Source organism: Halorussus lipolyticus (genome assembly GCF_029338375.1).
In the GTDB taxonomy this organism is placed as follows: Archaea; Halobacteriota; Halobacteria; order Halobacteriales; family Haladaptataceae; genus Halorussus; species Halorussus lipolyticus.
Genome location: NZ_CP119805.1, coordinates 281432 through 338533, shown reverse-complemented (window position 1 = coordinate 338533; position 57102 = coordinate 281432). Strand labels below are relative to the sequence as shown.

Here is a 57102-nt window from a genome sequence, read left to right as displayed (position 1 = left end):
TCGACAGACGGGAAATTACTCCTCGTCTTCTTCGCCGCCGTTCTTGATTTCGTTCAACTGGTCGAGGAGTTCGTCCTGCGAGGCCTCCGAGTCGAACGAAACTTCGCCCTCGTGAGAGTTTGCGTGTACGTTGACGGCGTCCTCCTCGTCGAAATCGCTGTCTTGGTCCTTTTGCTCGGACTCGTCGTAGCTACCAAAACCCATGTTACAACCACTTCCGTACAGGTAGTAAAATCAAACGATGTCTGACGCAGTTGGGGATTTCCCCCGAATTGGGGGTCTGGCGCTCTGTCCCCGGCGTCCGTCGCGGTTGGGTCGGCTTACCGTTCGCTGACCTCTAGCACACGGCCGGCGGCGATGGTCTGGCCCATGTCCCGAATTGCGAAGCTTCCCAACTCCGGAATCTCGGAGGAGGGTTCGAGGCTCAGGGGCTTCTGGGGTCTGACCGTGATGACCGCGGCGTCGCCCGACTGGATGAAGTCGGGGTTCTCCTCCTCGACTTCTCCCGACGAGGCGTCGATTTTCTGGTCGATGGACTCCAGCGTGCAGGCGACTTGGGCGGTGTGAGCGTGGAAGACCGGCGTGTAGCCCGCGGTGATGACCGAGGGGTGTTGCATCACGACGATTTGGGCCGTGAACGTCTCGGCCACACTCGGCGGGTCGTCGGCGGGACCGCACACGTCGCCCCGGTGGATGTCGTCCTTGCCCACGCCGCGGACGTTGAACCCCACGTTGTCGCCGGGTTCGGCCCGCGGGACCTCCTCGTGGTGCATCTCGATTGTCTTGACCTCGCCGCCCACGTCCGAGGGCTGGAACGAGACCGAATCGCCGGTGTTCAACACCCCGGTTTCGACGCGCCCGACCGGCACGGTCCCGATGCCCGAAATCGTGTACACGTCCTGAATCGGCAGGCGGAGCGGCGCGTCGGTCGGCGGTTCGGGTTCTTCGAGGTTGTTGAGTGCCTCCAGCACGAGTTTGCCGTCGTACCACGGCATGTTGTCGCTCCGCTCGACCACGTTGTCGCCTTCGAGCGCCGAGATTGGGATGAAACTCGCGTCCTCGGTGTCGAACTGCACTTGGTCGAGCAGGTCCCTGACCTCCGAGACGACCTCCTTGTAGCGAGTCTCGTCGTACTCGACCGCATCCATCTTGTTGACCGCCACGATGAGTTCGTTGATACCCAGCGTTCTGGCGAGGAAGACGTGTTCCTGCGTCTGGGGTGCAACACCGTCGTCAGCGCCCACCACGAGGACCGCGTTGTCGGCCTGACTGGCCCCCGTAATCATGTTCTTCACGAAGTCGCGGTGGCCCGGCGTGTCCACGATGGTGAAGTAGTAGGTGTCGGTCTCGAACTCCTGATGGGCGATGTCGATGGTGACGCCGCGCTCGCGCTCCTCGGCGAGGTTGTCCATCACGTAAGCGAACTCAAAGCCGCCTTTGCCTTTCTCCTCGGCCTCGTCCCTGTACTGGTCGATGACGTGTTCCGGCACGCTTCCGGTCTCGAACAGCAGTCGTCCGACGAGCGTCGATTTGCCGTGGTCTACGTGGCCGATGATGGCCAAATTCTGGTGCGGTTTGTCTGGCATTATCTCCCACCCTCTAAGTCTAGCACTCGTCTCGCAGGGGCAAAGTACTTTCCGACGACCGGCTTGCCGCCCGGCTCACGTCCTCGGCGGTGAGTCAAGCGCGTCCGCTCTCGGAAAGATACGGTTATCTCTAAAACACGTCTTCATTGCTCTCTGCCTTCCGGCGCGTACCACGCCAGCGCGATTCCCGCCACCGCGACGCCGCCGGCCAGCAGGAAGGCCGGGCGGTACCCCGCTCGACCGATGATTTCGCCGCCGACGATGGGCGCGAGGAAGGCCCCAAGAAGGCCCACGCTGGTCAGCATCGACACCGCGGTGGTCCGGACCGCGGGCGCGACGACCTCCACGATGTAGGTGTACAGCAGACCGATGGCGAGTTGGACCGCGAACCCGGCGACCAGCAGGAGCGCGACGACCACGCTGACCTGCGTCACGAAGACGAACCCGACCACGGCGGGCGCGGCGAGGACGAACGACAGCAGAGCCACCGGCCTGCGCTCGCCGCCGAACAGTCGGTCCGAGAGGAGTCCGCCGCTGGTCCGCGAGACCACCCCGACCGCGGGAAACAGGGCGGTCAGCAGGCCGCTCAGTGCCAGCGAGACGCCCAACTGCTTGGTCAGATAGCTCGGGAGCCAACTGTTGAGAAACAGGTAGAGCGAGAACGCCAGAAAACACAGGACGTAGAGGGTCCACGCAGACCGATTGGCGAACAACTCCCGGACCTCCGAGCGGTCCGGCGCGTCGGTTTCGACGGCGAGTCCTCGGCCCCGAGTCGAGGCGAGGAACACGACTACGCCGACCACTGCGATGGCCGCGAACGTCGGGAGCGTGGCGGGCCACCCAAGCGAGTCGGCCACGAGCGGACTCCCGAACTGCCCCAGCGCGAATCCGACCGGCGCGCTCGCCGTGAACACGCCGACAGCGGTGGCTCTCACGTCCGGTTCGACCGCCTGCCCGACGAGGTTCGCGCCGGCGTTCCAGACCACGACGTAGGAGAACCCGCCCAGAATTCGGGATGCGAACAGCCACCAGTAGGCCCCGGCGGTCGCGGCGAACCAGCCCCACGCCCCGGCAACGAGGAGCGCGCCTGCCGCCACGGCGACCGCCCGCCGGACGCGCACCCGGTCGAGGACCATCCCGACCGGGACGCTGGCGATGACCGCGGTGAGGTACATCACGCTCACGAGCCAACTCGCCGCCGTTCCGCTGACGCCGAGGGAGTCCCTGACGAGTGGCAGGACGCTGGCGGGCGCGATTTCGTAGGCCCCCGCCGCGGTCGAGAGGACGAAGACGCCGGCGACGAGGCCGACAGTTTGGCGGCGTGACTGGTCGCTCTGCGAGGATTCCGGCGCGTCTCGGTCGTCGCTCACGGTGCAACCTTTTCAGGGCGGGTATAAAATTCCGGCTTTGGCGGAAATGTAGCGACCGAAAGCGGAAGATGCCGAGTTAGCGTCCGAAGCCGAACGACCAGCTATCCTTTGTCTCTTTCCCCGAGACCTTTGATGTCGTGGTCGTCAACGGCGTTCGTTTCACCCATATCGACGGCCTCGAAACCGTCGAAGACCCCGTATCTTTCCGTGGTTGCCGCGGCAATGACATGGTGGTCGTCGGTGGTCGCGTCTTCTCTGTCTTCTGTCATACTATCGACCTTTTGCTCTGTCTCTTTAAATTTGACTCGACAACCTCGCTACTCGTACGCTTCTTCGATTCGGTCGAACTGCTCGTCCGAGAGCGACACGTCTGTCGCACCCAGATTCTCCTCCAGTTGGTCGGTGGTCCGCGCGCCGACGATGGGGATGCACCGGAAATCGCGCTGGTCGGCCAACCACCGAAGCGAGACTTGGGCGGGCGTGGCGTCCTCGTCGTCGGCGACTTCCCGAATCGCGTCCAGCACGTCCCACTGGCGGTCGTCGAACCGGTTCTTCCAGTCGTAGAGGTCGCCTCTGGACCCCTCGGGACCGTCGCCTTCGCGCTCGTACTTCCCGGTCAGGAACCCGCCTTCGAGGGGGGAGTAGGGACAGACCGCGAGGTCTTGGTCGGCGCAGAGGTTGAGGTAGTCCGCTACCGGGTCGCGGTAGGCCGGGTTGAACCGGGGTTGCGTGACTTCGAAGCGCTCTATCCCCTCCACGTCGCTGGTCCAGAGCGCCTTGGTCAACTTCCACGCCGCCATCGAACTCGCGCCGAGGTAGTTGACCTTCCCCTCGCGGACGAGTTCGTTCAGGGTCCGAAGGGTCTCCTCGATTGGCGTCTCGTCGTCCCAGCGATGGATGTAGTAGAGGTCGAGGTAGTCGGTGCCGAGGCGTTCGAGTGTCCCCCGAATCTGGCTCCGGACGTGTTTGCGCGAGAGGCCGCGGTCGTTCGGCCCGTCATTGAACCCGAAGTAGACTTTCGACGCCAGCACGAAGTCCTCGCGGTCGTAGTCCGAGAGCCAATCGCCGAGCCACTCCTCGGCGGTGCCGTTGGGGTCGCCGTAGACGTTCGCGGTGTCGATGAAGTTGACTCCGTGGTCCCACGCGGTGTCCAGCAGGTCGTGGGCGGTCCCGCGGTCGGTCTCGACGGTCCCGTCGGTCTCCTTGGCGAAGCGCCACGTCCCGAAGCAGATTTCGGATACTTTGGTGCCGGTCGAACCGAGTCGAACGTACTCCATGTCCCTTGCCTCGGCGTTTTCGGCCTTAGTTCTGTGTGCCGAGTCCTATCGCGGCCTTTCGGGCTGTCCCGTCGCTGTGCCGTGGGTTTATTGTTCTGGTCGCTGGTGGTTCGAGTATGTCTCCGTCCCGCCCGACCGTGTTCACGGTAGACGAGTACGACGCGCTGGAGTTCGACGCGGTTCTGTTCCGCGAACGCACTGTGGTCTGCTTAGACGGCACCGAGGAGGCCCGCGTCGTCCCGCTGGCGAAGGTCAACCACGTGGACGCCGACCCCGAACTGATGCTGGTCGAGAACGAGATTCCCGACACTTTCTACGGCGGCTGTGAGTACGGCTTCGTCAGGGTCGAGGAGTACCCCGAACTCCAGCAACACCTCGAAGACCTCGAAGCCGAGGCGTACTGATTGCGGACACCGTCGGTTCCGCCGTTCCGGAGTGCCAAGTGCGACGGGCCGGCTGGCGTTTTCCGAGCGATACCGAACCGGTTATGATATACGCATATTTACTTGTACGATGTTATGACTATTCTCCGAGGTGATGATTCGAGTCGGCTACGTGCGACCCTTCGAGGTCTTCTGCCGGCCGTATTGACGCTCGCAATTTTCCGGGCCGGAATCGTTTCGCTCGGGACGGTCGTGCCATCGGTCACGGAGTCGTCCATCGGTCTCGAGGTGCTGACGCTGTTGGCCTTGAGCGCGCTGTACGTCGTCCTCGTCGTCGTGGCGATTGTGGTTGCCGCGAGGCTTGAACGCCGGGCGTACACGGAGTTCGGTCTGAACGTCGGTCGGCACTGGATTCGGAACTTCGTGGCCGGTGCGGTGTTCACCGTCGTCGGAATCGCCGTGTCGGTCTTCTGGGGGGAACTCCGAGGACTGCGAGACGTGGACCTCGCCGTCGGTGGCGGAAGCGGCGCTGGGGTCCCCCTCGTCGTCGGCGTCGTGTTCGTCGCCTTTCTCCAGTCGTTCCTTCTCGGGAACGTCTACGAGGAGGTCGTCTATCGGCGAATCGTTCTCGGGAATTTCGCGGAAGGACTCACCGCACGCGGCCTCTCGCCGACGGTGGCGACGACGGTCGCTACCGCCGCCAGCCTGTTGCTGTTCGGACTCTATCACGTTCCGCTTCGCGGAAACGTCGTCGTGGCTATCGACGCCGCCCTTGTAGGCATCACGTTCTCCTTGGCGTATCTCCTCACCGGAGAGTTGGGTCTCCCGGTCGGGATTCACTTCGGTCGCGTCCTGACGGAACTCCTGTACGGGCGGACGATAGCCGGAGTGGCGGTGCCCCAATTCGTGGAACTTACCCGAACGACGCTGACGGCGAACCTCGAGGTCAAACTGGTCCGCCTGAGCGTGATTTGTCTGTTCGTCCTCGCGTGGGTCTATCTCGCCCGCGGCGAACTCCGACTGGACGAGACAGTCTATCGGGCGAGCGGCGTTCGCTCCGACGCCGATTGACCGAAATGAACTGTCCCCCGGCCACGCACCTCAGAACGTCACCAGCGGTTTGATAACGCCGTCTTCTTTCGACGCCATCAACTCGAAAGCCTCGTCGATGTCCTCGAAGTCAAACTCGTGGGTCGTCATCGGCGTCGGGTCCACCCGGCCGGCGTCGATGAGTCGCAGGAGTCGCCGGAGGCGAACCCGCCCGCCGGGGCAGAGGTCGGTCACGATGTCCTTCTCGGCCATGCCGACGCCCCACGCCTCTCTCGGAATCCCGACTGTCTCGCCCTCGCCGTAGTAGCCGACGTTAGAGATAGTTCCACCGGGTTTCGTCACCGCCACGCAGTCGGCCAGCGTCTCCTCCCTGCCGAGGGCCTCGATTGCGGCATCGACGCCTGCCGGGTCTCCCTCGTCGGCGGTCAGTTCCAGAATCTTCTCTACCGGGTCCACTTCCTCGAAATTCACCACTTCGTCCGCGCCGTACTTGCGGGCCAACTCCTGTCGCTCCGGGACGCTCTCGACGGCGATGATTCGGCCCGCGCCCTGTAGTTCCGCGCCCTTGGTCGCCATCAGGCCGACCGGTCCCTGCGCGAAGACGGCCACCGTCCCGCCCATCGGAATCTCGGCGTTCTCGGCCGCGGTGAATCCCGTGCTGAGCATGTCGCAGACGTAGACGGCCTCCTCGTCTTCGACGCCCTCCGGGATGTGGGCCAGATTCGCGTCGGCGTCGTTGACGTGGACGTACTCGGCGAATGCGCCGTCTTTCTCGTTGGCGAACTTCCACCCGCCGAGCGCGCCGCCGGACTGCGAGGAGTGGCCGTCTTGGGCGGCCTCAGACCCCCAGTCGGGCGTGATGGCTCCGACCGCCACCCTGTCGCCCTCGGCGAACTCCTCGACTTCCGAGCCAACTTCGTCCACGACGCCGACGGCCTCGTGGCCCAGCGTCAGGTCCTCGCGCTCGCCGATTGCGCCGTGGACGGTGTGAACGTCCGACGTGCAGATGAGCGCCTTGGTCGGTTTCAGTATCGCGTCGTTCGGCCCCGGTTCCGGTCGGTCCTTCTCGGCGAATCCCGTCTCGCCGATTCCGTTCATCACGAATGCTTGCATTCGAATCCCCCGATGGGGTGACAACGCCGACTCGCTTAGCTTTCACGCCGACAGCACTCGCTCGATTCCCCGCCGAATCCGGTCGGCGTCGGGCCGGTAAGCCGCCTCGCGGGCGAACATCGGGAAGGGCACGTCGTAGCCTGTCACTCGCTCGACCGGCGACTCCAGATAGTAGAGCGCGTCGTCGTTGATGCGGGCGACGATTTCCGCGGCGAGGCCGCCGGTTCTGGGGGCCTCGTGGACCACGACGCACCGACCGGTCTTCCGGACCGAGGCCAGAATCGCTTCCGAGTCCATCGGCGAGACGGTCCGGAGGTCGATGACCTCGGCGTCCGCGTCGGCGTCCTCGACAGCCTCGATGGTCTCGGCTACCATCGCGCCCCACGCCACGACCGTTACCTCCTCGCCCTCGCTCACGACTTCGGCCTCCCCGAGGGGGACGACGTGTTCGCCCTCCGGCACGGACTCGCGGGAGGCCCGGTAGCGACTGGTCGGTTCGAGGACGATTACGGGGTCGGGGTCCCGAATCGCGGCGGTCAGCAGGCCCTTGGCGTCGGCGGGATTTGCAGGCACGACCGTCTTCAGACCCGGAACGTGGGCGAATCCGGCCTCGTAACTCTCGGAGTGGAGTTCGAGCGCCCGGATGCCCCCGCCGTAGGGCATCCGGACGGTCATCGGCACGCCGAGCGTCCCGCGGGTCCTGCTCCGCATCCGACTCGCGTGTTGGACGAGTTGGTGGAAGCCCTGATACGCGAAACTGGCGAACTGAATTTCCGGCACGGGCCGAAACCCGGCCCCGGCGAGACCGACGCCGAGGCCGAGGATGGCGGCCTCAGCGAGAGGAGTGTCGTAGACCTGCTCGGGGTACTCCTCGATGAGGTCCTTGGTCGCCCGGAAGACGCCGCCGTTGACGCCCACGTCCTCGCCGTAGACGATTACCGATTCGTCGCGCGCCATCTCCTCGTCGAGGGCCTGTCGAATCGCCTCCACGAGGCGGATTTCGTTAGCCACGGTCGTCCACCTCGTCGTCCTCGTCTCTTTGCTCGTCGGCGGTCCCGTCTCTTTGCTTCTCGACGCTCTCGGGAATTTCTGCGCCCCCGGCCTCGCGCTCCCCTCGGAGTCCGTCCTCGGCGCTCGCGGGGCCGGTCTCGCCCTCCTCGCTCTCCTCGCGCTCGAAGGCCTCCTTCTGTCGCCGGAGTTCCGGCGGCGTCTCGGCGAACACGTGGTCGAACATCTCCGCGGGTTCGACCTCCTCTCTGCCGCCTCGCGCCCGGTCGATTTCGTCGCTCAGGAGCGCCTCGATGTCGTCGGCGATTTCGGCCGCCCGGTCGTCGTCCAGCACGCCTTCGTCTCTGAGATAGCGCTCGAACCGGACGATTGGGTCGCGGGCGTCCCAGTCGCCCTCGTCGTCCTCGCTCCGGTAGACCCGCGGGTCGTCGCTGGTCGTGTGCATCGACTGGCGGTAGGTCAGCGCCTCGACCAGTACGGGATTTCCGTTTCGGGCCGATTCGAGCGCGTCCCGCGCGACGCCGAGGACGCCCAGCACGTCGTTGCCGTCCACTTGGATTCCCTCGATGCCCGCCGAAATCGCCTTCTGGGCCAGCGTCTCGGCACGGCTCTGGCGCTCGCGGGGGACCGAGATGGCCCACTGGTTGTTCTGGCAGAAGAAGACCGTGTGAGCGTCCAAGACCCCCGAGACGTTCATGGCCTCGTACACGTCGCCCTGACTCGTCGCGCCGTCGCCGAAGTAGGTCAGGGTGGCCGTCTCGTCTCTGCGGATTGCTTGGCCCCACCCGAGACCGGCGGCGTGGAGGGCCTGCGAACCGACCGGAATCGAGGGCGGCATGTTGCGGTCGGCGACCTCCGCGCCCTCCTCCATCCCCATCGCGTACCAGAGGAGTCGGTGGACCGGCGCTCCTCGGGTGAGGTAGGCCGCGCTCTCCCGGAAGGACGGCACCATCCAGTCGTCTCTCGCGAGCGCGAACGCCGACCCGACCTGCGCGGCCTCCTGCCCGATTCCGGGGGCGTAGGTCCCCGACTCGCCCCGGCGCTGGAGCGCGACGGCCCGCTCGTCGGTTCGCCGGGCGAGGCGCATCAGTCGATACAGTTCGAGGAGGTCCTCGTCGTCCACGTCGGGTGCCTGCTCGTCGTCGAGGGTCCCCTCCTCGTCCAGTGCTTGCACGTACTCGACCGAGAACTCGGCCACTTGCTCCCGAACCACGAGTGGCGTACTATGGCGTTCTACTTAGCTGACGGGGCGGTCGCTGACGTGGACAGTCGCTGACTGGACGTGATTGGGGGTCAGAAGTGGGAGAGCGCGATACCGAATGTAGGAAAATATTTCTATAGAATGGGGAAATATTTGTTTAAGAATTATATAATTATCTAACGTCCCGTCGCCGCTGTATGTCAGTCGTCGCGGTGCCGTTTCTCACCGCGACGCGCGCTGTCGAGTCGGTCGTCGGTCGGCGTTGCTCGACACTCGGGCCGGAAGTGAGCTACGTGGGACAACAAGCACAACAATTAAAATGGGTCGAATGAGTAAAATTAACGAACCACATTATGAGTGATGGCACGGAATCGGTCGAGAAACCTGCAATCCATGTCGAGGGTCTGCGAAAGACCTTCGGCGAGGGCGAGGAGGCCGTCACGGCGATAGACGACGTTTCCTTCGAAATCGAGACGGGAACGGTCGTCGGTCTCCTCGGTCCCAACGGTGCCGGGAAGACGACGACCATCAAGTCGATGCTCGGACTTATCGTCCCCGACTCGGGGACGGTCGAAATCGCGGGCATCGACGTTCACGACAACCCAGACGACGCCTACGGCAAAGTCGGCGCGATTCTCGAGGGCGCGCGAAACATCTACTGGCGGTTGACTGTTCAGGAGAACCTCTCGTTTTTCGCCGGTCTCGGCGGGGACGACCCCGAGGACCTGCGCGACCGTCACGAATCGCTGTTGGAGCAGTTCGGTCTCGCGGACCGCGCGGACACCCCGGTCAACGACCTCTCGCGGGGCATGAAACAGAAGACCTCGCTGGCCTCGACGCTGGCCCGCGACGTTGACGTGGTGTTCATGGACGAACCCACGCTTGGGTTGGACATCGAAACCTCGCTCGAACTCCGGACGGAACTCAGCAGACTCGCCGAGCGCGAGGACGTGACTATCGTCCTGAGCAGTCACGACATGGACGTTATCGAGACCGTCTGTGACAAGGTGTTAGTCCTCAACGACGGCGGGGTCGTGGAGTACGACGAAGTGGATGCCCTGCTGGACCTGTTCCGAACCCGCCAGTACGAGGTCACGGTCGAACCGCCGGTCGAGGAGGACGTTCAGCGCCGGGTCGAGCGGGCGGTAGACGCCGACTGCACCGACCACGGCGACCGGTTCACGATTGGGTTCACCGCGACCGAGGGCGACGAACTCTACGACGTGTTCGACCTCCTCAACGCGGCCGACCAAGAGCTACGCGACGTGGAATCGGTCGAACCGGACCTTCAAGAGGTCTTTCTCAGGCTCACTGAGACCGGTCCCGAGAAGACCGGCGACGACTCGGCCTCGTCGTCCGACCGATCCGAGGACGGCCCGGATGCGAACGCCGGCGGCGCAGTCGCTTCGGGGGTGAGCGCCGATGGCGACCGCTGACGCCGATACGTCCGACGACCCCTCGCTGGCCGCGCTGGCGAAGGTCGTCCTCTACAAGAAGTTCATCCTGCTGGTCCGGTATCCGGTCAACACCGGCGCGCAGTTCCTGACGATGATTATCTTCTTCGCGCTCATCTTCTTCGGCGGGCGAGCAGTCGCCGGTGCGGCGCTCACCCGGTCGCTCGAAGGCATCATCGTCGGATTCTTCCTGTTTACCCTATCCACGATAGCCTACTCCGGGTTGGCGTGGAGCGTCACCCGCGAGGCTCAGTGGGGCACGCTGGAACGACTCTACATGTCGCCCCACGGGTTCGGAACCGTCATGGTCGTCAAGACCGTCGTCAACGTCTTCATGAGCCTGCTGTGGTCGGGCACCCTGCTGGTCATCATGATGGCGATGACCGGCAGATGGCTCATCATCGACCCCCTCACGGTGCTTCCGCTGGTGGGACTGACCCTGTTGGCGGTCCTCGGCATCGGCTTCCTGTTCGGGGGCCTCGCGCTGGTCTACAAGCGCATCGAGAGCATCTTCCAACTCGTCCAGTTCGGGTTCATCGCGCTCATCGCCGCGCCGGTCGATAGGCTGGCCTACCTGAAACTCCTCCCCATCTCGCAGGGGAGCTATCTCCTGCGAACCGCGATGCGGGACGGCACCCGGCTCTGGGAGTTCCCGGCGGGAGAACTCGCTATCCTCGTCGCCACCAGCGTCGTCTATCTCTCTGCGGGCTACTACTGCTTCTACCGGGCGAGCGTCAGGGCTCGAAGCGAGGGCCTGCTGGGTCACTACTGACTCGGCTTCGACTGCCCGTCCCTACTTTTAAATCGCGTCCCGAGCAACCCTCTCGCATGAACGCCTTCGAGGAGCGAACCCGGCGATGCCAACGGCGACTGGCCGAGGTCGGTGCGGACGCGGCCGTCCTCTTTCCGAGTACGAACCTGTTCTACGCCTCCGGATTCCGCGAGGAACCGGGCGAGCGACACCTGTTCCTGTTCGTCCCCCAAGAGGGAACCCCCGCCTTCGTCGCACCCGAGATGTACGACGAGCAGATTCGGGACTCCTCGTGGGTCGAGGACGTTCGGCTCTGGGCAGACGGCGAGGACCCGACCGACCTCGTGGCCGAGGTGGCGGACGACATGGACCTGCGCGGGGGCCATCTCCTCGTGGACGACACGATGTGGGCGCTGTTCACCCAAGACCTGCGCGAGACGCTCTCGGAAGCGACGTTCGGCCTCGCCAGCGAGGTGTTCGAGGACCTCCGGATGCGCAAAGACGAGACCGAAATCGACGCCCTCCGGCGAGCAGGAACGCTGGCAGACCGAGTGAGCGTCGAAATCCGGGAACTCGGCGAGGAGGCCGTCGGCATGACCGAATCGGAACTCGTAGCGGAAATCGAGCGCCGACTCGGTGACGCCGGTGGCGAGGAAGCCGCGTTCGGCACCATCGCCGGGTCCGGGCCGAACGGTGCCAAACCCCACCACCGCCACGGGGACCGGGAAATCCAGCGCGGCGACCCCGTGGTCCTCGACTTCGGGGCCTACGTGGACAACTACCCCGGCGACCAGACCCGGACGGTCGTGTTCGCGGGCGACCCGCCGGCAGGCTACGAGGAGGTCCACGAAACCGTCCGCGAGGCCCAGCAGACAGCGGTCGAAGCGGTCGAACCGGGTGTCCTCGCCGAGGACATCGACCGGAAAGCGCGCGAGGTCATCGAGGAGGCCGGGTACGGCGACGAGTTCGTCCACCGGACCGGCCACGGCGTCGGCCTCGACGTTCACGAGAGTCCCTACATCGTGGAAGGTAACGAGACCGAACTCGAACCGGGGATGGTGTTCAGCGTCGAACCGGGCATCTACCTGCCGGGCGAGTTCGGCGTCCGAATCGAGGACCTCGTGGTCGTCACCGACGACGGTTGCGAGCGACTGAACGACTCGCCGCGGACGTGGGAACCGCTCTAAACCGAGCTATGACCTACGTGAGCCACACCGTGCGGTCGCTCCGGCGCGACCCGATTCCCGGCGAGACGATTCGGCTGGTGGTGACGCTGGCTGAGGATAAGTCCGAGAACGTGACCGACGACGCCGAGGAGACCGATACCCCTGCGCTCGCCGAGGAGGTCGAATCCCTCGGCGGCGAGGTCCTCCGGGAACTGGCGTTCGACCGCGTGCTGGTCGAAGTCGAGCAGACCGACATCGACGCGATTTGCTCGCTCGACGCCGCGGAATCGGTCGAAACTGACGCTGTTCTGGGAGCGACCTAAAAACAGAAGCCGGGAAAACGACTGCTGTTACGGCGGAGAAGACGATTTTTGAAGCCCCCGGCCGCTCGCGGTCACGCGAGCGACCGGCCCCTTCACCCCACCCATGGTTGTCGGTCAGCAGGGCGTTCGCTGGTGGATTGTTCGGTTGAGCGTATCCGCGGCGGATTCACCGGGGATTGCTAGTTGCCTGCTAACTTTTCACAGGCGGCTCTTTCGACTTGTATCAACCGGCTCGAATCGCGGGCGGGCAAGCAGTTTCAAGTGACAGTCCGGCGTACAGGTATGCGGGAAATGGGGGAACACGACGACACGCGGACCAGCGCCGTCCACGACGAGAGCGTGGGGACGATGGGACGGCGGCGGTTCGTCGATACGCTTCTGAGTCTGGGGTTCGGTGCGCTCTCGGCGAGTCTCCTCTCCGCGGAGGACGTGCGGGCGGCGAGTCGAGACGAGGTGCCGGTGGTCTACGGTCTAACCCGCGACGAGGAGTCCGGCGAACTCCGGCCGCGGCGCAAGACGGTGCCCGCCGACTGGTACGACGACTTCCGGTCGGCGCTGGCGGCCCACCGGAATCTGACGGTGCGCCATCACGACGAGGTGGCGAGTTCGGCGGTCGAACCCGGCGAGTACGGCGGGCGAAACGCGAGTATCCGGGTCGAAATCACGTCCGAGGAGGCCCGCGGCGCGGTCCCCGAGCGAGTCGAGGACACGCCGGTCGAGGTCCGCCGGGTGCAGGCCGGGGACGTGCGCCGGAGTCAGCGTCCGGGTGCGGCGGCGACTCCGAGCGCAGTCGAGGAGTTGGATGCGTCGGGCGCTGACGCGACCACCGACGACGGGGGCGTGCCGGGGAGCGTCGCCGTCGCCAGCGAAAAACTCTACGGCACGCTCGCGCCGGCGATGCGGGACCCCGCCGACGGGTCGCGGTACTTCGCCACCGCGAACCACGTCTTCGGCGGGACCGGCAACGCGGGCGAACCGCTCTACCTGCTGGACGGCAGTCGGACCGAAATCGGGGCGGTCCGGTCTGGCTACCCCAAGTCGGACATGATTTGCGCCCGGCCCGTCGAGGGGTACGAACCGCTCTCGCGCATCCGCCGGGAGTCGCCCGGCCGGGTCCTCGGGCAGTTCACCAAAGTCGGCCTCGCGGACCTCAAGGCCGAAGGCGAGGGCCTCGAAAAAATCGGCGTCAAGACGGGCCACACCACCGGCAAGATTCAGGCGGTAGACGGTTTCACCTGCGCCTACGGGGCCATCTGCAAGCAGGGCCAACTCAAGTGGGGCGAGGAGTCCGGTTTCAGCGACGGCGACAGCGGGTCGGTCAACTACCATCCGGACCCCGACAATCCCGACGCGGGCGTGCTGGTCGGCGGGTTCAACAACGCCCGGACGTGGTGGCCCGGCGAGGACTACATCTGGGGCACCGCGGCCCACCACGTCACCGAAAAGCACGGCTACACGTTCTGAATTTTTGAGCAACCTTTACACTCTCCTAAAATATAAATACAATTCTTTACAACATCTCTACTTGTGTCTGGCGCGTGCTGGCGCGGCGTTCATGCCGCGCCGAACCGCGCGAGGGATGAGTAGCGCAGGAGCGAAGCGACGAGCAACGCAATCGGTTGGGGAGGGTGTGGCCCGCGGTAGCGGTGCGGTGCTGTGCGGTAGACGCCTCGGTTTCGGCAGTAGCTAGCTTCCTCTCGCTTCCAACCTTGTTTCTCGTGACCTATCCAACTCTGCCACAAAAACAGCGACGGAGGTATCGAAAGCCCTCGCGCGGTTCGCGGTCGCTCCAGCGGATATTCTCGCACCTCGCTTCGCTCGGCGCTCGAATAGGGCCGCCGGAGACGACCACGCAAACGCGAACCGCGCTCGCCCTTTCAGTCCGCCGAGGATGGCGGTTGGTTCGCCGACCGAAACCGCCGTAAAAACCCCTTATTCGTCCAAGAACGCCGAGAGGAGTTTCCGCTCGCCGACCCGCAGATGCTGGTGGAAGGTCGGGGCCGAAACCCCGAGCGACTCGCTGACCTCCTCGCCGGTACTCTCCCGAGGCCACTCGAAGAACCCGGCGTAGTAGGCCGCGTCGAGGGCCGACCGCTGGCGCTCGGTCAGGTCGTCCTCCAGCGTCGCGCGGAACTCCTCGACGGTGCGCTCCGGTCGCTCGCGTTCCCGGCGGGCCACGACCTTGGTGCCGGGAATCGAGTCCTGAATCGACTCGACCGCCGAGCGCACGTCCACGTTCCGCGGGAGTTCGACCACGCTCCGGCCACCGTTCGCGGTGAACTTGGCGTCCCGGAGGGTCCCGCCGTGATTGGCCAGTTCTTCGAGCGGCGACGGGCCGGTGTAGACGAACTCGAACAGGTTGCCGTCGTCGTGTTCGTTGACGAGGCGGGCCTGCCCGATGTCGTCGGCTGACTCGGCGCTCTCCAGCACCCGGTCGGGGTCGATTCCCTCGGCGGTCATGAAGTAGACGAACGACCCGTCCGTGGTCATGGTCACGCCGTCGAGCGCGAACTCGCCGCCCTCCTCGCGGGGAATTCGGGCGAAGAACCCCTCGCCGTCACGAATCTCGAACTCGACTTCGACCACGGCGTCCGAGAGGAGCGCCTTCTTGCTCTCGGCCGCGTTGATGGCGTGACCGATGGTCTCGCCGAGTTCGGCCAGCACCGCCTGCTCGCGGTCGTCGAAGGCGTTCGCCCGGTCGGCGTAGACGCACAAGACGCCGTAGACCGTCTCCCGATAGCGCAGGGGGATGGCGGCCGCCGAGCGATAGCCCCGTTCCAGCGCCTGCTCGCGCCACGGTGCGAAGCCGTCGTCCTCGGGGACGTTCTGGACGACCTGCACCGCCGCGGTTTCGAGGGCTTTCTGGGCAGGCCCGCGAGGAGTTTCGTCGCGCATCTCGGTGATGGCTTCGAGGTAGCCCTCCTCGACGCCCGCGAAGGCGCTCGGTTCGGCCTGATTCGCCCCTGCCATCGCCTTCCCGGTCCACGCGAACCGATAGTGGGCCGACTCGGCGAGTCGGTCGCAGACCGCCTGCTCCATCTCCTCGCGGGTCGAGGCCCGAACCAGCAGTTGGTCCACGTCGCGGATGACCTCGTTGATGCGGTCGAGTTCCGCGAGTTGGCTTCGCTGGTCGGCGAGTTCGGCCTCGCGGGCCGCCCGATTGAGCGCGACCTCGGTGTTGGCCGCCAGCACCCGCACGAGGTCTATCTCGTAGTCGTCGAACGTGCCCACCTCCGCGGAGGCGACGGTCATCACGCCCCAATCGCCCAGCGGGAACGCGCCGAACGCTCGGATGCTCGAAGAGCCGTTCTCTGCCGCTCGGGGGTCATTCCACGCGTTTTCGAGGTGCGCCGACTCGCCGTCTGCGAACACGGTCCCGACGATGCCCTCGCCTCGCTCTAACGCCGGGGCCTCGCCGATGGTCGTGATGGTGTCCTCCGGCATGATGAAGGGTTCCAGCAGTTCCGAGTCGTCGTCCCACCGGAAGACGGTCGCGTGAGGGATGTCGAGGACGTTCCGGGCCGTCTCGACCGCGGTCTCGCAGATGTCGCGCTGGCGCTCGGCGGACATCAGGTCGCGGGTCGTCCGGTGGAGCGCGTCGAGCATCTCCTCGCGCTGTTTGCGCTCGGTGATGTCGGTGTAGATGACGTAGTTCCCGTCGTCGCCCGACACCTCGGCGTTCCGGAGCAGGAAGTCCCGGACGCCGCCGTCGGCGGTCCGCTTGACCTCCGCATCGACGCGCTCGCCCTGCCGGACTCGCTCGTTGAGTCGCCCGGCCTCGCCCTGCAGGTCGTCGGGCACCAGCAGGTCGTCTATCGACTCGCCCCGCGCCTCGGCCTCGCTGTAGCCGAAGGTCTCCTCGAAGGCCTCGTTGACCGACTTGATGACCGGGTCGCCGTCCCGGAGTTCGTAACGCACGGTCGGTTCGGGCACGTTCTCGAACAGCGCGGCGAACCGGTCGCGCTCCTCGCGCAGGGCCGACTCCGAGCGGACCCGCTGGAGCGCCTCGGAGGCGTGAGAGACCAGCAGTTCCGCCAGTTTCGCGTCCTCGTCGTCGAACCCGCCGAGCGCCCGCGACCCGGCTTGCAGGACACCCTCTTTGCCGAGGGGGACGCTCAGGAAGGACTTGAGGTCGTCGTTGACGCGCCGCCCCTCGTCGGTCTGCCGGATGTCCTCGATGACGTACGTCTCCTCGTGTTGATAGGTCTTCCCGGCGATTCCCTCGTCGGTGCGGAGTATCTTGTAGTCGTCCTCGTCGAACTCCGAGGTCGTGGCCTGCGGCACGAGGTAGCCGTCGTCCTCGATGGCCACGCCGCAGATGTCGAACTGAAGAATCTCCTCGGCGGCCGCGACGGTCTCGTCGTAAATCTCGTCGGCGGTGTTGAGTCCTTCGAGATTGACCGCGACGTGGTGGAGTTCCTCGAACTTCCGATTGGCGCGCTCCAAGTCGCGTTCCAACTGCTTGCGGTCGGTGATGTCGGTGTAGATGGCGTACCCGCCGGACCGCTCGCCGGAGACGCTGGCGGTCCGGAGCAGGAAGTCCCGCATGCCGTCTGCTCCCTGTCTCCGAACCTCGGTGTTGAGATGGTCGTCGTCCTTCATCTGCTCGACGTGGCGCTCGAACTCCGACCGTCGCTCGTCGGGCACGATGAGGTCGGCTATCTCCCGTCCGACCGCCTCGCCCGCCTCGTAGCCGAAGACCTCCTCGAAGGCCTCGTTGACCGAGTGGACCACGGGCCGACCGTCGCGCGCCCCGTAGTCGATGATTGGTTCGGGCACGTTCTCGAACAGCGCGGCGAATCGGTCACGCTCGGCCTGCAGGGCGCTCTCGGAGCGAATCCGCTGGAGCGACTGGGCCACGTGCGACGAGAGGAGTTCGGCGAGTTCGCAGTCGCTCTCGTCGAAGGCACCGGCCTCCTGCGAGACGGCCTGAAACACGCCGATGTCGCCGATGGGGACGGTCAGGGCCGCCTGATACCCGCTCTCTGCGGGGTCCACGCCTTCGTCGTGGAGGTTGCTGGTCCGGAGAGATTCGCCTTCCCGGTAGGCCCGCGCCGCGAGGTTGTCCTCGGCGGAGATGGGCGTCGTGGTGTAGTAGCCGTCGGTCGGGACGCCCTTCGAGACGGCCCGCGGGACGAGTTCGCCGTCCTCCATCGTGTCCACCACACAGAGGTCGAACTCCAGCAACTGCTCGGCGGTCTCGACAGCGAGGCGACACACCTCGTCGGGGGTCTCGCACTCCTCGAGCATGACCGCGACCTCGTGGAGTTCCTTGGTCTTTCGCTTCTCGGCTTCGAGACGGTCCTCGAGGCGTTTGCGCTTGCTCACGTCGCGGACGATAGCAGAGAAGTAGTTGGTGTCGTCGCGCTCGGTCTCCCGGAAGGAGATGGCGAGGGGAACCTCCCTGCCGTCGCGGTGTTTTCCCGGCAGTTCCACGTAGTCGCGTTCGACCTGCCCCTCGTCGTCGCAGAGTTCGCTCACGGCGGTCTCGAAGCAGTCGTGAACCGACTCGTCTATCAGTTCGAGCGCCGATTCGCCCACGATGGCGTCGGGTTCGCGGCCGAAGACGCGCTCGATGGCGTTGTTGGCGAATACTATCTCACACTCGTCGTCGATGGTCAAAATCGGGTCGGGCGACTCCTCGACCAGCGTCTCAACCCGGTCGTTCAGTCGGTCGCGCTCGCGCCGGGCCGCCAGTCGCTCGACGGCGCGCTCGACCCGCCGAGCGACCCGCGCTGGCAGGTCGTCTCGCGGTTGCATCGGCACGAACGCGATGTTCGACGGCGCGTCGGCGACCGACTCGGCGAGCATGACCCGCGCGACACCGGGGTAGAGTTCGCCGACCGCGCCCAGAAACTCCGGGCCGCCCACGCTCGGGAGGTCGTCTTCGGCGACCACGCAATCGACTTCGCCGTCCTCGATTCGGTCGAGTGCGGTCGTCCCCCGCGATTCGCACCTGACCTCGGCGTGGGTCTCCTCGGCGATGGCTTCTGCGCGTGCCCCGTCCCCGACGTAGACGATTTGTAGGGCGTCTCCTCGCGCTCCGGTCCCGTCACCCTCCGGCTTTAGCATCGTCCCACGACACACACTCCGTGGTTGTTAGCGTTTCGCCTCGTTCGACGTTCGAGAGTAAATTTTTCGAATCGAACTGATTCGGGCCAGCAGAAGTGAACTTCGTCTGGGTTGGTCGGCAGGGAACGGTTTTGTCGGGAGTAGTTGGTCGGGAGATGTTTTGTCTCGGTTGGTCGGCACGGAAAGTGGGTGAAGTGGAAAGAAGCTAGCTTCAGGCTTGAGCAAAGCCGTCTCCCGCACCGCCCCGAAACCGCACCTCGTCCTCCCCAACCTCCTCGTTCACTCCCTGCGGTCGTTCACTCGTCCCTCGCGCGCGGCGAGACGCCCGCGGGCGTCTCGCTCGCACGCGCCGACCGCAAAGAAATAAAATCCGTTCTTTCGAACTCCATTAAAATTCTTAAACAAACAATTAGTCGTGCTGAAAGGGCTTGTGCAACCATTAAGAGCCGCGGCCCGCACGTCTCGGATATGCGACTGGAGGAGTACTGGGGAGTCGGACCCAAGACGCGCGAGCGCCTCGAGGCCGAGTTGGGCACAGAGCGGGCGGTCGAAGCCATCGAGTCCGGCGAGGTCCGGGCGCTCGTCTCCGCGGGGTTGTCTCGCGGGCGCGCGACCCGAATCCTCCGGCGGGCCAACGGCGGCGAGGGGATGGCCGTCCTCTCGACGCGAGATACCCGCGCCGTGTACAAGGAACTCCTCGGCGTGGCCAGCGACTACGCCGTGACCGAGGACGCCGCCGACCGAATCCGGGTGCTGACCCCGCTGATGGAGCGTGAGTCTGCCGAGGAGCGTCTCGATTCCGTGATGGACGCCACCGAGTCGTGGCGGCTCCTCGACGGCGAGACTCGCGAGGCCGTCCTGTCGGCGTTCGCCGAGTACGCCGAAAACGACCGCATCGGTGACGACGAGGCCGCGGTCCGGACCGTCCTCGCGCTACGGGATGCGGGCCTCTCGGAAGGAGCGTTCGCCAGCGCCGCCGACATCGACCGCGCCGACCTCGAATCTGCGGCGTCGGCGCTCTCGGACTTGGACGGCGGCGACGTGGCCCGCGGCGTGGACGACGAACTTGACTCGCTCCGCGACGCCCTCGACGGCGTGCAATCGCTCGCAAGCGACTCCCTCGACGCGATGGAGGAGATACGCGACGAGGCCCGCGCCGGGGCCGAGTTCGGCGAGGTCGTCGTGGATTACGTCGCCAGCGAGACCGACGCCGGATTCCAGCGGGTGCGAGACGCCACGCCCGACGAGGCGGTGGACGCCGCCGACTTCGTGAACGCCACCCTGCGGGAACTCCGGGCCGACCTCCGCGAATCGGTCGAGGAGCGCGAGCGGTCGGTCGCTCGGCGACTCAGGGGCCGAATCGCCGAGAATCAGGGTGCAATCGACTCCGCGGAGGCCGAAGTCTCGGACCTCGCGTTCAACCTCTCGCTGGCCCGGTTCGCCGCCGCCTTCGACCTGACCCGGCCAGCGTTCAGAGACGACGGCTTCGCGGTCCGGAACGCCCGGAACGTCTCCATCGAGGCCGGCGACGAGGACGTTCAGCCAGTCACCTACGCGGTGGGCGGTCACGAGTTACCGGAAACAGACCATAGCGACCCCACCCCGCCCGCCGGAGACCGGGTGTCGGTCCTGACCGGCGCGAACTCCGGGGGTAAGACCACCCTGCTCGAAACGCTCTGTCAGGTCGCCCTGCTGGCCCAAATGGGCCTGCCGGTCCCGGCCGAGCGCGCCGAGGTCTCGATTTCCGAGGACATCGTGTTCCACCGCAGACACGCGAGTTTCAACGCCGGCGTGCTGGAATCGACGCTCCGGAGCATCGTCCCGCCCCTGACCGAGGGGTCCGACACCCTGATGCTGGTGGACGAGTTCGAGGCCATCACCGAACCCGGAAGCGCCGCCGACCTGCTTCACGGACTGGTCCGACTCACGGTGAACCGGGGCGCGCTCGGCGTCTTCGTCACCCACCTCGCCGACGACCTCAAGCCCCTGCCCGGCAAGGCCCGGAAGGACGGTATCTTCGCCGAGGGACTGGACGACGACCTCGAACTCGAAGTGGACTACCAGCCACGGTTCGGCACGGTCGGCAAGTCCACGCCCGAGTTCATCGTCTCGCGCCTGCTGGCCGGTGCCGACGAGCGCGCCGAACGCGCCGGGTTCGAGACGCTGGCCCGCGCCGTCGGCGAGGAGGCGGTGCAACAGACCTTGGACGACTGGTCGCCCGAGGCGAGTGTGGACGACTGACAAATGAACGCGCCCGAAACTCCCCGCGACGCCCGAATCGTCCTCGGCGTCGGCGTTCTCCTCGGCGTCGTCGGCCTCGTCGCCACCGTCCTCCGCCACCCGAAGATGGTCGGGATGGACTTTCAGGTCTACTACTTCGCCGGCGAGGCCCTCGTCGCCGGCAGGGACTTCTACGCCGCCTCGCCGCCGGCCCATCCGACCTACGGCTACGTCTACCCGCCGGTGACGCTCCCCGTGTTCGTCCCCTTCGTCGTCCTCGGGAGTTGGCAGGCCGGGTTCGCCGTGTTCACCCTGCTCAACGTCGCCGTGGCTCTCGGTGCGGCGGGCCTCCTCGTCCGGTGGGTCGAGGAGTACCGGGAGCGACCGCTTCCGTGGCTCGACAGGGGCCTCGTCGCCGGGTTCACCCTCGTCTCGCTCCACTCGGCTTCGACTCTGCTCTACGGCGAGACCAACTTTCTCCTCCTGTTGGCGCTGGTCGCGGGGTTCCGGTGGCTCGAGAGCAATCGTGAGTCGGCGGCCGGCGTCGCCTTCGCGCTCCCGGCGGTGGTCAAACTCTTTCCCGCTGTGGTCGGCCTCTGGTTGCTCCGCCAGCGGGCGTGGCGAGCGATTGGGACAGCGACTCTGACCGGAATCGGCCTGTTCACGCTCGGCGTCGTCGGTTTCGGCGTCGAGGCCCATCTGACGTTTCTGGAGGTCGCGGTCGCTCCTCGACTGTCGAGTTCGGAGTTCGCGGGCGGCCTTCCGGCCGAGGCGGCCCTGCTGACGCTCCGGCGGCCGATTTCGGTGCTTCTGCCCGGTCTGGACGCCTCGCTCTACGGGCCGCTGGCCTTCCTTCTGCTCGCGCCGGTGGTCTGGTACTGCTACCGCCGGATTTCGGAGCCGAGTTCGGCGTCCGAGCCGAGTCCGGAGTCTGAATCGAATCCGGCGTCCGAGCCGATTTCGCGCCTCGTCGCCATCTTCGCCACGATGGCTGTGATGGTGGTCGGGTTCCCGTCGCTCCTGCTCTACTTCGTCTACCTGCTCGTCCCGATGATTCCCCTGCTCTACCTGCTGGAGCGAGGACCCGCCCGGAAACTGTTCGTGGCGGGCGCGTTCGTCGCCAACTTCGCGGTGACGCTGGCGAACGTCCGGCGGGCGCTGGTCGGGACGCCCGGCGCGGGACTGGTCGGCGTCCTCGAACCGGTGCTGACACTGGCGACGCCGCCGCTCTACGGAACGCTGGCGATGCTGGGGGCCTGCGTCTGGTATCTCAGAAGAAGAGGACCCACGCCAGCAGTCCCATCGTGAGCGCGGCGAGGAGTGCGGGCAGAAGCGCCAGTATCGCGTTCGTGAGTTTGCCGGCGCGCTCCTCGTTGTCTACCGGTTCTAAGACACTGTACCCGCATTTGACGCACTGCTTGCGGTCGTTGCGATGTCGCCGCCCGCAGTCCTTGCACTGCCAGTTCTTTGGCCCGATACCCATGTGACTTGGCCGACTCCACACACTCACGGGTGTTAGCTTTTGCGACCTGTCCGAGACCCGAGAGTCGCGGACCGCCGTGCCGTCGGCCGAACGTCTCGCTGTTCTCTCCGGCGGGGCGCACCGACTCGGATTTTCATTGCCCTACTAAATTTTAAGTGCGTTGGTGTCTATTTTCTTCTGTGTCTCGTTCACAGCCCTCCTCATCGAGTACGCTCTTGGGGGTCTCTGCGTCGCCTGCTGGTGTGCCCTCAGAGGTGTACGACGTTCTAGGCCGTCCCGCCGAGACGAACCTGTTGGTCCTCTCCTACCGCGACGGTCCCGACGAATGGCTCGGCGACTGGAAGCGCCACGTCGGCGAACCCCCCGCCGAGGTCGGATTCGTCACCGTCGGCGAGATGGCTCGCTCGGCGTCGGCGAACGTCCCCGGCGGGCCGGCGCGTTCGCCCCCCGGCGATGCCCTCCCACTGGCGGAAACAGTCGAGGACCCGGCGGACCTCGCCACGCTCGGCGTTCGGGCCAGCGAGTACCTCGAAGCGTGGGACGGCAACGGCAACGGCAACCGAACTGTGGTGGTCCTCGACTCGTTGACCGGCCTGCTTGAGGCCGTGTCTCTCGACCGGGCGTTCGAGTTCCTCCACCTGCTGGCGGGCCGGGTCGAGAGCGTTGACGGCAGTGCCTACTACCTGCTCGACCCCGAGGCCCACGACTACGAGTCGGTGTCGGTCGTCCGCGAACTCGCCGACGCCGTGGTCGGCCTCGGCGACCCGCGCTGAGCGAGCGTCGGCGTCGGTCCCGAGCCACCGCCAACAGTATAACCATTTGCTTAGAAATTCCCTTCCTTTCCGAAAGACAACTATACATTTCTTTTCCGGGTCCGAGACGGTGAAGCAACACTTATCCGGCGAGCGCGACACCGGTCGTCCATACCGATGGCAGGACGCGACGGGGATGCGGTCGGAGACGCGGGCGAATCGTCGGCCGGCGATTCGTCCGCCAGCGCGAGCGACGCCGACGAGGACTCACCGACCGACCGCGAACGGGCCAAACGCCTCCGGGAGGAGGCCCGCGAGCGGTGGGGCCGGACCGACGACGACGACGACTTCGACACCATCACGGCGAAACTCGACGCCGACAATCCCACCGCCCGCGCCGAGGCGGCGTGGTCGCTCGCGGAACTCGCCTCCGACGACGCCGACCGGTCGTGGCGACTCCCGGTCGAGTCCACACTCGCGCCGCTGTTGACCGACGACGACCGATGGGTCCGCCGGGGCGCGTCGTGGGCCGTCGCCAACATCGCCGACGAATACCCCCAGCGCGCCCGGTCCGCGCTCTCGGAAGTCACGGAGAGTCTGGACGACCACGACCCGCTCGTCCGGGAGAACGGCGTCCTCGCCGTCGCCAACGTGGCCCGGCAGTACCCCCTCGCCGTCGAACCCGTGCTGGGTCGCCTCGCCGAAATCGTCCGGGAGGACGAGGGTGCCACCCGCCGGTACGCCGCCGAGACCCTCCGGCGTCTCGTCGTCCGGTTGGACGAGGACGGCTTCCCCGAGACCATCGAGGCGACCCCGGACATCGCCGACCTCCTCGGGGGCGAACTCGGCGTGGTCGAAGTCACCGACGACGACGGCCCGGCGGTCCGAATCCGGGACGGAACCGATACCTCCGACACCTCCGACACCGAGGAGGCCGACGACGAGCAGGCATCCGACGACCGAGCGGACGCCGGAACCGACGACCGAGGCCCGCCGGACCTGATTCCAGAACCCCCGGAAATCGACGGCGAGCGCGCCGACTTCGAGCGTCTCGAAGACGTTGTTGGCGGTCCGCTCACTACCGCCGTGAAGGCCCGCGTCCCCTCGGCGAGCGACGGCGGCCAGCACGTCGTGGTCGTCGTGCGGACGCTCCGGTCCGATACCGGCGTGGACCCTTCGGCGTTCGAAACCGGCGTCCGGGCGTGGGCCGGCATCGACGACCACGACTACGTTGCGCCGGTTCTCGCCCGCGGGACGAACCCCCGGCCGTGGCTCGCAGTCGAGTTTCTGGACGGCGGCACCCTCCGGAACGCGCTCGGGTCGGTCGGTTTCGAGCGGGCGGTTTGGTACGCCCACTGCATCGTCACCGCGGTCTGTCACGCTCACTCCCGAGGCGTGGTCCACGGCGCGCTTCACCCCGGCGCGGTCGGCCTCTCTCGCGTCCTCGGCGCGTGGCCCGTCCCGAAAGTGAGCGACTGGGGCCTCGGGGACTTACTGGCCGAGGTCCGAACGCCACCGGTCCCGCCCGCCTTCGCCGCGCCGGAACACCTCGCGCCCGAGCGGTTCGGCCGACCGGACCCCGCGACCGACGTCTACCAACTCGGCGCACTCTGCTACGCGCTGTTCGCCGGGCGACCGCCCTTCGTCGGCGAGAACGCGGACATCGCCCGAAAAATCCGAAACCCGGACCGCGCTCCTCGGCCGCCGAGCGCCCACGCCGACGACCTCCCCGAGGAGATAGACGACGTGGTGACTCGGGCGCTAGCGACGACCAAGCAGGCCCGGTTCGAGACGGCCGAGGACCTCCGGCGCGAGTTGGAGGTGCTGGCGCGGGACCTGTCGCTGTCCGTCGAGTTGTAACCCGAAAATCGCGTCCCGGTCGCGTCCCGGATTCGTCGCTGTTCGTCCTCGAACGCGACTGTCGGCGCGTTCGGTGGGATTACCGCCTGCCCGCCGGGCCGTCGTCGTGGAAGTAGACCACTCGCTCGTTCTCACTGCGAGCGCGCTCCTCCTCCACGTCGTGGCGACTCGCGCACCGCCGGGCGTACTTCGTCAGCGCGGAGAATGGCGGCCCGCCGAACACGTCGGCCCATCGGTCGCCGCGCTCCACGACGACGCGCTGGTCGTAGGCTTTGCCACAGACCGGGCAGGGCGTCTCGTCCGGGTCGTGGGAATGCACACCGAACTAGACGGGAGCGAGTGGCTTGAAAGCCCCGGCAAACGTGAAAGTGGTTCGCCGGCCCGGCGTCGGCCCGCGGTTTCGACCCGATAGCGCCGCAATTTAAGTGGGCGGGGCGTAACCCCCGGAACAGACATGGCGCTCGCGCCGCTCACCGCACACGCCGGAGACCCCAGCGCCGCAGTCGTCCACTTCCTCGCGTCGGTCATCGTCTCTGCCGCCGCGGTCTTCTTCGGGTTCTACGCGGTCCAGAACCTCCGGTTCGAGCGAATGGAGTCCCAGCGACCGTTCTGGCGCTATCTGGCGCTGGTCGGCGCGACTGCTGGACTCTACGGTCTCCTCGGCATCGCGGGGTCGGTGGTCCGGTCGCGGGCGCTGACCGCCTTCGGCCACGGTGCCCTGCTGTTTTGCATCGTCTTCCTCGCGTTCTCGATGCGGGAAGTCTACTACAACTCGGCGCTCGCTCCCCCTGCTCACGAACAGCGGTTCTCGCTCGCCACCCTCCGGCGAATCGAGGCCGGATTCGTGGTGGTGATTCTGGTCGAGTGGACCGCGGTCCTCCTCATCGACCAGTCGGTGGTCGCCCAATTCGTCAAGGGCCTCGGGAGCATCGCGTTCGCGGCCTACGGCGCGGTGTTCGCCGAGAAGTTGGAGGCGATGGCCCGCGGGACCGCCCTCGACACGCTTCGTCGGCACCTCCTCCCGGTGCTGGTCTCGCTGGGCGTCCTCGGCGTCGCGGACTTGGGCGTCGTCGCGGGCCTGAATCCGGTCGTGGTGCAGGCCGTCGAGAACGTCTTCGTCGTCCTCGTGGCCGGATTCCTCATCACGGCGACGATTCGACTTCAGCAGAACGTCGAGGGGCTTTCGGCGACGTAATCCCTTCTTCCGGCGTCTACGCGGCCGAAATGGTCGGAAATCATTAGTGCGAGTGCGTGGTGTGCCCGTTCGGGGGAGTACGAATGGGAGTCAACGACGACACGTTTTCGAGACGCTCGTACCTGAAAGCGACCGGCACAGCGAGCGTGGCCGGATTGGGTGGACTGACCGGTCTACTCGAACAGGACTTCGAGACGCTGGAAGTACAGCACTGGTGGACCGGGGGTGACGGCGCGCAGGCGATTCAAGCCCTGTTCGATGGGTTCAAACAGGAGTATCCCGACATCGAGGTCAACCAGAATCCGGTGTCGGGCGGTGCGGGTCAGAACCTCCAGACCGTCATCAAGAAGCGCGTGCTGAACGACAACCCGCCGAGTTCGTGGCAGGCGTGGCCCGGCGCGAATCTGCTTCCGTACACGCGGGCCAACAAGTTGGAGGACATCCAAGAGTCGGTCTGGTCGCACAACGATATGACGAACGCTTACCTCAAGGGACCGAAGGACGCGGCCCGGCCCTCGGGTAGCTACGTGACGGTGCCGCTGAACATCCACCGCATCAACAACCTGTTCTACAACGTGAGCGTCATCGAGGAGGCCGGCGTGGACCCCTCGTCGCTCTCGAAACCGAGTGACCTCGTGGGCGCGATGGAGCAGGTTCAGCAGAACACCGACGCCGTCGGGATGGCCAACCAGACCAAATCGGGATGGTCCACCATGCAACTCTGGGCGACGGTTCTGCTCGGCGAACACGGGATGGACACCTACACCGCCTTCACCGAGGGGAAAGTCGAGCAGAACCAGCAGGCCATCAAGAACTCGCTCCAAATCGTGAAGGACTACCGGGAGTTCTTCAACGACGACGCGGGGTCGATTAGCTGGACGGAGGCCAACACCAAAGTCATCAACGGGCAGGCCGGGTTCTTCCACCAAGGCGACTGGGCCGCGGGCATGTACCGCGGGCAGGACGGCTTCGAGTTCCCCGATGCGTGGAACCAAGTTACCTTCCCCGGCACGGAGAACTACTACATGCTCAACATGGACTCGTTCCCCTTCCCGACCAATAACCCGTCGCCGGAGGCCACGACGCGCTTCCTGCGCTACGTCGGAAGCGTGGACGCCCAGAAGCGGTTCAACCCGAAGAAGGGGTCGATTCCGCCCCGGACCGACGTGCCCACCGACGCCTTCGGTCCCTTCCTCCAGAGCCAGATGGAGGACTTCAAGAACTCCGAGGCTCAACCGCCATCGACGGCCCACGGCCTCGCGGTGGACCCCGAGACGCTGACCAACCTCTCGGACGCCATGGCGACGTTCATCTCGTCGTGGAACGTGGACCGGACGTATCGGGGCATGGTGCAGGCGTTCCAGTAGATAGACGCGCCAATTCGTCTCTTTTTGACGAATGCCCGTCGCTCGGACCCCGAATCGGTCAGCAGTCGCTCACGAGTCGGAAATCAGGGCGGCAGGACCGCCCCGGTTGTCAGAGGCACAGTAATTTGTCTACGACTCCCTTGCCTGCGACGCCGAGTGGTCTCCCAAATTGCCAGACCGTCGGTCTGACCGGGTGAACCCCTGCAGGCGTTCAAATAGCCGCCCGATAGTCGTATAGCTATACTGCATGGTATGGCACTTCTTTAAGTGCCATCGGGAATGTTACCCCCTACGCGGTCCGTTCCATCTCCTCCGGGTCCGCGATGGAGCGGGGTTCGTACAGTCGCTTGCGAGCGTCGGGGACGTACATCTGCTCCTCGACGAGGTCCTCGTCTTCGAGTTTGGTCAGCGCGTCGCGGGTCGTCCGCGCCGGGAGGAGCGCTTGGTCACGTATCTGCCCTTGGGTCAGGGGCGCGTCCTCGGACTCTAACACCTTGTAGACGAGTTTGGCGCTCGGCGGGAGGTCTACGAGTCGCTCGAATCGTTGCTCCGGAGTCGTTTCCGGGTCACTGCCCGTGGCAAAAGCGATCACTGGTCTTCGACATAGCCAGTTCCGGCTACGAACTACACCAAGTTAGTTGTTCCGAAAATATCGGTGAATAAAAGTGTAGGGAATGTGAACTGATGACGCTTCTCAATGTATTTCGACGCCCTCTGACTCGATTCCGGTCCCGTCTCGCTCCTCGTGACGACGACCCACCTCGGCACTTTATGTAACATTTAATTCATCAGTGGGCATAATAGTTCTCGGACAGCAACCACAAGATATAAGTTTATCTTGTCGCATGATTCAGTCAGTAACCAGAGGTTATCCGAGGCGCGCCTGACTGACCATGTCCCCCGACCAATCGACAGTTCTCGTCGTTGACGACGAGCAAGACGTTGCTGACCTTTACGCGATGTGGTTGAAAGACGACTATCGCGTGCGGAGTGCCTACGAAGGCGACGAGGCCCTGAACGTTCTCGACGAGTCCGTAGACGTAGTGCTTCTGGACCGCCGGATGCCGGGCCAGTCCGGCGACGAGGTCCTCGAAGAAATCCGCGAGCGCGAACTCAACTGCCGCGTCGTCATGGTGACGGCGGTCAAGCCGGACTTCGACATCCTCGAAATGGGCTTCGACGACTACCTCGTGAAACCCGTCTCGAAGGACGACCTCCACGAAATCGTCGAGCAGATGCTCACCCGCGTCGATTACGGCGCGAAACTGCAGGACTACTACTCGCTCGTCTCGAAACGCGCGGTCCTCGAAGCCGAGAAGGACCCCGAGACGCTAGAGGCCAGCGAGGAGTACGCCGAACTCGAATCCGAAATCGAGGACCTCAGCGCCGAGGTGGACGACACCCGCGACGAACTGGACGACCACGACGACTTCGTTGGGGCGTTTCAGGACCTCTGAGTCGGCGTTTCGGGATTTCTGTTTGATGTTCGCTTTCCACAGTTCGAGTTGGCTAGCGTAATCCATCGGTATTCCTGAGTTATTTGGGGATTTAGTCAGTGGTTTGTCGGTGATTTTGGCTAATTAGTACTGACCGAAGGACACGACCGGAAAGCTAGCTTTCGGCTTGAACATAGCCGTCTACCGCGACCGCCCCGCACCTCGTCCTCCCCAACCTCCTCCCTCGTCCGCTCCGCTCCCTCGGTCGTCCCTCGCGCGCGGCGCGACGCCTTCGGGCGTCGCGCTCACACGCGCCGGGCAATCGTTCGCCGCATCTGGGACAGAATTTGATTTCTTTAGAACCTATACGGGATGTTTTAATAGATATATAGTTATGGCTACTCGTCGGGAGCGATATATCGAATCGGATGCGGTACCGTCTCGTCGCGGAGCGCAGAGAGTTGCTCACAGCACGAGGTCCCGCTGGCGACGGCGCGCTCGGCGTCGGCGAACTGATTCCGGAGGTCCGCGCCCACGTCCATGCTGAGTTCGTAGTACTCGCGCTTGTAGCCGAAACTCCCGGCCATGCCACAACACTCCGCGTCGGAGGTCCGGACCTCGTAGCCCAATTCTCCGAGGACTTCCGTGGTGTACTCCTCCAACCCGAGCGTGCGCTGTTGGCAATGGGCGTGGTAGGCGAGTTCCTCGCCGTCGCCCGCCCGGAGGCCGTCGGCGTCCGCGCCGTTCTCCAGCAGGCCGTAGAGGTACTCGAACAGTTCGTAACTCCGGTCGGCGATTCTGCTGGCGGTCTCGTCGGGCAGGAGTTTCCGGTAGTCGGCCCGGAGCATGGCGAGGTCGCTGGGTTCGATGACCACTACGTCCCTGCCCGCGTCCAGCATCGGCCCGAGGGCGTCGGCGACGGTTTCGGCCTGCGATTCCGCCGTCGAAATCATTCCCTGCGAGAGCGGCGCGCGCCCCGTCGCCGGCAGGTCCGGAATCCGAACTTCGACGCCTAACTCCTCCAGCGTCCGGACCGCGGCCTTCCCGCGTTCGACCTCGACGTAGTTGGTGTAGGGGTCGGGGTAGACGACGACCTCGCGGTCGGCGTCCCCGACCGCGGGTCCGCCTCTGGCCGTGAACCAGTCTCGCAGGCTCTCGCGCCGGAACTCCGGCAGGTCCCGGCGCGAATCGACGCCAAGCACTCGCTCGGCCAGCGCCCGAGCGCCGGGAGCGCGGGCCACCCAGTTCGACACCGGTGCGGTCGCGCTCCCGAGTCTGGCGAGCGTCGGGAAGTTGCCGAACACCCGCTTCTGGAGGCCGAGACCCGAGGAGTCGGTCTCCTCGTCGGGAGTCAAGCCATCCACGAGGAAGTCGAACGAACTTCCGTCTCCTCCTGCCGGCCCCTCGCCGCGGTTCAGTCGGTCCCGGACCACCGTGTTTATCCACGGGATGTCGATTTTCACCGGACACTGGTTCACGCACCGAGTGCATCCCGTGCAGAAGTCGTTGAACTCGCCCGCGGAGTCCAGACCGTGGACGCCGGCCTCCCACCCGGTTGCGATGCCCCCTGAGTAGGTCTCGCCGCCGAAGGCGTGGCCCCCGACGTGCTGGAAGTTGGCGCAGGAGTTGAGACACGCCGAGCATCGGATGCAGTACAGCGTCTCCCGGAGTTGGTCGTCGTCGCGCATCGCCATCCGGCCGTTGTCCAGCAGGACGAGGTGGAACTCCCGGTCGTCGGCCGGTCCCGTCGCGTCGGCGTCCCAGTCGAGGGTCGGCGCGTCGCCGGGCGGCGTCAGGAAAGTCACGTAGGAGGTAATCGCCTGCCCGGTCCCGGACCGGCCAATCAACTCCACGAAGGGGGCCACGTCCTCGAACCGGGGCAGTAGCTTTTCGACGCCAGCGACCGCGACGTGGGTGTCGGTCGCGGCCACCGTCTTCCGGGCGTTGCCCTCGCTTGTCACCAGCGCGAGCGTCCCGGTGTCGGCCGCCACGAAGTTCGCGCCGGTCATCCCCACGTCGGCCTCGGCGATGCGCTCGGCGAGGTACTCGCGGGCGAACCGGGTCAGGTCGTCGGCAGTTTCGAGGGGTTCCTCGGGGTCGAAGTGGGCGTTGAACAACTCGGCGATGTCGTCCTCGGACTTGTGGATGGCGGGCGCGACGATGTGACTCGGGGCCTCGTCGGCGACTTGGAGGACGAACTCGCCCAAGTCGGTCTCCCAGACCTCCGCGCCGGCCTCGCGCAGGGCGTCGTTGACCTCGATTTCCTCGGAGGTCATCGACTTGCTCTTGACTACGGAGTCAGCGTCCTCGTCCTCCACGACCTCCCGGATGTAGCGATTCGCGTCGTCGGCGTCGTCGGCGAGGTAGACGTGCCCGCCGCGGGACTCGACCGACTCGCGGACCTCCTCGATGAGTTCCGGCAGGCGCGCGATGGCGTCCTCCTTGACGGCGCGGGCTTGGTCCTTCAGTTCCTCGTAGTCCGAGAGGTCGGCCACGGCGTCGTAGCGCCCGCGATTGAACCCCTGCGTGTTTCGCTCGACGCTCTCGCCCTCGGTCGAGAGCAGGTGGCGGATGCGGGCGGCCTTCTCCTCGCGGCGCTGGGCGGAATCAGTTCTCCCGGTCATCGGTCCTCCAGAATCACGACGCTCACCTTCCGAGGACCGTGCGCGCCGACCACCAGTTCGCCCATGTCGGCGGTGGCGCTCGGCCCGGTGGCAAGCACCACGTCGCCGCCCGACCGAGCAATCTCGCCGACGCGCTCGATTCCGGCGGGCATGTCGGCCACGAGGTCGCTCTCGGCGAGAACCGCGACGTGGTGGCCGGGCCAGAGGCCCACCTGCTCGTCGCCCGCCGGCGTGGACTCGATGGCGACCGACCCGTAGTCGGAAATCCCGAATCTGGCGGGCGTAACGCCGGTTTCGGCGGATTCGAGTTCTCCGGGCGTCGGGTCGGTGGTCACGCGCTCGGGGAGCGAGACGCCCTCGAAGGGGAGCGGTGCGCCGACCGCCGGGGGTTCGAGGAGACCCGCGAAGTCCTCGGCGAAGTCGCCGGCGGCGACCCGGCGGACTGCGCACCCGGCGTCGGTCGCCTCGCGCTCGAACTGCTGGACGAGGCCGGTCATGGGTAAGGTGTGGGAGTCGCGGGACGTAATGGTGTGGGTCGCGGTTGCTCGGCGGTAACCTTCGTCGCTGTCCCGAAACTCGGGAATAAATCGAGCCAACTCGGGTCCGAAACGCGATAACTTCGGTTACGCCGGCCCGCAATCAACCGCGGTCGAGAAATGTTCCGTGGCGGGCGTGAACGATGAATTATGTTCATAGATGTTAGTGTAGAATACCGTTGCGGGTGGAACATGACCCAACGAGAAACCGACACCATCGACCGGCGAACGCTGTTGCAGGGAGTTACCGCAGTGTCGCTCCTCGGCGGCCTTCCGGCGCGGGCGACGGCGACCGGACGGACCGGTTTGCCGAACTTCGACTGGGAGTCAGTCGATGTGGGGGAGGCGACCGACGCGGACCGCCAAGAGGACCGACCGCGGTTCCAGTACGCCGTCAAGTTCGTCTGCGGCGAGGCCGAGGGCGAGCGATTCGCCCGCGGTCGCTACCGAACCGGGGTGAACGTCCACAACCCGGCCGACGACGAGGTAGAATTCCGGTGGAAGGTCGCACCGGCCTTCCCGGCCGAGAGGGCCGAACCGTCGGACTTCGAGGAGTTCGGGTTGGGTCCCGACGGGGCGCTCGAAATCGACTGTCGGCAGATATTCGAGGTGGTCGGCGGGGGCGGACTGCTCACCGGGTTCGTGGTCATCGAGGCCGACACCGAGTTAGACGTGGTAGCGGTGTATTCGGCCGAGGCCGACGGCGTCCGAACGATGGACGTAGAGCGCGTCTCACCCCGGCAGTTGGGAGACGGCCGCGGAAACGCTCCGGATTTGGTTCCCGCGGAAATCGACTGCGACGGCCGGGAACTGTTCGTCCGGGTCCAAAACCGGGGGAGCGCGCCGGCAGGCCCCTCGAAAACGGAGGTCGATTTCGATACCTACGGGACGCAGACCCGAGAGACGCCAATCCTCGCGCCCGGCCAATCGGCGACGTTGCGGTTCCAGATTCCGCTTCGGCCCCGGAACTGCTACGACCCCGACTGCGAGTTCGCCGTCACCGTGGACGCCACCGACGCCATCAACGAGTCCAACGAGACGAACAACTCGCTTCGAGAGCGGTGCCTCGGGTGACTCCTCGGCGGGACTATTTTATCGGTCGGCTTCGACGGTCACCTCGAACGTCCGTTTCACTGCGGCTATCTGGGTCTCCAGCGCCAGACTGGGTTCGACGCCGCCACCGCTGGCGGCCTCGTCCTCGCGGGCCTTCTTCGCCGCGCCCTCCGGGGTCAGCGGGAGGTGGACGAACCCCATCGGCGTCTCCGCGCCGAGACCTGCCGATTCGAGGTAGTTGCGGGTCCGGTAGAGGACGTTGTTGCAGAGGTGGGTCCCCGCTGTGTTGGACACCCGCGCCGGGATGCCAGCGTCCAGCAGGTCCGCGACGACTTCGACCACCGGGAGGGTGGCGAAGTAGGCCGCTGGCGGGGTTTCTGACTCGGCGTCGGCCTCCCGAATGCGCTCGTTTCGCGGGTCTGCCTCGGCGTTGTCCGGGATTCCCACGCAGTCGGCGACGTTGACCCCGACGCGCTCGACGCTGACGGCGGCCCGGCCCGCCGCGAGGCCGGTTGCGACGACGGCCTCTGGGTCGTGGGCCTCGATGAGGTCGCGCATCTCGTCGCCCGCCCGGTCGAACTCCACCGGGAGGACCCGCCCGACGATTTCCCGGCCCGCGAGTTCTTGCCCGTCGAGTTCGCGGGCGACCTCCTCGGTTGGGTTGCGGTCGTGGTCGCCGAACGGTTCGTAGCCCGTGAGTAGGAGCGTCATTACTTCGATTCTCGGGTGGAGACCCTTGATTGTTGGCTCCTCGGAACCGGTCGCGGGTTTCTGTGAACCAGCGCCGAGACGGTATCGCCGGAATCGTCGCCGCGAACGCCTTCCCAAGCCCCAGCCGTTTGTCCGCCCCGGCGAGTGCCCGGTATAAACATCCTTTATACGCGCTAAAGAAATATTCAGTTATTCGAAGGAAATGGATGGTTGTCTCTTGGGGGTTTCTCACCCGCTCGGGAACAGCAGGAGGTGCCCGGTCAGGAACCCGAAGTAGGCGACCACGAATGCGCTGGCGTCGCGCCGCCGGAGTTGCCCGCCGGTGACGCGCGTGACGTAGACCAACGCGCCGAGGCCGGTGAGGAGAACGAACGGCAGGTCCCAGAACACCACCGCGCGCGGAACCCGGTAGCCCGAAATCGCGGTACCGAGACCGACCGCCAGCAGGGGGTTCACCACGTTGCTCCCGACCAGCGTCCCGAGCGCCAGCGTCGGGCGCTTCCGGCGGACCGACTCCGTGACCGTCGAGAGTTCCGGGAGCGCCGACCCGATGCCGAGTGTGACGATGCCGACCAGCGACCCGCCGAGGTCGAGGCTGGCGACGAGCAGTTCCAGCGCCGAGAGCGCGACGTAGGCGCTCGCCAGCACGACCACCAACCCGGCGACTCCGACCGCGGCGTCGGTCCGCGGGTCCGCGTTCTCGATTTCGACGTTCTCGGGAATCGTCGCTTCCTCGCGTCGGTCGTAGGTGTAGTAGACGTAGACCAGAAACGCCCCGACCAACAGCACGCCCTCGGTGCGCGCAAGGGTGCCATCCGCGGCCAGCGTCAGCGCCAGCGCGGCCGACAGCACCATCGGAAGGTAACTCGACCGCACGAACGACCGCGAGAGCGTCACCCGCCCCGCACCGAGCAGAAGTAGCCCGACCAGAAGCGTCTGCTGGGTTATCGACGACCCGATGCTCCCGCCGAGGACTGTCGCCGACGCGACTCCTCGGTCGAGACTGCCCGCGAGAATCCCGACCGACGCGATGACGTGCGACGAGATTTCCGGCAGACTGGTGCCGACCGCCACCACGGTCAGTCCGATGACGGCCTCCGAGACGCCGTAGCCCTGCGCGACGTTGACGAATCGCTGGACCGCGACCCGCGCGCTGACCAACAGCACGTAGAGCGCGAGGCCGCCGACCAACACTGCGCCGAGTATTCGCGGCGTTACTGCCACGCGCTGACTCTCGTTCGAGAAAGTGGTAAATCTTCGTGATACTCCGGCGGACCAACGAGTCTCACTCCGCCCGCACGACCAGCACCGAGAGGTCCGAGAACGGCGTGTCCTCGGGGGCCGTCCCGCCCGCATGTTCCGCCAACTCGCCGAGCGTCGTCCGGGTGATGGACTCGTCGTCGTGGGTCAGGCGCTCGCACACCAGCGCCGTCAGCGACGGGTCGGCCTCTGCGGCTACGAGTTCCCCGGCCACGTCGCCCGGCATCCAGTCGTAGGGCCGGGGCAGGACCAGCAGGTGGCGCTCGCCGACCGTCGCCCGGAGGCGGTCGAGGTCCGGTGCGAGGTCCCCGCTCTTGTGGAGGGTGACGAACGCCGCGTCCTCCATCGGCGTCCGCGCCCTGCTGGCGGCCATCTGGAGCGACGAGATGCCCGGCACGACCCGGACCGGACGCGACTCGTCGGCCTCCTCGACTGCTCGCTCGACCGCCCGCTCGACCTTCCCGACGAACTGGTAGCCCGAGTGGTTCGGGTCGCCCATCAGCACCGCGGTCCCGGTCTCACCCTCGGCCACGCGCTCGCCGAACCGTTCCAGCGTCTCGTCCTCGTCGGCATAGCCGCAGGTCAGCAGGTCGGCGTCGGTCCGGTCGGCGACGAACTCCGCGACCGTCTCGAACCCGACCACCACGTCGGCCTCCCGAATCGCTCGCTCGCCGCGGGGAGTCAGGTAGTCGAGGTTGCCGGGACCGATGCCGACCGCGTGAACCGGGTCCCGCTCGCTGATTACGGACTCAGGCTCTGCTACTGCGAAGTCCGCGGGGTCGGGTCCCGAGTCGAGGTCGTAGTCGTCGGTCACAGTTCCTCCTCGCCATCTCGCGGTTGCCCGCTCGATGCTTTCGAGGTCTCAGCAAGTTCGACCTCGCCATCCCGCACGTCGCTTGCCACGTGAACCAGTTCGTTCGTCAGTCCGGCCGCGAGGCCGCTTCCGCCGCGCCGACCGACGTTGGTCACGACCGGCACGCCGTGGGCGTCTGCGACCTCTCGGAGTCGCTGGCGACTCTCGGCGGCCTTCACGAACCCGACCGGGGTGGCGACCACGACCGCGGGCCGGGTGCCGTCCTCGATGCAGTCGGCCAGCGCCAGCGCCGCTGTCGGCGCGTTCCCCACGACCGCGATGGCACCGTCGTAGACGCCTCGCTTGTCGAGTTCGAGGACCGACGCGGCGGTCCGGGTCATCCCAGTTTCGGCGGCCAACTCCGCGCCGTTGCCGATGGCCTTCTGGACCTCGCAGTCGTGGCCTCGGCCCGTGATGCCCGCCTCGACCATCGTGATGTCGGTGACGATTGGTCGCTGGTCGAGGACCGCCCGCGCACCGGCCCTGACCGGTTCGCTCTCGTCGTCGCCGGTAAAGCGCATCAAGTGCTGGAACTCGGGGTCGCCGGTCGCGTGGACCGACTTCTGGCGCAGGCGGTCGGCCAGCGTCTCGTCGGGCACCAACTCGCGCACCCGGTCCATGCTGGTCTCGGCGATGTCCATCGCGCTCTCGGTGGTCGCGCCGAGGTCGGCGTACTCCTCAAAGTCCGAGTCAGTCGTCATCGCTCGTCACCTCCGCGGGAACCGCCTCGCTGGCGCGCTCCTCCAAGTCGCCGTCAACGTCGAGATTGAGGTCTCTGAGTCTGTCCTCGGTCTCGTCGTCGGCGTCCCAGAGGCCCCGGTCGATGGCTTCGAGGAGCGTGTCGGTGATGCTGTCGAGCGCCCACGGGTTCACGTCCCGAAGCCACGCCTGCCTTTCGTCGTCGAAGGCGTACTTCTCAGCCACGTCGTCCCAGAGGGTGTCGCTCACGACTCCGGTGGTCGCGTCCCACCCGAGGGCAACGTCTACCGTGGTCGAGAGGTCGCCAGCGCCCTTGTAACCGTGGTCCTCCATGCTGTCGAGCCACTCGGGATTGAGGACTCTGGCGCGCATCGCCTTCCGAACCTTCTCCTCGTTGGTGTACACGTCCACGTCGTCGGGATTACTGGAGTCGCCGACGTAGGACGCTGGCTCCTCTCCCGCCGTTTCTGCGACAGCAGTGATAAACCCGCCGTGGAAGGCGTACCAGTCCGACGAGTCGAACTCGTCCTGTTCGGCCGTGTCCTCGATTTTCACGGTTGCCTCGACGTTGCCCAGTCGGCGCTCGAAGGCGTCGTGAGCGTCCGAGACCTTGCCTCGCTTCCCGAGGGCGTAGCCGCCCCACTGCTTGTACACCTCCGCGAGGTCGGCCCTGTCGTCCCAGTCGCCCTCGTCCACCGCCTTGTTGGTCCCCGCGCCGTAGCCACCGGGCCGGGTGGTGAACACGCGGTGCTTGGCCGCTTTCTCGGGGTTCTCCGCGCCTTGGGCTTCCAACTCCGCGGCGTCGTCCTCGACGTGTTTCTTGACGTAGTTCATTTCGTGGGGTTCGTCCAACTCGGCCACGGCGTCCACCGCGTCGTGGACCACCCCGGCGGCCTGCGGGAGGGCGTCTCTGAACAGCCCCGAAACGCGGGTCGTCACGTCGATTCGCGGCCGACCCAGTTCGTCCAGCGGGATGGGGTTCACGTCGTCTATTCGCCCGGCGTCGGTCCACTCGGGTTCGACCCCCATCAGCGCCAGCACCTGCGCGATGGTCTCGCCCCGAGTTCGGACCGTGGGCGTTCCCCACGCCACGACGCCGATTTCCTCGGGATACTCGCCCTCCTCGGAGCGATGGCGTTCTGCCACGCCGTCTGCGACCTCTCGGCCGACGCGCCACGCCGACTTGGCGGGCACCTTCCGGGGGTCGAGCGTGTAGAAGTTCCGGGCAGTCGGCAGGAGGTCAACGCCCCCACGAGTCGGCGCACCGCTCCCACCCGGCGGGACGTACTCGCCGGACAGGGCGTCGGCGGTCCGGGGTATCTCGTCCGTCGCTCCCCGAACTCGCGGCGCGGCCTCGTCGCAGACGAACTGGAGGACCTCGCGCAAATCGTCGTGCGCGCCGCTCTCGGCCCGGCCGTCGCCGAGGGGGTCGATGTCCACCACGAGGAGATTCCAGTTTATCTCCTCGGCGTCGAAATCGTTCTCTGCGAGATGGGCGACCAGTTCGAGGCTCTGGTCGTACACCTCGTCTGCGGCCTCGGCGTAGGTCATCCCGAGGCCGTCGTCGTCGTACTCGCCGGGCGAGTCTAACATGGCCTCGTAATCGACGCCCAGCACTCCCGCCACGCTCTCTCGGAGGCTCGGCACGCCCGGATTTTCGAGGCGAGTGAGCGCCACGAGGTACTCGGTGAGTCGGTCGCCCGCCGGCGGTTCGCCCATCGTGTGGAGACCCAACCGAATCTGGGTCGTCTTCACGTCGGTCACGTACTCGTGGATTCGCTCGACTAACTCCTCGATTGGCACGTCGTCGCCCGCAACCTCGCCCTCGGCGAGCGTGGTTCCGGCCTCGTCGGGACCTCTCACCGCGACCCGCTGGTCGATTTCGCCCTCGATGCCCAACTCGACTGCCAAATCCAACTCGTCCACCAGCGCCCGAATCTCGTCGGCCAGTTTCTCGCCGTCGTCGGCGCGGGCGTCCTCCATCCCGGCCTCGCGGTACTGGCGGGCCAGTTCCTCTAACTCGCCGATTTCGTCGTAGGTCCCCGCGTTGGACATGACCGGGGTGAGGTAGTCAACGATGGCGGCGTAGGACCGGCGCTTGGCCTGCGTTCCCTCGCCCGGATTGTTCACGATGTAGGGGTAGACGTTCGGGATGTCCTCGATTAACTGGTCCGGGGCGCTCTCGCCGTCCAGTCCGACCGTCTTGCCCGGAAGCCACTCCAGACTGCCGTGGGTGCCCAGATGGACCACCGCGTCGGCCCTGAACTCCCGGCGGAGCCACGAGTAGAAGGCCACGTAGTCGTGGGGCGGTTGGAGGTCCGAGTCGTGGTAGATTTTCGAGGAGTCCATCCCGAATCCTCGCGGTGGCTGAACCGTCACTAAGACGCTCCCGAACTCGACGCCGGGGATGGCGAAGGGTCGGTCCGGCGGGTCGCCCCACTCCTCGATAACGTTCTTGCGGAATCGGTCGTCCTTCTCGCCGAACCAGTCGCGGTACCGGTCGGCGTCCACCACGTCCACGCTCAGGTCCCGAACGTCGTCGGGCGCGACCCACCGGTCGTCCAGCGTGAGTTGTGCGGTCAACTGGTCTACTAATTCCTGCCCGCTCTCGGGGCTTCTGCCGCCCAAGTCGTAGCCTCGACTGCCGAGTTCGTCCAGCAGGTTAACCGTACTCTCGGGGGTATCGAGACCGAACGCGGTGCCGATGCCGTCGTCGCTCGGCGGGTAGTTGTGGAGGACCACCGCGATTTGCTTCTCGTCGTTGGGCGTGTGGCGGAGTTCGGCCCAGTTCACCGCGAGGCCGACGGCGTGGCGCACCCGGTCCTCGATGGGGAAGTGCTGTTTGGGCGCGCTCCCGATGCCGGCCTCGTCGTCGGTGCGCTCCTTGCCCGAAATCGGGTGCGTGATGACGTTGCCGTCGAACTCGGGCAGGGCGACCGACAGCGCGAGTTCGAAGCCCATGACTCCGGTGTCGCTGGCGGCGTAGCGAGAGCGAGAGCGCATCGTCGTCACCGTCTGGAGGACCGGCACGCCGAGTCTGTCGAGGAAGACCGCTTCTGCGCCGTCCTCCTCGTCGTCGCCGGACCCCGTCCGGCTACCCGAGGGATTCCATCCCTCGCTACTGGCGCTCCGGCCGCGCTCGTCCATCGACAGCGAGAACATGAACGACGAGACGACCGCATCGACAATCGGGTCGCCCTCGTCGTCGGTGAACCACTCGTCTACGACCCACTCGGCGTCTTCCTGCTCGTCAGTGTCCGTCGCCGGATTGCAGAACACGGGGAGGGCGTTCGCGCCCTCGGCCTCGATTTCCCGGACGATGGCGTCCACGTACCGGGTGTTCTCGTGGGTCCAGTGGGATTCGTAGAACCAGACGCCGATGGTCGGGTTTTCGGCGTCCAGTTCGCTCCGGAGGTCGGCGTACTCCCCGCCGGGGTGGTCTGGGTGATAGACGCCTTCCGTCGGGAGTTCGACCGGGGCCTCGGGGTCGAAGTCGTCGCCACTGACGTACTCGTCGGCGAGGAACCGACAGAGGTTGGCGACGTTGACCGCGCCGCCCTTCTCCAGATACTCGTAGGCCCGGTCCCGGTCGGCGTCGGCGACGCTGGTGTCCTCGAAGGCGAAGGCGTCACCGGTCGATTTGACGACGAGGGGGACGCCAGCGTCTCGGAGCCGGGAGACTGCGTGGTCGTAGCCCGGCATGCTGTCCTCCGCGCCGTGAAGCCAGAGGACCGCCGCAGTCGCGTCGGTCTCCTCGATTTCGTCCACGAAGGCGTCCACGTCGGTTCCGTCGTCTAAGTCGCTCTCGGACCGGACCACGAGGTCGATGTCGGTCAGTCTCTCGGCGGCCCGCTGTATACTCCCTAACTCGTTTTCGGTGGCGGTGTAGAGTGCAATCGTTGGCATAACGTTGTTAAACCTCCATTGTTGTAGTACAAGTATGGTTGAATTACGTGGCGCAAAAAAAGCTTCGACCCTCCCCTTCCCGGCGGTCGTCGGGCAGGAGCGCCTGAAACGGGCGCTCCTCGCGGTCGCCGTAAACGACAGTCTCGACGGCCTGCTGGTCCGCGGCGAGAAGGGGACTGCCAAATCGAGCGCGGTCCGGGCACTGGCCGACCTCTTGCCCGACCAGCGAGTGATTGCGGACTGCCCCTACGGGTGTCCGCCCGACGACCCGCAATCGCAGTGCGAGGAGTGCCGGTCCCGAAACGACCCACCGGTCGAGACCCGGCCGGTTCCGCTCGTCACGCTCCCGCTCGGGGCGACCCGCGAGCGAGTCGTCGGCACCCTCTCGGTCGAGGACGCCCTCGACGGCACCGCCGAGTTCGACCCCGGCCTGCTGGCCCGCGTCAATCGCGGCATTCTCTACGTGGACGAGGTGAACCTGCTCGACGACCACCTCGTGGACGTTCTCCTCGACGCGGCCGCCAGCGGGGTCAACCGGGTCGAGCGCGACGGCGTGAGCGTCACCCACCCCGCGGAGTTCACCCTCGTCGGGACGATGAACCCCGAGGAGGGCGACCTCCGGCCCCAACTCCGGGACCGGTTCGCGCTTCAGGCCAGCGTCACCGGGTGCGACGAAATCGAGGACCGCGTGACCGTCCTCGACCGGGCGCTCGAAGACGGCGGGGACCTCCGCGAGGAGTTCGCCGACGAGACCGGAGCGGTCCGGGACCGACTCGTGGGTGCCCGCGAGGGCCTCGGCGAGGTGGTCCTCCCCGACGAGTTCAAGGCCGACATCGCCGAACTCTGCCGGGACGCGGGGGTCGAAGGCCACCGCGCCGACATCGCCGTCGCCCGCGCTGGCCGGACCTTCGCGGCGCTCGACGGCCGGGGGAAAGTGCTGGAGTCAGACGTTCGGGAGGCCGCCGAACTCGCGCTTCCCCACCGCCTCAAGAGTCGGCCCTTCGAGGACGCGCCGGCCCCCGACGAGGTGCTGGACGACCACTTCGACGGCGAGGAAAGCGACCGCGAGGAGTCCGAGGGCGAGGGTTCGGACGCCGACGATTCGCCGGAGCGCGAATCCGAGGGTGATTCTTCCGGTTCGGACGGCGACTCTCCCGGTTCGGATGACGATTCTCCTTCTCCGGGCGACGACTCCCGGCGAGGCGGTCGCTCCGGGGGCCAGTCGCCCGCCGAGGTCGAATCCGGCGCTGGCGACGCCGATTCGGATGCCGACGACGCCGATTCCGACGATTCTGCGACCGCCGCGCCGCTGGTTCCCGGCCAGTCCCGGCCCGGCGTCGGCGATGCCGAGCGCCCCGAAATCGAGGGGATGGAAGCCGACGACGCCGGAATCGGGTCCTCGGCGGAGTCGGGACCCGACGGCGGAACGCGGGCGACAGCGACGCCGAGTCCGTCGGGTCGCGGCGCTCGCGTCCGGACCGAGCGCGCCGAGTCAGGCGAGTCAGTGGACGCCGCGGCGTCGGTCCGGGCGGCGGCGAGTCGCGGTGCGGACGCGGTGGCCGAGCAGGACCTCCGGACCGCGGTCCGGGAGCGCGAAGAATCGTCGCTCGTCGTGTTCGCGGTGGACGCCAGCGTCTCGATGCGCTCGGCGATGCGGACCGCCAAGGCCGTCGTGCTGGAACTGCTGAAAGACGCCTACGAGCGCCGCGACGAAGTGGCGTTCGTCGCGTTCGCCGGCGAAGACGCCGAGGTCCTCCTCCCGCCGACCGACAGCACCGACCTCGCGGCGCGCCACCTCAAGGACCTGCCGGTCGGCGACCGGACGCCGCTCCCCGCCGGACTTCGGACCGCCGGCGAGGTGGTCGAACGCGCCGATTCTGCCGCCAGCGTCGTCGTGGTCGTCACCGACGGGCGGGCTAACGTCGCCGACGGGAGTCCGACCGAGGAGACCCGCGCGGCGGCCCGCGGTCTCGCCGAGCAGGATTCGCACGTCGTCGTCGTGGATGCAGACGATGGCGATTCGGCGGGTCTCGCGGGCGTCGTGGCCGACGAGACCGACGGCGAGCGCGTGCCCCTCTCGTCGCTGTCGGCCGAGCGAGTCGCCCGAGCGGTCGAACGCGCCGGGGAGCGCGATTCCGTCGCCCCCACCGCGGGAGGTGACGCCCGATGATTCCACTGGCGGACCTCGGGGTCCTCGGCGCGGCGCTGGTCCTCGGCGTGACCCACGGCTTCGAACCGGACCACGCCGCGGGCATCTCGGCGCTCACCAGCGAGACCGACAGCAGAGCGCACGCCGCCTTCGTCGGCGCGAGTTTCGCGGTCGGCCACGCGCTGGTCGTCGTGGCGTGGGTCGCGGTCCTCTCTGCGCTCGGGGCCAGCGCCAGCGCCGCGCCCGAGGCCATCGGCGAGGCGGGTTCGACCCTCGCTGGACTGGTTCTGGGCGTCGTCGCCGTCCTCCTCGGCACGACCGGCGTCCGGCGCTTGCGCGGACTGCCGGTCGGCCCCGAGGCCGCGTCAGGCGGTGAGGACGCTGGCCTCGCCGGTCGAGTCTTGGCAACGGCCCAGACGTACCTCCACACGCACCCCCACGAGACCCGCACCGACTACCTCCGGACGGGCGTCGTCGGGTCGCTGTTCGCGGCCTCGCCGCCGGTGAGCATGCTCGCGTTCGTCTCGGCGGTGGTCCCGACCGCCGGCGCGGAGGGTGCAGTCGGTGCCGTCACCGCCTACACCGCCGCGCTCACGGTGACGCTCGCCGCGGTCGGCGGCGGCGTCGGGTCGCTGGTGACGTTCGCCCGAGGCCGGGGTACTCGCGCCTACGCCGCCTTCGAAATCGGTGCCGCGGTCGTGGTGGTCTGGTTCGCGGCCTCGATGGTCGTCGGGGTGTAGGGTCGGCAGGAGAATGTAATTATTTCTTTTAGAATTATTTTGAATTTCTTTGGGTGGGTGTAGTCACTCGCATTCGGTTTCCCGGAACTGCGAGAGACAGTCGTCGTTTGGGCCGTAGTCCTCGCACTCCCACCGGTCGTTGACGCGATGGTTGCCGACCTTTCGCGGGTAATTCTGTGTGGGTATGTTCGGAGGTTGGTGGCGGATGAGCCTAAAGATTCGGCGTCGGAAAAATCAGTTCTGTTCCGATAAGTTACGGAAACAGCGGCGAAGGCCTCGAAAGCCCTCGCGCCGTTCGCGGTCTCTCAGCGGGATATTCTCGGGCCTCGCTTCACTCACCCCTCGAATAGTGGCCCGCTGAGACGACTGAACTGCACGCGAACCGCCCTCGCCTTTTCAGTCCGCCGAGGAACTAGACTTCCGCTTCCGAGCGCATCCTTGGCGGTTTGCAACGATGGCGAGTACATGCTTCGACACACTTCGAGTGACTGAAAATCAAAATAGCTCTGTTGACGGCTCAAATCTGCTCCACGCGAACCCGATACGTCCCTCGAACCTCGTCCTCGTCGTGATACTCCACCGGTTCCTCCACGAACGCCACTCGACCGTCACACAGCGCCGCCGCGGTCACGATACCCTCGGCCCTAATCTCCCGAACCAACCCCTCCCGAGCGTCGAACACCCGAAGGCCGTGCGCTTCGGCATCCCGGTCCCGGAAGTGCTGTGCGCAGGGGACCGCGATACGCTCTCCCGAGGAGACCACTTCGCCGGCGAACCCGCCGACCGAGGACGACCACAGGCGCTCGCCGTCCTCCCGCGAGAACGCCGCGATGGTGTGTTCGTTCGGGTGGCGACCCTCGGCCTCGCGGCCCTCCTCGGGGAAGGAGTTCCCGGTCACGAACACCACAGCGTCGCCTGCGAGGAGCGCGTGGTTCGGGTAGGCGTACAGCGTCTCGTCGCCGAGAGCGCGCTCGACGCCCAACTCGGTGGCCCACTGCTCTGCGCCGCTGTCGGCGTCGAGGAGATATCCCCGGTAGTCGCCGTGACTCGCCGCCGCGAGGTCGCCCCCCGAGAGCGACACGTCGCCGACCCGGCGCTCGCCAGCGGTGCCGGGGTCCCAGTCCGCGACCGGGGTGCCCGAGTCGGCGTCCAGCACCATCAGTCCGCAGTCGTGGTCGCCGCCGCACCGGTTGTAAGCGACCGCGAGGCGACTTCCGTCGAGCGAGAGCGAGATGGGCGAGGCGTCGGTCTCGTATCGCCAACGAACCTCGCCGTCAGGGCCGAAGGCGTACACCGCGCTCCGCCAGACTCGTTGGTCGCCGTCGCGCTCGTACCGCCGGGCCGCGGCGTAGAGGCCGCTGTCGCCGGTTTCGTCCGGTCTCCCTGCCACCACGTCCACGACGAAGGGGTACCAAAACAGGGTGTCTTTCGCGGAACCGCCGAGGTCGCTGGCGGTGTCGTAGGCCCACTGCTCGTCTCCCGACGAGTCGAGCAGTCGGACTCGGCCCCGGTCGCCCCGCGTGCCGACCGCGAGCGAGGTGTCGAACTCGGCGAGCGCGACTGCCATCTCGTCGCCCGGCGTTCGCCAGCGTTCCGACCCCTCGGCGTCCAGTGCGAGGACAGTCCCGTCGGCGGTACCGACCGCGAAACCTGCGCTCTCTGACCCCTCGACGCCGAACTCCGTCACGCTCGACCGCCGCCACTGCTGGCGACTGCCCCGCGGCGAACAGTCGCCGAGTTCGACCGAGACGCCGGTTCGTCCGCGACTCATTCGTCCTCGACAGGGAAGGCTTCGTGAAGTACGTCGTGGGCCTCGCCGAGGCCGTCAAGCACGCTCTCGCCCTGCGCGGTCACTCGCTGGACTGCCCGCTCGGCGTCCCGGACCGCGACGAGGCGACCCCTGAGGTAGTCGTATTCGGGGGCGTCGTCGCTGGTCCGAGCGATGTCCTCCTCCAAGTCCACCAGCGCGGCGTCGAGGTGGCGCTCGATTTCCGAGAAGGTCTCGGCGTCGGCCAGCGCGCCGACCGGGCCGTCGAGGTGGCCTTCCAGTTCTTTCTCGGCGTGTTGGCGCGCGCTCTCGTCTTCGGTTCCCAGTACGTTCATCAGTCCGAGTCGCAGTGCTTCGATTTCGTAACAGCTCATAATTCAGAGTGTTTGGTCTACGATGTCGCTCACGATGCGGTCCCTGTCGAGATGGGACGAGACGATTCGCTCGGCGTCGTCGTCGCCGACGCCGCCGTACCACACGCCGTCGGGGTAGACGGCCACCATCGGTCCCTCGCCGCACTGCCCGAGACACGACGACCGGGTGATGCGAGCGTCGGCCTCGTCGGAGTCCCTGACCTCCTGCCGGAGACGCTCCAGCACGGCTGAAGACCCCTCGGCGGCGCAGGTCTGGTTGGTGCAGACCGCGACGTGTTTCTCGGGCGCGTCGTGGACGTGGGGGTCGTCGTCCACGTCCTCGCGGTCGGCATGGGTCTCCTGATGGGTCAGCGCCCGGAGCATGGCCCGAGCGCCGCCACGGTCCTCCTCGTAGCCGTCGAGTTCGACCTTGTACTTGCAGGTGTCACACGACATCTCGACGCTCCCGGTCCGGGCTTCCTGCCACCGGTCGGCCAGCACGTCCAGCAGGCGCGAGTCGGTCCCGAGCGGGTCGCCCGCCCCGGCATCGACGTAGGGGTACTCGTCGGCGAACTCGGCGGTCCAGTCCCGGACGCGCTGGGTCAGCACGCCGTCGCCGAGCATGTACGGCAGGGCCACCACGGCGTCGGGTCGCTGTTTGGCGATTCCGTGGAGCGTGTCGTCGAGCGTCGGCTCCGTCACCCCGACGAAGGTCGCTTCGACCGACGAAAACTCTCTGCCCTCGTAGAGCAAGCGCGCCAGTTTGTGAACGTCGGCGTTGGCGTCGGGGTCGCTTGACCCCCGAGCGCAGAGTGCGACCGCCACGTCGTCCTCGGTGCGGTCCACGCCCAGTTCGGCCTCCACCGCTGACGCCCGGTCGTCCAGCAGGTCGATAATCGCGGGGTGGACGCCGAGGTGGGACCCGACGTTGAACGCGACTTCGGGGTGGTCGCGCCGCGCCCGATTCACCGCCAGCGGCACGTCGTTCTTGACGTGACTCGCGGCGAACAGCGAGAGTTGGACGACCGAAATCTCCTCGACTGCGGGTGCCAGCCCCTCGATTGCGTCGGGTATCGAGGGTTCGGCGAGTTCGAGGAACCCGGCGTCTACCGGGACGCCGACGCGCTCCTCCAGCGCAGACGCCAACTCCCGGACCTGCTCGTTGGACTTCTCGCGCCGGGAGCCGTGACCGACCAGCAGGACGGCCTCGTCCTCGAATCCGGTCGCCGTCGGAGTGTCGGTTTCGACGGTCCCGCTCATTTTTCGGCCTGCTCGGCTTGCTCCAGACTCCGCCGGAGCTTTCGCCGTCGGTTCGGGGCGAACAGCCCCGACTCGTCGGTGTCCCGATACAGCCACTCGCCGAACCGGCCTCCGGCGTCGTCCTCGACGCCGAACCAGTACCGCCCCGACGAGGACTCCGCGAGTTCGCCGGTCGGGGCCTCGACTTCGGCCATCTCTACAATGCTTTGAACCGTCTCCACGAGGTTCCGGTCGTCGTGGACGAACGAGATGCCGACCGTCCCGCTCGAACGCTTGAAGCAGATGGTGCCACAGCCTTCGAGGAGGCCCCGAATCAGTTGGCGGTCGTAGTCGGCGAAGGCGTCGAACCGGTAGCCGCCGGGGTGGTCAGCCACGGGCAGACCGAGGGCGGCGCTCGCCCGGTCGGCCAGCGTCGAACCGATGACCTGCACGGTGTACTCGTCTTCGGTCCGGGTGATGGCGGTGTCGTGGGCGTACTCTCGCTCGGCGATTCGATGCTCGACCTGTTCGGCCCCTGCAATCGCGGCCAGTCGCTCGGCGGCGGTTTCGTCGCCGGCGACGACCCGAATCTCGTCTCGGGTCACGTCGCCGTCTCCGGCGACTCGGCCCCAGAAGTAGGCCAGTTCGGGGTGGCCCGCCAGCATGTCGTCGGGCGCGCTCTCGCCGACTGCGGGGTCACTCGTCATCAATCGCCTCCACGCTGATTGCGTTCGGCGGGCAGGCCTCGGCGGCCTGCTCGGCGTCTGCCCGCTGGTCGTCGTCGAACTCCGCGACGACTCGTCCCTCCTCGCGCCGGACCGCCCTGTGTCGGTCTTCGTCGGTGTCGAGCGTGGCGAGGCCGTCGTCGTCCTCGGCGAATCGGTCGTCGCGGGTCAGGCAAGCGAAGATGCCGTCGCAGGCCTCGGTGTCGATAGTTACCCGGTACATCTCTCAGTAGTCGTATTTGGTCTCGTAGCCTCGCGGGGTGACCATCCGGCCGTCCCAGACGTAGGTCTCGTCGTTGCCTACGAGGAGCGTCGTCGTCATGTCTATCAGGTCGGTCTCGCCGAGGTCGGGGAGTTCGCCGAGGGTGGTGATTTCGACCTCCTCGTCGTCGCGGCCCGCGGCGTGGACCACGCCGACCGGGGTGTCGTCGTCGCGGTGTTCCAGCAGAATTTCACAGCACTTCTCGAAGTTCGCCCGCCGCTTGCGACTCCACGGGTTGTAGATGGCGATGGTGAACCCCTCCTTGGCGGTGGCGTGAAGCCGCGATTCGATGGTCGGCATGTCGGTGAGGTGGTCCGAGAGGCTAATGGTCACGGTGTCGTTCACGAGGGGTGCGCCGACTCTGGCCGCGCAGGACTGGGCCGCCGGGACGCCGGGAACGACTTCGAAATCGACCATCGAGGCCGTCCCGCCCTTCGATTCGAGGATTTCGAGCGCGAGACCGGCTAAGGCGTAGACGTTCGGGTCACCGCTCCCGATGATTGCCACGTCGTTGCCCGCCAAGGCCCGGTCGATGGCCTCCTCGGTCCGAGAGACTTCGCCGCACATCGGCGTCGAGTAAATGTCGTCGGCGCTTTCTGTAATCTCGTCGGGCAGGAGTTCGACGTAGGTCGTGTAGCCCACGATGTGTTCGGCGTCGGCGAGGGCGGTCTTCGCTCGACTGGTCATCCCCTCGGGTTCGCCCGGCCCGAGACCGACCGCCACGAGTCTGCCGGGGTCGGCGTCGAAGTCCTCGACTGTCGAACCGACCTCCTCGTCGCCGTCGCTCGAACCACTCGCGCCGCAGTTCGACGTGCTGTCGTCGGCCGAACTGCTCGCGCCACACTTCGACTCGGTGGTCTCTGTACTGCTCGATGCGCCGCACTTCGATTCCGTCTCTGTCGTGGTTTCGTCAGTACTCATGGTTCAGAAATCGTCTACGTCACGCCCGCCGCGCGGGGTGACGAGGTACTCTCGGTCGTCGTTGCGCCACACCTTCGTCTCGTGGTTGCCGACGAGGATTGAGGTCCCCATCCCGCCGACTTTCTCGTCGTGGTCGGCGGCCTCGCCGAGCGTCGTGATGGTGTGGGTCTCGTCTTCGAGGTTGCGCCCGGCGTCGGCCCGGCCAGCGTCGTTGAAGATACCGACCGGCACGTGGTCTGCGCGCTCCTCGCGGAGGACTTCGATTGCTCGCTCGTAGTCGCGCCAGCAGTTGTAGAGGACCACGACGAACCCGCTGATGGCGGCCGCTCTCAGCTTCTCCTCGATTTCGTCCCAGCCACGCCACTTGTCCGACAGCGAAATCGTGCAGAAGTCGTTGCTGAGGGGCGCGCCGAGGTTGGCCGCCCCGCCGAGTGCCGCGGTCACACCCGGCACGATTTCGATGGGGATGTCGGTCGCACCGTCCTCCTCGGCCATCGTGAACACGAGGTCCGACTTGCCGTAGACGTTGGGGTCGCCCCCGGAGACGTGGGCCACGTCCTCGCCGTCTCGAACTCGCTCGAAGGCCTCACGGGCGAGTTCGATTTGCCGACCCATCGAGGAGCGCACGACTTCCTGCTCGGTCCCGTCGGGTCGGGTGGCGAGTACGGCGTCCTCGTCGGTCGATTCGGTCTCGGACTCGGGCGGGATGGTGCCGTCCTTGCGCAGGAACTCCTGATAGAGGTTCGAGGCGATAACGCAGTCGGCGGTCCGAATCACGTCTTTGGCCTCTTGGGTCATCGCGTGGGGCAGGCCGGGACCGATGCCGACGACGTAGAGGGTGCCCACTTCTTCACTCATGCTATCGCCCCACCGCCACGGTCACAGCGTCGTCGTACCGCGTTTTTTCGGCAACGAGGTCGTGGTTTCGCCCACCCGCGATTGCCGAGGCCTCGGCGATGCCGGGCCACCCGATGAGTTCCTTGGATTTCGACGGGGTGGGTCCCTCGAAGTCTTCGAGGACCTCCTTCTCGAAGGCGACCACGCCGAGGTTCAACTTGTCGGCCGCCGACAGCAGGCCCTCCTCGTCGTCTTTCCGGGTCGCGGTGGCGACGAACTCCACGTCTTCGAGGTCGTAGTCGGTCGATTCGAGGGCCTGCTCCCACGCCGTGACGAACTGGTCTTCGGTCGCACCGGAGACGCTTCCGGTCCCGAGGACGACGCCTTCCCCGTGGTCTTTGTTGCGCTTCAGGACAGTCACGTCGTCGCCGACGAGGACCGCCTTCGGACCGTCGAGGCGTTCGACCGGGCCGAGTTCGTCGTCCAGCACCGCGAGGTTGGTGGCGACTGTCGAATCGCCGTTGACGACGTGGGCGTCGAGGGCTTTGGCCTGCTTCTCGACGCCCTGCTTGTCAGCGGCCTCCGAGGCCGTGGTCATCGCCGGGACAGCGCCCATCGAGGCCAAATCGTCGGCGACTTGGTTCGCGCCGTGGTGGCCGCCCGTGATGGGAATGGCCCACGTCAGTTCCTCGTCCACGACGCAGATGGCGGGGTCGTCCCACTTGTCGTCGAGGAGGTGGGCGGTCTTTCGCATGGCGATACCGCTGGCCATCAGACCGACGAAGCAGTCGTACTCGCCCCAGTACTCCTCGAACACGTCGCCGTGGTACTCCAGCACGTCGATGGTCTCGTACCGGTCGCCGATGCCTTCGACTATCTCGTCGGCGGTGTCCATCTTGCGCTCGAAGGCGACGATGGCTATCTCGTCGGCTACTTCGCCGTCTGAATCGGGCGCTTTACAGCTACTACCGGAATCGTTGTTGTCCGTACTCATGATTCGCGTACCTTCGACCGCAATTCGGTTTCACTCGGCGAGTCCATCCATCGAGAACATGCTTGGCCAACCAGCGCACCGTCTGGGTGGACTGAAAGGGGCCGCCCGGTCGCGTTCAGTGTAGTCGTCTCAGCGACCCCTATCCGTGGCGGGCGGTGCTGAGAGCCACGGATATGTCGCTGAGCGACCGCGACCGGGCGGGGGCTTTCGAGGCCTTCCCGCCCTTTTTGGCGGACGGTCTCAGTCATCCGAACACTCCTCTTTTGTCTCGGAGTCGGTCGCCCAGTCGCCGTACAGATACGACCGCTCGTAGCCCGAACCGGTGACAGCCTGCCCGATGACGACCATCGCGGACGCCCGGTATCCGGCCTCCTCGACCTTCTCGCCGATGGTTGCGATGGTGCCCTCGATGACCTCCTCGTCGGGCCACGAGGCGTGGTAGACCACTGCGACCGGGGTCTCGGGGTCGTGGCCCTCCGCCAGCAGGCGGTCCATCGTCTCGGCGACTGCGTGGGTGCCCAGATAGATGCAGGTCGTCACGTCGCCCATCCCGACGAACTCGCCGATGTGGTCGTCCTCGGCGTCGAGGGTCTTGCCCTGCGGCCGGGTGAACGCGACGTGGTTTGCGGTCTCGTTGAGGGTGAGTTGGGTCCGGAGGGTCGCGCTCACAGCGAACGCCGAGGTCACGCCCGGAACGAAGTACGTCGGGACCTCCTCGTGTTCCAGCGCGTCCATCTGTTCGAGGGCCGCGCCGTAGATTGCGGGGTCGCCGCTGTGGAGTCGGACCACGTTCCGGCCCTCGTCGTAGGCGTCCCGCATCAGGGGGACGAGTTCTTCGAGGTCCTTGCCGACCGAGTTGACCAGTTCGGCGTCGTCGCAGTACTCCGCGAGGAGTTCGCTGTTGACCAGCGACCCGGCGTGGACCACGAGGTCGGCCTCCTCTACGAGTCGCTTGCCGGTCACGGTCAGCAGGCCGGGGTCGCCCGGTCCCGCGCCGATGAAGGGGACGCCCTCCTGCACGTCGCCGGCGGTGTGTTCGTAGACTCGCGGGTCCCGGTCTCGCTGGCGGGCATCGCTCCGGGCGTCGATGGCGTCTTGGGGGTCGCCGATGGCGTCTCGGGACCTGTCGCTGTCGTTCGTCACGCCGACCCCTCCTCGGTTTCCGCTGACTGCTCGAACTCGGCCGTGGCGCGGTCCTTCTCGATACCGCGCTTCTCGGCGTAGGCGAGGGTGTAGTAATCGCGTTCGGCTATCTCGTCTGGGTCGCTGGTGACAGTCGTCTCGCCCTGCTCCATGTAGAGTCGGCGACCGTAGGTCACGTCGTAGCCCGCTTGCGCGAGGCCCTCGTGGGTCGCCGGCGCGTCGGTGACTTTGAACAGGACCATCCGGTCCGGGCCGGTCGGGGAGCGTCCTCGGGAGGCCTCCTTCAGCGCGAGACCCGCCCCGGCGTCGATTTCGACGCCCAGCGCGGTGGCGAACGCCGTCACCGCGCTCACGCCGGGGACGATTTCGAGGACCACCTCGGGGTGGAAGGCGTCCATCGTCCGCCGGAGGTGGCCGAAAGTGGAGTAGACGTTTGGGTCGCCGAGGGTGACGAACGCGGCGTCGCCGTCCGTCGCTCGCGGGGCGATTTCCCCGGCGGCGTCCTTCCACGCGCTCCGGAGTTCGTCGGGGTCGCGGGTCATCGGAAAGTCGAGGTCCGCGATTTTCGACTCGGGGACGCACTTCTCTGCCACCGACCGCGAGAGTCTGCCGGGCGAGTACACCACGTCGGCGGAGTCGAGGACGCGCTTGCCCCGGACCGTCACGAGGTCGGCGTCACCCGGACCGAGACCGACGCCGTAGAGGGTCACGATGCGTCCTCCTCGGCGGAGTCGGTCTCGTCGTCCGTTCCGCCGACGACCATGTACACCGGGTTCTGGGCGTCGAAACTGGTCGCGCCGGCCAACTCGTAGCCGTGGCCCACCTGCAACTGGACCACCTCTGAGAGGAGGTCCCGGTCTCGGAAGGCCTCGACCGCTCGCCCGGCGACTTCGAGGCGCGAGACGTTCATCACCACCGTCTCGATACCGGTCTCGACCGCGTGGTCGAGGACCTCCTCGAAGTTCCGACTGCCGCCAAGAAAGAGGGCGTCGGCGTCGTCGGGCAGTCCCTCGGGGGCCTCGGCCTCGCGTAGCATCACGGTCTCGTTCTCGACCACCGTGATACCGTTCGCAGAGAGGTTCTCTCGTGTGGTTTCGAGCCGTTCCGGTTTGCGTTCGAGGGCAGTGACCCGGCCAGCACGCCGGGCCGCCTCGATGGTGACGGCACCCGTGCAGGAACCGACTTCCACGAAGTGGTCGTCGGCGCGCAGGTCGAGTTTATCCAGTAGAACCGCCCTGACCTCCGATTTGGTCGGGCCGGCCTTCGCGTTCTTCGGAAGCGCTGTCCTCGTCATCACTGGATACAACTTCGGGGGACTAATAAAACAATTATGGTTGTATTAGGGAAAGCAGGGTTTAGATAACTGGGTGTCGAGGGCGAGCGAGCGAAACCACGCCGGGAATAACGCAAAAATACTTGCAGTAGGGTGCCGAACCGCCGGGTATGTCGGAGCGACCGGACGGTGACGACGGAGCAGACGTACTTCGGAGCAAGCGAGACGCGACGCGGTACCAGATTCTGGCCGAAATCGCGGAGCGCCAACCCGCGGTCAGTCAGCGGGAAATCGCCGACGCCATCGGGGTCACGTCCCAAGCGGTCAGTGACTACCTCACGGACCTCGTAGACCAAGGATACGTCACGAAACACGGCCGAGGACGGTACGAAATCACCAAGGAGGGCGTCGATTGGCTGATGGGCCGGACCGACGAACTCCGCGCCTACGTCGAACACGTTTCGACCGACGTTATCGGCGAGGTGGAAGTCGAGACTGCAATCGCCACCGCCGACGTGTCGGCGGGCGACGCGGTGTCGCTCTCGATGCGAGGGGGGACGCTCCGCGCGACTCCCGGCCGGTCCGGAAGTACAACCGCGGTTGCGGTCACGGACGCCTCGGCAGGGACCGACGTGGGCGTCACCGACTTCGCGGGGGTCCTCGACTACGATTTGGGGTCCGTGACCGTGGTCTCGATTCCACCGGTCCGCGACGGGGGAAGCAGGGCGGTCGAATCCGACAAAATCGCCGACCTCGCGGCTTCTCACGACCTGTTGGCAGTCGCCGGGACGGAGGCGCTGTCCGCGGTCCGAGACGCCGGACTCGACCCGGACCTCCGCTTCGGGACGGTCGATGCAGTCCGTGAGGCGGCCGCGAAGGGCCTCGACGTGCTTCTGGTGGCCGTCTCCTCGGAACTCACCGCCCACACCGACGCGCTCCGGGACCAGAACGTCGGCTACGAAGTCATCGACGCGATGGAGTGAGACCAGTTCCCGCCGCTCCAGAGACAGTATTATGACCTCAAAGAAATATTATTCTTTCTTTACCACTGCTGTAGTTGTCTATAACATCATTTGAATCACCATCGTTTTACTCCCGAATCTACTTTGGAAACAAAATCTTCCACCCTAATTCCCGCCAGTCCAGAAAACAATTGCCCGAACTGACGCCGTATTTGTAAGGGGCAAATCGCATTAACGTGGGTCCCTTACTTTCTACCAAGGAGGAGACCATGGCGCGAACTACACACCTCGACATACGAGGCATGAGTTGCGCCAACTGCTCGGGGACCGTCGAAGACGCCCTGAGCGAGTTGGACGGCATCGAGTCGGCGAACGTCAACTTCGCCACGGACGAGGGAACCGTCGAGTACGATTCGGGCGAGGTCACGCTGGCCGAAATCTACGAGGCAATCGAGGACGCCGGCTACGAACCGGTCTCCGAGAAGGTCGCTATCGGCATCTCGGACATGACCTGCTCGAACTGTGCCGAGACCAACGAGGAGGCCCTCGAAGCCCTGCCGGGCGTCATCTCCGCGGATGTCAACTACGCCACCGACGAGGGGGCCGTGCGCTACAACCCCAACGACGTGGACCGCGAATCCTTCTACGACGCCATCGAGGGCGCGGGCTACTCGCCGGTCCGCGACGACGACGGCGAGTCCGACCAGTCCAGCGCCGACCGGCGCGACGCCGCCCGACAGGAGGAGATTCGCCACCAGCGAAATCTGACCATCTTCGGCGCGGTCCTCTCGACGCCGCTCATCTTCTTCATGCTCGAACACTACCTGTTCGACGGCCTGCTGGGCGAGGCCATCCTCGGCGTCCCGCTCGGCTGGATTATGTTCGGGCTGGCGACCCCGGTCCAGTACTTCCTCGGCAAGGAGTTCTACGAGAATTCCTACACCGCGGTCGTCAAGAACCGGACTGCGAACATGGACGTGCTGATTGCGCTCGGCTCCTCGACTGCGTATCTCTACAGCGTGGCCGTCCTCCTCGGGTTCACCGGGAGTCTCTACTTCGACACCGCCGCGCTCATCTTGGTGTTCATCACGCTCGGCAACTACCTCGAAGCCCGGTCGAAGGGCCAAGCGAGCGACGCGCTCCGAAAGCTCCTCGAGATGGAGGCCGACGAGGCCACCGTGATTCGGGACGGCGAGGAGCAGAAGATTCCCGTCGAGGACGTGGCAGTCGGCGACGTGATGGTGGTCCGCCCCGGCGAGAAGATTCCGACCGACGGCGAGGTCGTCGAGGGCGAGAGCGCAGTAGACGAGTCGATGGTCACGGGCGAGTCGGTTCCCGTCGAGAAGTCGCCCGGCGACGAGGTGGTGGGTGCGACCGTCAACGAGAACGGCGTCCTCCGGGTCGAGGCCACCAAAGTCGGCGCGGAGACCGCCCTCCAGCAAATCGTCCAGATGGTCAAGGAGGCCCAGAGCAGACAGCCGGAGATTCAGCAGGTCGCGGACCGAATCTCGGCGTACTTCGTCCCGGCGGTCATCACCAACGCCCTGCTCTGGGGCACGCTCTGGTTCCTGTTTCCCGAGGCGCTGGCCGGATTCGTCCAGTCACTTCCCCTCTGGGGCCTCGTCGCAGGTGGCCCCGAAATCGCTGGCGGCACCGTCTCGGTCTTCGAGTTCGCGGTAGTCGTGTTCGCCTCGGCGGTCCTCATCGCCTGTCCCTGCGCTCTGGGCCTCGCCACCCCTGCGGCGACGATGGTCGGAACCTCCATCGGCGCGCAGAACGGCGTGCTGTTCAAGGGCGGCGACATCCTCGAACGCGTCCGCGACGTGGACACCGTGGTCTTCGACAAGACCGGCACCCTAACCGAGGGCGAGATGCGCCTGACCGACGTGGTGGCACTCGGCCCCCGACCAGACGGCGGAAGCGGCGGCGAGACTGCCGCGGACGGCGGTGCAGTCGAGGAACCCTCGGGCGAATCCGAGATGGACGAGGAGTTCGTCCTCTCGGCCGCCGCGAGCGCCGAGAAGGGGAGCGAGCATCCCCTCGCGCAGGCTATCGTCGAAGGCGCGAGAGAGCGCGGCCTCGACGTCGAAAATCCCGAGAGCTTCGAGAACGTCCCCGGCCACGGCGTCCGGGCGACGACCTCTCACGGCGAGGTGCTGGTCGGCAACCGAAAGCTGATGCGGGACAACGGCGTGGACATCTCGCGCGCCGAGGAGCCGATGGAACGCCTCGAACGCGAGGGTAAGACGGCCATGCTCATCGCAATCGATGGCGAACTCGCTGGCGTCGTCGCAGACGCTGATACCGTGAAGGAGAGCGCCAAGCAGGCCGTCTCGGCCCTCCGGAATCGGGGGACCGAGGTCATGATGATTACCGGCGACAACGAGCGGACCGCCCGCGCCGTCGCCGAGCAGGTCGGCATCGACCCCGAGAACGTCCGGGCCGAGGTTCTGCCCGAGGACAAGGCCGATGCCGTCGAGTCCATCCAGTCCGAGGGCCGGAACGCGATGATGGTCGGCGACGGGGTGAACGACGCCCCCGCGCTGGCCTCGGCGTTCGTCGGCGCGGCGATTGGCTCGGGGACCGACGTGGCCATCGAGGCCGCCGACGTGACCCTGATGCGCGACGACCCCGCCGACGTGCTGAAGGCCATCCGGGTCTCGGAGGGGACGCTGGCGAAAATCAAGCAGAACCTGTTCTGGGCGCTGGGCTACAACACCGCGATGATTCCGCTGGCGAGTCTGGGTCTGCTCCAGCCAGTTCTGGCCGCGGGCGCGATGGCGTTCTCCAGCGTGAGCGTCCTGACCAACAGCCTGCTATTCCGGCGATACACGCCGGACCACGACTACGAACTACTGGGTTTCCTGCGCTGAGACCCGGTACGGAGTCTTTTCGGCGGAAACGTTGTCACCGACTGTTCTCGACCCGTCTGCGAGCGTCGGTCAGTACTCCATCGCTCGCTTGACCCCCTCGTAGGCGACGCCGCTCTCGACCAGCAACAGCAGTGCCGCCAGCGCGACGGTCGTC

50 protein-coding genes (1 of these 50 running past the window's edge) are annotated in these 57102 nt (G+C 66.4%); 19 read left to right on the top strand and 31 right to left on the bottom strand.

What is annotated here, in order from left to right:
* Window positions 1-15: 15 nt before the first annotated feature.
* The 5 genes from P2T57_RS18620 to P2T57_RS18600 form a co-directional block, all read right to left on the bottom strand.
* Complete coding sequence (locus P2T57_RS18620) at window positions 16-204, bottom strand: DUF5786 family protein (protein ID WP_276302244.1); 189 nt, start codon at window positions 202-204, stop codon at window positions 16-18.
* Window positions 205-320: 116 nt separating this feature from the next.
* Window positions 321-1586: a translation elongation factor EF-1 subunit alpha gene (tuf, locus tag P2T57_RS18615; protein ID WP_276302243.1), complete on the bottom strand. Its 1266-nt coding sequence runs from the start codon at window positions 1584-1586 to the stop codon at window positions 321-323.
* Window positions 1587-1729: 143 nt separating this feature from the next.
* On the bottom strand, window positions 1730-2956 hold the full coding sequence (locus tag P2T57_RS18610) for an MFS transporter (RefSeq protein WP_276302242.1): 1227 nt from the start codon (window positions 2954-2956) through the stop codon (window positions 1730-1732).
* 101 nt (window positions 2957-3057) lie between these two features.
* Complete coding sequence (locus P2T57_RS18605) at window positions 3058-3225, bottom strand: hypothetical protein (protein WP_276302241.1); 168 nt, start codon at window positions 3223-3225, stop codon at window positions 3058-3060.
* 48 nt (window positions 3226-3273) lie between these two features.
* Window positions 3274-4233: an aldo/keto reductase gene (locus P2T57_RS18600; RefSeq protein WP_276302240.1), complete on the bottom strand. Its 960-nt coding sequence runs from the start codon at window positions 4231-4233 to the stop codon at window positions 3274-3276.
* Between the two features lie 116 nt (window positions 4234-4349).
* On the opposite strand from P2T57_RS18600, the gene P2T57_RS18595 reads away from it, so the two are divergent.
* Both P2T57_RS18595 and P2T57_RS18590 read left to right on the top strand, forming a co-directional pair.
* Entirely contained in the window at window positions 4350-4637 is a 288-nt protein-coding gene (locus tag P2T57_RS18595) for a hypothetical protein (protein ID WP_276302239.1), read from the top strand.
* A 183-nt stretch (window positions 4638-4820) separates the two neighbouring features.
* Window positions 4821-5687, top strand: a complete 867-nt coding sequence (locus tag P2T57_RS18590) for a CPBP family intramembrane glutamic endopeptidase (RefSeq protein ID WP_276302238.1) — start codon at window positions 4821-4823, stop codon at window positions 5685-5687.
* Window positions 5688-5717: 30 nt separating this feature from the next.
* Here P2T57_RS18590 and P2T57_RS18585 read toward each other — a convergent pair whose 3' ends face one another.
* From P2T57_RS18585 to pdhA, 3 genes are read right to left on the bottom strand one after another with little or no spacing between them, the layout of a single operon-like run.
* Window positions 5718-6779 (bottom strand): NAD(P)-dependent alcohol dehydrogenase, encoded by a 1062-nt coding sequence (locus tag P2T57_RS18585; protein WP_276302237.1) that lies wholly within the window; start codon window positions 6777-6779, stop codon window positions 5718-5720.
* Between the two features lie 42 nt (window positions 6780-6821).
* The gene (locus P2T57_RS18580) at window positions 6822-7790 is read right to left on the bottom strand and encodes an alpha-ketoacid dehydrogenase subunit beta (RefSeq protein WP_276302236.1); all 969 of its coding nucleotides are present in this window, start codon (window positions 7788-7790) and stop codon (window positions 6822-6824) included.
* Window positions 7783-9000: a pyruvate dehydrogenase (acetyl-transferring) E1 component subunit alpha gene (pdhA, locus tag P2T57_RS18575; RefSeq protein WP_276302235.1), complete on the bottom strand. Its 1218-nt coding sequence runs from the start codon at window positions 8998-9000 to the stop codon at window positions 7783-7785. The genes P2T57_RS18580 and pdhA overlap by 8 nt, the downstream gene beginning before the upstream one ends.
* 341 nt (window positions 9001-9341) lie before the next feature.
* On the opposite strand from pdhA, the gene P2T57_RS18570 reads away from it, so the two are divergent.
* From P2T57_RS18570 to P2T57_RS18550, 5 genes are all read left to right on the top strand, one after another.
* A complete protein-coding gene (locus P2T57_RS18570) occupies window positions 9342-10424 on the top strand; it encodes an ABC transporter ATP-binding protein (RefSeq protein WP_276302234.1) in 1083 nt (360 codons plus the stop codon).
* Window positions 10411-11214: an ABC transporter permease gene (locus P2T57_RS18565; protein ID WP_276302233.1), complete on the top strand. Its 804-nt coding sequence runs from the start codon at window positions 10411-10413 to the stop codon at window positions 11212-11214. Before P2T57_RS18570 ends, P2T57_RS18565 begins: the two co-directional genes overlap by 14 nt.
* Window positions 11215-11270: 56 nt before the next feature.
* Window positions 11271-12380: a M24 family metallopeptidase gene (locus P2T57_RS18560; RefSeq protein ID WP_276302232.1), complete on the top strand. Its 1110-nt coding sequence runs from the start codon at window positions 11271-11273 to the stop codon at window positions 12378-12380.
* Window positions 12381-12388: 8 nt separating this feature from the next.
* Window positions 12389-12682, top strand: coding sequence for a hypothetical protein (locus tag P2T57_RS18555; RefSeq protein ID WP_276302231.1), 294 nt, complete (start codon window positions 12389-12391; stop codon window positions 12680-12682).
* A 282-nt stretch (window positions 12683-12964) separates the two neighbouring features.
* Window positions 12965-14146, top strand: a complete 1182-nt coding sequence (locus tag P2T57_RS18550; RefSeq protein WP_276302230.1) for a hypothetical protein — start codon at window positions 12965-12967, stop codon at window positions 14144-14146.
* A gap of 468 nt (window positions 14147-14614) precedes the next feature.
* Here P2T57_RS18550 and P2T57_RS18545 read toward each other — a convergent pair whose 3' ends face one another.
* Window positions 14615-18754, bottom strand: a complete 4140-nt coding sequence (locus tag P2T57_RS18545; protein WP_276302229.1) for a GAF domain-containing protein — start codon at window positions 18752-18754, stop codon at window positions 14615-14617.
* Between the two features lie 468 nt (window positions 18755-19222).
* On the opposite strand from P2T57_RS18545, the gene P2T57_RS18540 reads away from it, so the two are divergent.
* Both P2T57_RS18540 and P2T57_RS18535 read left to right on the top strand, forming a co-directional pair.
* A complete protein-coding gene (locus P2T57_RS18540; protein WP_276302228.1) occupies window positions 19223-20995 on the top strand; it encodes a MutS-related protein in 1773 nt (590 codons plus the stop codon).
* Window positions 20996-20998: 3 nt separating this feature from the next.
* Window positions 20999-22282 carry a glycosyltransferase family 87 protein gene (locus P2T57_RS18535; protein ID WP_276302227.1) on the top strand — a complete coding sequence of 428 codons (1284 nt, stop codon included), beginning with the start codon at window positions 20999-21001 and terminating at the stop codon, window positions 22280-22282.
* On the opposite strand, the gene P2T57_RS18530 is transcribed toward P2T57_RS18535, so the two are convergent.
* Window positions 22245-22457: a hypothetical protein gene (locus tag P2T57_RS18530; RefSeq protein ID WP_276302226.1), complete on the bottom strand. Its 213-nt coding sequence runs from the start codon at window positions 22455-22457 to the stop codon at window positions 22245-22247. The two genes, P2T57_RS18535 and P2T57_RS18530, sit on opposite strands and share 38 nt — an antisense overlap.
* A 155-nt stretch (window positions 22458-22612) precedes the next feature.
* Here P2T57_RS18530 and P2T57_RS18525 point away from each other — a divergent pair, with 155 nt between their 5' ends.
* Both P2T57_RS18525 and P2T57_RS18520 read left to right on the top strand, forming a co-directional pair.
* Entirely contained in the window at window positions 22613-23230 is a 618-nt protein-coding gene (locus tag P2T57_RS18525; protein ID WP_420028555.1) for a DUF7504 family protein, read from the top strand.
* A 156-nt stretch (window positions 23231-23386) separates the two neighbouring features.
* On the top strand, window positions 23387-25069 hold the full coding sequence (locus tag P2T57_RS18520; RefSeq protein ID WP_276302224.1) for a protein kinase domain-containing protein: 1683 nt from the start codon (window positions 23387-23389) through the stop codon (window positions 25067-25069).
* Window positions 25070-25148: 79 nt separating this feature from the next.
* Here P2T57_RS18520 and P2T57_RS18515 read toward each other — a convergent pair whose 3' ends face one another.
* Complete coding sequence (locus P2T57_RS18515) at window positions 25149-25388, bottom strand: hypothetical protein (protein ID WP_276302223.1); 240 nt, start codon at window positions 25386-25388, stop codon at window positions 25149-25151.
* Between the two features lie 135 nt (window positions 25389-25523).
* Between P2T57_RS18515 and P2T57_RS18510 the strand changes: the two genes are divergently transcribed.
* Together P2T57_RS18510 and P2T57_RS18505 are read left to right on the top strand one after the other, a co-directional pair.
* Entirely contained in the window at window positions 25524-26264 is a 741-nt protein-coding gene (locus P2T57_RS18510; RefSeq protein ID WP_276302222.1) for a hypothetical protein, read from the top strand.
* An 83-nt stretch (window positions 26265-26347) separates the two neighbouring features.
* A complete protein-coding gene (locus P2T57_RS18505; protein WP_276302221.1) occupies window positions 26348-27631 on the top strand; it encodes an ABC transporter substrate-binding protein in 1284 nt (427 codons plus the stop codon).
* A 289-nt stretch (window positions 27632-27920) separates the two neighbouring features.
* On the opposite strand, the gene P2T57_RS18500 is transcribed toward P2T57_RS18505, so the two are convergent.
* The gene (locus P2T57_RS18500; RefSeq protein WP_276302220.1) at window positions 27921-28223 is read right to left on the bottom strand and encodes a hypothetical protein; all 303 of its coding nucleotides are present in this window, start codon (window positions 28221-28223) and stop codon (window positions 27921-27923) included.
* A gap of 301 nt (window positions 28224-28524) precedes the next feature.
* Between P2T57_RS18500 and P2T57_RS18495 the strand changes: the two genes are divergently transcribed.
* Entirely contained in the window at window positions 28525-29088 is a 564-nt protein-coding gene (locus tag P2T57_RS18495; protein WP_276302219.1) for a HalX domain-containing protein, read from the top strand.
* A gap of 377 nt (window positions 29089-29465) precedes the next feature.
* Here the strand turns inward: P2T57_RS18495 and P2T57_RS18490 are convergent, their stop codons facing one another.
* Together P2T57_RS18490 and P2T57_RS18485 are read right to left on the bottom strand one after the other, a co-directional pair.
* Window positions 29466-31691: an LUD domain-containing protein gene (locus tag P2T57_RS18490; RefSeq protein WP_276302218.1), complete on the bottom strand. Its 2226-nt coding sequence runs from the start codon at window positions 31689-31691 to the stop codon at window positions 29466-29468.
* Complete coding sequence (locus P2T57_RS18485) at window positions 31688-32188, bottom strand: LUD domain-containing protein (RefSeq protein WP_276302217.1); 501 nt, start codon at window positions 32186-32188, stop codon at window positions 31688-31690. The genes P2T57_RS18490 and P2T57_RS18485 overlap by 4 nt, the downstream gene beginning before the upstream one ends.
* Window positions 32189-32419: 231 nt before the next feature.
* On the opposite strand from P2T57_RS18485, the gene P2T57_RS18480 reads away from it, so the two are divergent.
* Window positions 32420-33301, top strand: a complete 882-nt coding sequence (locus P2T57_RS18480) for a CARDB domain-containing protein (RefSeq protein WP_276302216.1) — start codon at window positions 32420-32422, stop codon at window positions 33299-33301.
* 18 nt (window positions 33302-33319) lie between these two features.
* On the opposite strand, the gene P2T57_RS18475 is transcribed toward P2T57_RS18480, so the two are convergent.
* The 5 genes from P2T57_RS18475 to cobN all read right to left on the bottom strand — a co-directional run bounded on the left by P2T57_RS18475 (window position 33320) and on the right by cobN (window position 40709).
* Window positions 33320-33991, bottom strand: coding sequence for a pyroglutamyl-peptidase I (locus P2T57_RS18475; RefSeq protein WP_276302215.1), 672 nt, complete (start codon window positions 33989-33991; stop codon window positions 33320-33322).
* Between the two features lie 228 nt (window positions 33992-34219).
* Window positions 34220-35215 carry a sodium:calcium antiporter gene (locus P2T57_RS18470; RefSeq protein ID WP_276302214.1) on the bottom strand — a complete coding sequence of 332 codons (996 nt, stop codon included), beginning with the start codon at window positions 35213-35215 and terminating at the stop codon, window positions 34220-34222.
* A gap of 61 nt (window positions 35216-35276) precedes the next feature.
* Window positions 35277-36065 carry a cobalt-precorrin-7 (C(5))-methyltransferase gene (locus P2T57_RS18465; RefSeq protein ID WP_276302213.1) on the bottom strand — a complete coding sequence of 263 codons (789 nt, stop codon included), beginning with the start codon at window positions 36063-36065 and terminating at the stop codon, window positions 35277-35279.
* Window positions 36062-36805, bottom strand: coding sequence for a precorrin-8X methylmutase (locus P2T57_RS18460; RefSeq protein ID WP_276302212.1), 744 nt, complete (start codon window positions 36803-36805; stop codon window positions 36062-36064). Before P2T57_RS18460 ends, P2T57_RS18465 begins: the two co-directional genes overlap by 4 nt.
* The gene (gene cobN, locus P2T57_RS18455) at window positions 36795-40709 is read right to left on the bottom strand and encodes a cobaltochelatase subunit CobN (protein ID WP_276302211.1); all 3915 of its coding nucleotides are present in this window, start codon (window positions 40707-40709) and stop codon (window positions 36795-36797) included. Before cobN ends, P2T57_RS18460 begins: the two co-directional genes overlap by 11 nt.
* Window positions 40710-40743: 34 nt before the next feature.
* Between cobN and P2T57_RS18450 the strand changes: the two genes are divergently transcribed.
* Together P2T57_RS18450 and P2T57_RS18445 are read left to right on the top strand one after the other, a co-directional pair.
* The gene (locus P2T57_RS18450) at window positions 40744-42879 is read left to right on the top strand and encodes a VWA domain-containing protein (protein ID WP_276302210.1); all 2136 of its coding nucleotides are present in this window, start codon (window positions 40744-40746) and stop codon (window positions 42877-42879) included.
* Window positions 42876-43598, top strand: coding sequence for a hypothetical protein (locus P2T57_RS18445; protein WP_276302209.1), 723 nt, complete (start codon window positions 42876-42878; stop codon window positions 43596-43598). Before P2T57_RS18450 ends, P2T57_RS18445 begins: the two co-directional genes overlap by 4 nt.
* A 517-nt stretch (window positions 43599-44115) precedes the next feature.
* On the opposite strand, the gene P2T57_RS18440 is transcribed toward P2T57_RS18445, so the two are convergent.
* From P2T57_RS18440 to cbiT, 11 genes are all read right to left on the bottom strand, one after another.
* The gene (locus tag P2T57_RS18440; protein ID WP_276302208.1) at window positions 44116-45369 is read right to left on the bottom strand and encodes an outer membrane protein assembly factor BamB family protein; all 1254 of its coding nucleotides are present in this window, start codon (window positions 45367-45369) and stop codon (window positions 44116-44118) included.
* Window positions 45366-45740: a DUF3209 family protein gene (locus P2T57_RS18435; protein WP_276302207.1), complete on the bottom strand. Its 375-nt coding sequence runs from the start codon at window positions 45738-45740 to the stop codon at window positions 45366-45368. The genes P2T57_RS18440 and P2T57_RS18435 overlap by 4 nt, the downstream gene beginning before the upstream one ends.
* Window positions 45741-45743: 3 nt before the next feature.
* Complete coding sequence (locus tag P2T57_RS18430) at window positions 45744-46979, bottom strand: CbiX/SirB N-terminal domain-containing protein (RefSeq protein WP_276302206.1); 1236 nt, start codon at window positions 46977-46979, stop codon at window positions 45744-45746.
* Entirely contained in the window at window positions 46976-47665 is a 690-nt protein-coding gene (locus P2T57_RS18425) for a cobalamin biosynthesis protein (RefSeq protein ID WP_276302205.1), read from the bottom strand. The genes P2T57_RS18430 and P2T57_RS18425 overlap by 4 nt, the downstream gene beginning before the upstream one ends.
* A complete protein-coding gene (locus P2T57_RS18420; protein ID WP_276302204.1) occupies window positions 47655-47906 on the bottom strand; it encodes a ferredoxin in 252 nt (83 codons plus the stop codon). The genes P2T57_RS18425 and P2T57_RS18420 overlap by 11 nt, the downstream gene beginning before the upstream one ends.
* A 3-nt stretch (window positions 47907-47909) precedes the next feature.
* Window positions 47910-48866, bottom strand: a complete 957-nt coding sequence (gene cobJ, locus P2T57_RS18415; protein ID WP_276302203.1) for a precorrin-3B C(17)-methyltransferase — start codon at window positions 48864-48866, stop codon at window positions 47910-47912.
* 3 nt (window positions 48867-48869) lie between these two features.
* Window positions 48870-49724 carry a precorrin-3B C(17)-methyltransferase gene (locus tag P2T57_RS18410; RefSeq protein WP_276302202.1) on the bottom strand — a complete coding sequence of 285 codons (855 nt, stop codon included), beginning with the start codon at window positions 49722-49724 and terminating at the stop codon, window positions 48870-48872.
* A 1-nt stretch (window position 49725) separates the two neighbouring features.
* Window positions 49726-50697, bottom strand: a complete 972-nt coding sequence (gene cbiG / locus P2T57_RS18405) for a cobalt-precorrin 5A hydrolase (RefSeq protein WP_276302201.1) — start codon at window positions 50695-50697, stop codon at window positions 49726-49728.
* A 240-nt stretch (window positions 50698-50937) separates the two neighbouring features.
* Complete coding sequence (locus tag P2T57_RS18400) at window positions 50938-51807, bottom strand: cobalt-precorrin-4/precorrin-4 C(11)-methyltransferase (protein WP_276302533.1); 870 nt, start codon at window positions 51805-51807, stop codon at window positions 50938-50940.
* Between the two features lie 29 nt (window positions 51808-51836).
* Complete coding sequence (locus P2T57_RS18395; RefSeq protein WP_276302200.1) at window positions 51837-52550, bottom strand: cobalt-factor II C(20)-methyltransferase; 714 nt, start codon at window positions 52548-52550, stop codon at window positions 51837-51839.
* Entirely contained in the window at window positions 52547-53134 is a 588-nt protein-coding gene (cbiT, locus tag P2T57_RS18390) for a precorrin-6Y C5,15-methyltransferase (decarboxylating) subunit CbiT (protein WP_276302199.1), read from the bottom strand. Before cbiT ends, P2T57_RS18395 begins: the two co-directional genes overlap by 4 nt.
* A gap of 149 nt (window positions 53135-53283) precedes the next feature.
* Between cbiT and P2T57_RS18385 the strand changes: the two genes are divergently transcribed.
* Window positions 53284-54096, top strand: coding sequence for a DUF7839 domain-containing protein (locus P2T57_RS18385; protein ID WP_276302198.1), 813 nt, complete (start codon window positions 53284-53286; stop codon window positions 54094-54096).
* A 248-nt stretch (window positions 54097-54344) separates the two neighbouring features.
* Window positions 54345-56948 (top strand): heavy metal translocating P-type ATPase, encoded by a 2604-nt coding sequence (locus P2T57_RS18380; protein ID WP_276302197.1) that lies wholly within the window; start codon window positions 54345-54347, stop codon window positions 56946-56948.
* Window positions 56949-57017: 69 nt separating this feature from the next.
* Here the strand turns inward: P2T57_RS18380 and P2T57_RS18375 are convergent, their stop codons facing one another.
* Window positions 57018-57102 carry the end of a hypothetical protein gene (locus P2T57_RS18375; RefSeq protein ID WP_276302196.1) on the bottom strand. 101 nt of this gene lie beyond the right edge of the window, so the window shows 85 of its 186 coding nt (coding positions 102-186); the start codon falls outside the window, past its right edge; its stop codon occupies window positions 57018-57020.

Excerpts from the sequence above, each read along its gene's own strand:
- P2T57_RS18490 (WP_276302218.1), bottom strand. The coding sequence starts at position 31,691 with ATGACCGGGAGAACTGATTCCGCCCAGCGCCGCGAGGAGAAGGCCGCC.
- P2T57_RS18425 (WP_276302205.1), bottom strand. The coding sequence starts at position 47,665 with ATGACGAGTGACCCCGCAGTCGGCGAGAGCGCGCCCGACGACATGCTG.
- P2T57_RS18430 (WP_276302206.1), bottom strand. The coding sequence starts at position 46,979 with ATGAGCGGGACCGTCGAAACCGACACTCCGACGGCGACCGGATTCGAG.
- P2T57_RS18505 (WP_276302221.1), top strand. The coding sequence starts at position 26,348 with ATGGGAGTCAACGACGACACGTTTTCGAGACGCTCGTACCTGAAAGCG.
- P2T57_RS18510 (WP_276302222.1), top strand. The coding sequence starts at position 25,524 with ATGGCGCTCGCGCCGCTCACCGCACACGCCGGAGACCCCAGCGCCGCA.
- P2T57_RS18480 (WP_276302216.1), top strand. The coding sequence starts at position 32,420 with ATGACCCAACGAGAAACCGACACCATCGACCGGCGAACGCTGTTGCAG.
- P2T57_RS18445 (WP_276302209.1), top strand. The coding sequence starts at position 42,876 with ATGATTCCACTGGCGGACCTCGGGGTCCTCGGCGCGGCGCTGGTCCTC.
- P2T57_RS18485 (WP_276302217.1), bottom strand. The coding sequence starts at position 32,188 with ATGACCGGCCTCGTCCAGCAGTTCGAGCGCGAGGCGACCGACGCCGGG.
- P2T57_RS18410 (WP_276302202.1), bottom strand. The coding sequence starts at position 49,724 with ATGAGTGAAGAAGTGGGCACCCTCTACGTCGTCGGCATCGGTCCCGGC.
- P2T57_RS18540 (WP_276302228.1), top strand. The coding sequence starts at position 19,223 with ATGCGACTGGAGGAGTACTGGGGAGTCGGACCCAAGACGCGCGAGCGC.
- P2T57_RS18605 (WP_276302241.1), bottom strand. The coding sequence starts at position 3,225 with ATGACAGAAGACAGAGAAGACGCGACCACCGACGACCACCATGTCATT.
- cobJ (WP_276302203.1), bottom strand. The coding sequence starts at position 48,866 with ATGAGTACTGACGAAACCACGACAGAGACGGAATCGAAGTGCGGCGCA.
- P2T57_RS18570 (WP_276302234.1), top strand. The coding sequence starts at position 9,342 with ATGAGTGATGGCACGGAATCGGTCGAGAAACCTGCAATCCATGTCGAG.
- P2T57_RS18385 (WP_276302198.1), top strand. The coding sequence starts at position 53,284 with ATGTCGGAGCGACCGGACGGTGACGACGGAGCAGACGTACTTCGGAGC.
- P2T57_RS18460 (WP_276302212.1), bottom strand. The coding sequence starts at position 36,805 with ATGACGACTGACTCGGACTTTGAGGAGTACGCCGACCTCGGCGCGACC.
- cbiG (WP_276302201.1), bottom strand. The coding sequence starts at position 50,697 with ATGAGTACGGACAACAACGATTCCGGTAGTAGCTGTAAAGCGCCCGAT.
- P2T57_RS18555 (WP_276302231.1), top strand. The coding sequence starts at position 12,389 with ATGACCTACGTGAGCCACACCGTGCGGTCGCTCCGGCGCGACCCGATT.
- cbiT (WP_276302199.1), bottom strand. The coding sequence starts at position 53,134 with ATGACGAGGACAGCGCTTCCGAAGAACGCGAAGGCCGGCCCGACCAAA.
- P2T57_RS18565 (WP_276302233.1), top strand. The coding sequence starts at position 10,411 with ATGGCGACCGCTGACGCCGATACGTCCGACGACCCCTCGCTGGCCGCG.
- P2T57_RS18380 (WP_276302197.1), top strand. The coding sequence starts at position 54,345 with ATGGCGCGAACTACACACCTCGACATACGAGGCATGAGTTGCGCCAAC.
- P2T57_RS18600 (WP_276302240.1), bottom strand. The coding sequence starts at position 4,233 with ATGGAGTACGTTCGACTCGGTTCGACCGGCACCAAAGTATCCGAAATC.
- P2T57_RS18535 (WP_276302227.1), top strand. The coding sequence starts at position 20,999 with ATGAACGCGCCCGAAACTCCCCGCGACGCCCGAATCGTCCTCGGCGTC.
- P2T57_RS18545 (WP_276302229.1), bottom strand. The coding sequence starts at position 18,754 with ATGCTAAAGCCGGAGGGTGACGGGACCGGAGCGCGAGGAGACGCCCTA.
- P2T57_RS18620 (WP_276302244.1), bottom strand. The coding sequence starts at position 204 with ATGGGTTTTGGTAGCTACGACGAGTCCGAGCAAAAGGACCAAGACAGC.
- P2T57_RS18435 (WP_276302207.1), bottom strand. The coding sequence starts at position 45,740 with ATGAGCTGTTACGAAATCGAAGCACTGCGACTCGGACTGATGAACGTA.
- tuf (WP_276302243.1), bottom strand. The coding sequence starts at position 1,586 with ATGCCAGACAAACCGCACCAGAATTTGGCCATCATCGGCCACGTAGAC.
- P2T57_RS18585 (WP_276302237.1), bottom strand. The coding sequence starts at position 6,779 with ATGCAAGCATTCGTGATGAACGGAATCGGCGAGACGGGATTCGCCGAG.
- cobN (WP_276302211.1), bottom strand. The coding sequence starts at position 40,709 with ATGCCAACGATTGCACTCTACACCGCCACCGAAAACGAGTTAGGGAGT.
- P2T57_RS18475 (WP_276302215.1), bottom strand. The coding sequence starts at position 33,991 with ATGACGCTCCTACTCACGGGCTACGAACCGTTCGGCGACCACGACCGC.
- P2T57_RS18450 (WP_276302210.1), top strand. The coding sequence starts at position 40,744 with ATGGTTGAATTACGTGGCGCAAAAAAAGCTTCGACCCTCCCCTTCCCG.
- P2T57_RS18420 (WP_276302204.1), bottom strand. The coding sequence starts at position 47,906 with ATGTACCGGGTAACTATCGACACCGAGGCCTGCGACGGCATCTTCGCT.
- P2T57_RS18595 (WP_276302239.1), top strand. The coding sequence starts at position 4,350 with ATGTCTCCGTCCCGCCCGACCGTGTTCACGGTAGACGAGTACGACGCG.
- P2T57_RS18550 (WP_276302230.1), top strand. The coding sequence starts at position 12,965 with ATGCGGGAAATGGGGGAACACGACGACACGCGGACCAGCGCCGTCCAC.
- P2T57_RS18560 (WP_276302232.1), top strand. The coding sequence starts at position 11,271 with ATGAACGCCTTCGAGGAGCGAACCCGGCGATGCCAACGGCGACTGGCC.
- P2T57_RS18495 (WP_276302219.1), top strand. The coding sequence starts at position 28,525 with ATGTCCCCCGACCAATCGACAGTTCTCGTCGTTGACGACGAGCAAGAC.
- P2T57_RS18520 (WP_276302224.1), top strand. The coding sequence starts at position 23,387 with ATGGCAGGACGCGACGGGGATGCGGTCGGAGACGCGGGCGAATCGTCG.
- P2T57_RS18440 (WP_276302208.1), bottom strand. The coding sequence starts at position 45,369 with ATGAGTCGCGGACGAACCGGCGTCTCGGTCGAACTCGGCGACTGTTCG.
- P2T57_RS18530 (WP_276302226.1), bottom strand. The coding sequence starts at position 22,457 with ATGGGTATCGGGCCAAAGAACTGGCAGTGCAAGGACTGCGGGCGGCGA.